Raw genomic sequence first — 57671 nt, 5'->3', positions numbered from 1 at the left:
CTTTTTGCGCTGAGGATTTCCTGATCTGGGATTGTAATCCCACTTCTGAGCCCCGGATCGAACCGTGGGGTTCGATCGCATAGCACCCAGAGCAGACCTCCACGTCCCGGAGGCCAGACGTCCGACCCCCAAAGCAACGCCCCCACCCATGCCCATCATCAAGGCACTCCATCCGTGCTCCTTCCAGTTAATGGATCCATTAACTGTATAGTCCATAAAAATATTCGCGGCCAGAATGCCCCCTCCGATCGCCAGGCATGCACCAGCGGAAACAACTACACAAGCACCGAGCCCAACCCAGCCAGCAACTTCTGAAATGGTCCCCCAATTGTCCTTGGTCCAGTTCCAAGCGTCATTCAGGGGATTGGAAGCAGTTCCCTGAGTCTCGAAGACAGCACCCTCCAGAGCCTTTTCTGCCTCGCTCTTCACTGGAGGTGGAGTGTACGGGGTGAACGTCGTCGGGGTCGTGGTCGCAGACCACCCAGGTGATGAACTCGACCAACGGAAAGTCTGGTTCGTCGACCCGTCGATGTACGTATGACTCGTGGAGATCGGCCGACTGGAATAAGCGAAATTATACGTTCTCTTCGTGAGATTGCTGCCTCCGCCATAGGTAGACTCACGCGAATATACCGTGGTGTTTCCCCCGACCTCCATACAGGCACCCTCAGCAGGGATACAAGCCGACAAGCCAGACCCGTCCCAGTAAGTGGCAGGACTGTTGTTCGCGTAGGCATACCCGTTCATGGACTGGGCATCAACCAGATCCATCAGCGGATCGACCGAAATGAACCGGCCCAGATCCGCCTCGTAGGCGCGGGCTCCCAGCTGGGTCAGCCCGGTGGACGCATCGATCATCCCGTCCACGAACCCGCGCTCCCCCGGCCAGGTACCCGTGGTTCCTCGGTCCTGACCGAACACCGTCATCCGACGCTGAGAAACCTCGTCACCGGTCGCGGCGATACTCAGCTGACCGGTGCCGTGATGATCAGAAGTCATCCAGTGCAGGCGGCCGTCGTTCTCACGCACCGCCACGGTCTCACCCGCGTGAGTGAAGTACCGAGTGGCTTCCTCGGTACCCTCGGCCGGGTCCCAGGTCACCTCCATCCCCGGCAGGTACAGGGTAGTGGCCCCGTTCGTGCGGCGCAGCAGGCGTTCGCCGTCGGCGTCGTAGACGTACTCGGTCGTAGACAGACCACCTGTGACCTTGGTCAGCTCGCCTTCAGGACCCCACTCCAGGCTCTGGTCATGCTCACCGCTGTTCCGCGAGACCATGTTCCCGGCCTGGTCGTAGTCGTAGGAGTGGACACTGTTGCCCGTGCTCCCGGTTTCGTTTACCTGGGTGACTGCGTGGGCCGGTCCCTGGCCTTCGTCGGGGGTGGTGTAGTCACGGGTGATGCCGCCGCCCGGCCCGTGCTGGACCTCTTGAAGGCGGTTGCCGACCTCGTCGTAGGTGAACTCGTGCCAGTACGGGGCCGCCCCTCCTAGCTCGCTCACCTGCGGCTCATTCGCACAGGCCTGTTCGCCGGTGGCATCGGGGGTCCAGACCTGGGTCAGGCGGCGCAGGTGGTCGTAGTCGAAGCACTGCACATCCGACACGCGCTCGGTGTCGGTGGGTTCGTCGTTGATCGAGAGCAGGTTGCCGCGGTCGTCGTAGCCGTAGGTCTGGGTCGAGAGCGACCCCTCACCAGCTTGGGGGACGACGCTGGCGTAGGCCAGCCGGTTGGTCTTCTCATCAAAGTCGAAGCTCTGCCAGGTGCGGTTGGCACCCAACACCCCGCGGTGGAACTCGCGTTGGACCAGGTTGCCGACCTTGGAGTAGACGGTCTCTGTGACGATGTGGTCACCACCCGAGAGTGTGGTGGGGTTGCCCAACTCGTCATAGCCGTAGGTGACCGGTTCAGCGCGCAACGCCCCGGCGGCGGGCATGTCCGTGGCCCGGACGCTGCCGTCGGGGTAGTAGGTGGTGCGGAACAGGTAGTTGCCCGCGAGCTCGCCCTCCCTGGAGGGAATGGTGATCTGGTGGGCGCGGGGCCGGTTGACCGGGTCATAGCCCATCACCCGGGTGGTGTAGGCCTGCCCGTCCTCATACCGGGTTGAAGCTGTGGGCTGGCCGATGGCCACGGTGTCGAAGGTCCACTCGGCCCGCAGGTTTCCGTCGCCGTCACGCAGCTCACTCTGGCGGCCCAGCTCGTCATAGCCGGTGACCAGGGTTTCACCGCGGGCGTCGGTGGTCTGCACCAGGCGGTCCATGTCGTCATAGCCCAGATGGCTCACCCCGGTGTCCGGGTCAGTCTCAGAGACCTTGCGGCCGCGCAGGTCGTAGTCGTAGGTCCAGGTGTTACCGCCCGGATCGGTGACCGTTTGCAGTTCGGCACGGGCGGTGTAGGTGTAGAAGGTCGAGTCGAACTCACCCTCCGCTGCGGGACCGTAGTGTTTACGCAGCTCCACGGTGTTACCGCGCGCGTCGGTGAGGGCGGTGGTGCCGGTGCCGCCTTCGGGTTCGCTCACCAGAGTGCGGTCGCCCTGGTGCTCGGTGGTGGTGCGGAACTGCTCCACCCCGCGTGACATCTGGACTTTGTCGGTGGTCCGACCAGCCCCGTCATAGACGGTGCGACTCCAGCGGGGGATCTCGTCGTGGTTGGCCACCACGAACAGCTCCCCGCCCGGCTCGTCCTCGTTGAAGTAGGGCTCGCGGGAGATGATGGTGTTACCCCGGCTGTCATAGAACACATCAGTCAGCACCCGGCCGCCACCCGGGGCAGGGGCTTGGCTCTGGCGTTCGCGGAGCAGCCCGTCCAGGATCTGGTGACTGGTGGTGTAACCACCGGAGGCGTTCAGCGTGTGCGTGGTGACGACGGTGGGTTCGTCCTTGGACAGGGCGTATTCGAACCGCATCGAGGGGGAGAAGCCGCGGTCGCGGGGACGGTCGGCCAGCCACACGTCAGTCATGCGGCCCAGCGGGTCGTAGGCCAACTCGGTGCGGTTGCCGTTGGCATCGGTTTCGGCCACCGGCTGGGAGCGCTCGTCGTACTCGACCGTGCTGGTGTGCCCCAGGGCGTTGGTGGTCTCCACCTTGGTGTTGGAGCCACCGGTGACAGCGGAGGTATATGCGGTCGTGGTGGTGTTGCCCTCGGCATCGGTCACCTCAAGGGCGCGTCCGAACTGATCGAAGGTGGTTTCGCTGATGGTCTGGTAGACCGGTTGGCCGTCGTCGTAGTCGGCCACCCGCTGGGTTTCGGTGGGGCGGGCCTGGGTGGGTGTTTCCCCGAAATCGCCGCCGTCAAAGAGGGTGCGCTCGTCCTTGACCACGTCGTCGGGGTAGGAGGCGTCCTGCCCACAGGCCGCGGTCACGGTCTGAGTGCGTGCGATGGGGTTGAGCAGGTGCAGCCCGGTGTTGCGGGCGTAGGTGGTCCTGGTGCACCAATCGTCACCCTCGTCGTCCACGTCGCCGTGGTCGTGGACCGAGGTGACCATGCCGTAGTCGTCGAAGGTGTTGACCGTGCGGGTCTGCCGGAAGGACCCATCGGCCAGGGCAGTGTAGGCATCCACCTGTTCGGTGTTGGTCAGGTGGGCTTCCAAGTCCCAGTCGTGGGAGGTGGAGGCGGTGCGCTTCTTCCACGGGGTGGTGATGGTCTTGGAGACCACGTCCCCGTCCACGCCGTCGCGGACGATGGTCTCGCGGGTCTGGCCGTTGAAGACCGGGTCGTCGTTGACGCTGGTGCCGGTGGAGTCGACCACCTTGGCGGTACGGGTCCCGGAGGGTTGGTGGTCGCCGTGCATGCCCTGGTAGAACAGGTGCTCGATCTCGGTGCGGGTCTCGTCCGGGTGGCCGGAGCGTTCGATCACCCGGTCGAAGCCGCGCCACTGCGACCAGGTGCGTTTGTCCTCGTCCACGAATCCGTCGTCGTCCATGTATGCCCAGGCCGGGTCTCCGACGTAGTCGTAGCTGGTGATCACGTCCGGGGCTCCGCCGACCAGGTCGACCTCGACCAGGTCGGTGACCACGTACTTGGCGAACCAGTCGGTGATGTCCTCAGCCCCCGGTTGGTGGGAGCGCACCACCGGGTAACACCGCTGGGTGTTCTCGTGCGCCTCGGGTTCCTTGCCTTCCTCACAGTCGGGGTCGGCGTAGGACACGTCCACCTGGGCGCCGGTCTCGGTGTAGACGGCGGTGATGCGCCATTTGTTCATCGGCGCCAGGCCGTCGGTGGTGGAGTCGATGCGGTTGGGCATCGGGGTGCCGGCGAAGGTGATGGCCGGTTTGGTCTCGGAGTCGCCGCCGGTGTGGCCGGTGTGGGTGATGGAGTCCAACCACAGGGCGGGGTCAGTGCCATCCCCCGGGGCGGGGAAGGAGTGTTCCAGCTCCCAGGAATCGACGGTGGTGTACTTCTCGCCGTCATGGAGCTGGGTGGTGACCTTGTTCAGCTTCTTGGTGGTCCAGAACGTCGGAGAGTGCTGCCCGGCGCAGTCCTTCTCGCAGTCCTGGTCCAGAGGGGTGTCGGGCCAGTACTCGGCGTTGTCCTCGTCCCGATCATCCTCAGCACACCCGAAGTCTTCGTCCACGCAGCGCTCGCCCACGGTGTAGAGCACCTGGGCCGGTGCGGTGGCCTGCATATCGTCCTTGCGTAGGCCGTAGGCGGTGCGCTTCAGGTAGCCGCCGCGGTCGTAGGCGACCGGGTCGGAGTCGAAGTTGAGGCCGTAGTGGTTGGTCTCGGCCTGGTAGTAGTGGGCCAGGGCGTTGCCCTGCACATCCACCACGTAGTCCAGGTTCCAGCGCCAGGCCTGGTCACACCAGGCATCATCCAGGTCGGAGTCGTAGCAGGGTTCGCCCGGGTCGTTGCCGAAGACCGGGACGGTCCAGGCCGAGTTGGTGGTCTCATCCCCCGAGGAGTGGCCGGGCAGCTGGTTGAGGCCGAAGTGGTACTGGGTGCCGTCGGTGGTAGTGACCTTCCAGTGCTCACCGTCGTTGTCGCCGTTGGTGGCTCCGGTCAGGCGTTCGATCTTGGAGCCGTCGTCGCTCTTGGGGGTCCACTCACCGTCGTCGTAGACCAGTTCGGTGGCCCGGCCGCCCAGGTTCAGGGTGGCGTTGTGGTGGGACCAGCACTGGTCGGGGATCTCGGTGTCGTCGCCGTCTTCCTGGCAGGTCTGGTAGCGGCGTTCGATGTAGCCGGGGTGGTAGTCGAAGCCTTCACCGATCCAGGAGGTCTGGTTGTTGGTGCCCGAGGTGCGCCCGTCCACCGACTGGGAGGAATAGCCCAGGCTGATCTCGGGGGCCAGGCCACCGGCCACGTTGGGTGTCTGGATCGGGTAGTTCCAGGAGAACCCCCCGGACTGGATACCCACGTTCCAGGTGGAGGAAGGACTGAGCGGGGTGGCCGAGTAGTCCCCAGTCCCCTCCTCGCCCTCACCCGAGGCCACCGCGGCCAACATGACTCCACCACCGGTGGCGGGGGCCAGGGCGGTCAACGTTTGAGCGGTGGCGTCGTTGTCCGCCTCCAGCTCGTGGGTGGACCAGCGGCCGGGCTGGTCCTGGTGCTCGGTGAGCGCGACCAGACCCAGCCGGGACCCGTAGTCGGCGCCGTAGGCGGAGGCGAAACCGGAGTAGTCCACCTCCACCCGCACCGGACCGGCTTCGTCCTCGCCGTCGGTGCGTGTGGCGCGCAACGCCAGACCGGACAGCCCCAGCTCGGCGGCCTCGGCCCGGTCCAACACCTCCACCTCAGCAGAGGCCACCGGCCCGGCGGGCTCCCTCTCTTCCTCTTCCTCGGGGACATCCTCAAGGCCAGTGTCCTCGGCCGCTTCGGTTTCACTGTCCTGCGCGGGCTCCGGACTCTGCGGCTCGGCCTCGGGAATCTCCGCCTCGGTGTCGGCAGGCTCCTCCGTGACCTCGCCCTCGGGGCTTCCGGGCTCTTCGTCTGCCTCTTCGGCCCGGGGCTCGGCCGGGACCCGGCGCTCGCTGGTTGTCCCCTGGCCCTGCTCGTCCCCAGCCACTTCAGGCTCTGTTGCCTCGTCGTTCTCCTCCGGCAACGGGGAGACCCAAGCCTCGAACTCCTCGGTCTCCACGCCTTCCACCCGCACCGGCTCTTCCTCAGCGCTGCCGCTGAGGGCCCGGGGTGCCAGCTCGGTCCCGTCGAGGACCACGCTGGCGGGCTCGGGCCAGTCGGCCTGGTCCAGTGCGGTCACCGCGGCCTCGGCCACAGCGGCATCGGCCTCGATCGTCGGGGCCGATGCCGGGTTTCCATCCACCGACTCGCCCAGATCCACGTCCGGGCGGGTGTTGTAGCCCAGAGCGGAGGCGGGAAGCGCCGAGACCAGCCCGGTCACCAGCACCAGCGAAACGAAGGAGACGAGGGGCTTGCGGCCACGGCGGGGCGAGGGGGTCTGGGGGATGTCAGACACAGGGGATTCCTCCCGACCGGCAGATGTACTCCTGCCGGGCAGATCAAAAGGGCTCAGGGAACAGCGAAGGTTGGTGAGGCGTCAGGACATGGGCAGGTATCCCAACATGACGTCGCTGATATCGGCCTCGGTCAGCACGCCCTGATACAGGTGGACGTCGCTGATGTCACCGGCCCACTGGCCGTTGAAGTTCGACTCGAACTGGGAACCGCCGATCACCACCGGTCCGTTCGCGTGCCAGGCGTCAGGCACCGCCACCGGTTCTTGGGCCGTCCCGTCCACATACAGCGTGGCCTCACGCCGGGTGTGGTCGTAGGTGGCCGCAAGGTGCGTCCACCGGCCGAACTCGGGTGCCTGCTCGGACAGGGAACGGTGCCAGCCAGTGGCCCCGGTCCGGTCTTCGGGCGGCAGCTTCATCACCCAGTTGTCCCAGTCGAAGGTGTACTGGTAGCTGAGATAGAACGCACTGTGGTCGGTGCCGTTCTGGGCCACCGCGGCCGCGTTATGACCGACCTCGTCCAACCGCACCCAGGCCGCCACGCTGTAGCTGCGGTCCGTGCGCACCGCGGGACCATCGGTGTGCAGGTGTTCCTTGTGGTCCATGTCCAGGCTGACGCCGGGAGCGAAGGTGACATCGTTCATGGCCTGGTTCCACGCGGTGAGCGGGTCGGCCTCCAGCGTGGCGTCCAACCCGTGGTCGGAGGCATCGGCTGCGACTGTTCCCTCGGTCTCGTCCAGCTTCCAACGCCCTTCCAGCGCGGCGGGACGGTTGGCCAGCTCCCACACCTCGGGGTGCTCTTCGCCGTCCTCGTACACCGCATCGTCCAGGACCGAGCGGTCCCACACGCGCACGTCGTCGATACCGCCGGGCCAGTGGTAGGCCAGGTTTCCCTGGTGCTGTCCGCCGCCGATGACCAGGCCGCCCTCGGCGTTCCATGCCGTGGGGTGCTGGACCCGGGACTGTTCGACCCCGTCGACGTACAGGGCGAGCTCGCCGGTGTCGGGGCTGTAGGTGCCCAGCAGGTGGGTCCACACCCCGAGTTCGACCGGATCGCTGGCGTTGGCGTAGGTCCACCCGGACGCACCGGAGGTGGGTCCGTCGTCGTGCGGGGCCATCTTGAAGGTCCATGCCTGGGTGCTGTGCCCCTGGTAGCCCAGGTGGAAGCCGGACTGGAACTCACCGGTCTGGGAAACGGCGGTGGCGTTGCCTTCGGGGATCTCGTCCAGGTACACCCAGGCCGAGAGCGCGAACGAGCCGGTGGTGTCGATGACCGGATCAGCGGTGCTCAACAGGCTGTCACCGCCGAGATCCACGGCGGTGCCCTCCAACCGGTAGGAGTCCGCGTTGGGGTGGCCGACCCGGCCGCGGGTCCAGCCGATGCCTCCCGAGGCGGTCGCGGTGCGACCCGCCTCCATCACGTCGGTGGCGGTGGTGCCTTGGCCTTCGTCCAGCGGGAAGTAGGAGACCGGGTCGGCCGGTGGGGCGACGGTGAAGGTGTACACCAAACCGCATTCGGAGGAGTTACCGAAGCCGTCGGTGATGCGGGCGTGGATCAGGTTCGGCCCATCCCGGGTCGGGGTGATGGGCACCGTCACCGACGCTCCCGGTGAATCGAGTTCGATCTCGGTGGCGCAGGTCGCGTCGTTGACGCTGTAGTGGTAACTGGTGGCCTGCTCGACGCCGTTGTTGGCGAAGGTGAACTCACCCGAACGCCCCGCCGACCCGTGGGCGGTGTCCCCGGCCGGGTAATCGGTCGAGGTCACCTCGGGGCCGGAGTCGGGTTTGGTGGTGTCGACCTCGATGAAGCACCAGGAGGACCACGGGCCCCAGTGGGAGCGGTCATGGCCGCGCACCCGGTAGGCGATCAACTCCCGCTCCGGTAGATCTCTGGCGGTGACCGGCCGGTAGGAGCCGCCCGACCACTTGCCCACGGTCACATAGGCCGAGTCGGCGGTTCCCAAACGTTCGTCCACCCCGGTGAGCTTCCACTCGAACTGGGACTTGACCTGCTGGCCCACCCAGTAGGAGTCCCGGTCCCGGATCTGGGCGTTGAACCTGACCGTGGTGTCGTTGATCAGACGGGGCTGGGTGCGGTCGGTCTGGCACGCCCCGCCCAGCGAGTCCGAGATGGTCGAGGTCACCGGCCGCTCGGGCGGGTGGTTGTAGTCCACCACCAGCACCGGCGGGTTGTCGCTGGTGTCGAAGCGGCGCCAGGCGCTGCTGCTGGTTTCGTTGCTCCCCTTCAAGCGCAGGTAGATGTGGGAGGCGTTGTTGTCCACCCCCCACTTGTAGGCGGCGGTGGCGTCGAACTCCGTCCCCCGCTCGGAAGGGCAGGCCGCCCAGCCGTCGGTGACGTTCTGGGTGTCCAACACCCCGCCCCGGGTGGCGGGCTGGTTGTTCCAGGTGGTGTTGCGGTTGAACGCCGACACCCGCTGCAACTCGATGTGCGCGGTGCTACCGCAGGTGTAGGCCCAGTCCACCTCGGTGCGCAACGTCGCGGAGTTGATGATGGTGTTCGAGTGGTTGGTGCGGGCCATCACCGTGAACTGGAAGAACGAGCGCCGGGTGAAGGTCCCCTCCGGCCCGGAGTAGTAGCCCACCCCAGCAGAGGTCGAGGGGTTGAAGTTGGCGGCGTTCGGATAGGTGGCGTCGACGTAGGCCCAGTTGGGGCGGCTCGCGCTCACCGAGGGGTCGATGTGGACCGGATATTGGGTGGCTTCGTCGGAGAGCATGTCCTGGTCGGGTACCAGCCGGAGCCGGTCCACCTCCACCGAGGTCTCCATCTGTTGGGCCCGTGCTCCGGCCGGGGCCGACACCAGGGGGTCCGTTTCTTCGTCTCCGGAGGAGTCCCACATCAGCGGGGCCGGAGCGGAGAAGACGCTCTGGCCGCCTGCGTCGCCGGTCGCGTCGAGGTTGCCGTGCTCGTCGGCGGTCATGGTCACGCCGTTGGTGGACAGTGACAGGTCGAGTTCGGCCAGCTCGGAGTGCTGGGCTGCCTCTGGGGTGTGTACGACCAGGACCTGGGTGAAGCCCTCGGCTCCGGCGGTCAGGACCAGATCCACGTCCGGCAGCACGTCGGTATAGGTGGCCTGATTGCCATCGAGCACGGGTTCGGGGAGGTCGTTCACCCAGCCCAGGGCGACGCTGTTGGAGCCGATCCCGATATGGGCCATCGCGTCATCGCCACCGCCGGAGAAGGCGATGTCCATGCTCGCCGCCTTGGGCCGCACCAGCCCGTCCTCTGTCTGGACCAGGGTGGTGTCCACATCCACCCAACCGCCCTCGGAGCGCACCCGGGCCGGGATCGCGGAGATCTCCGCGGTCAGGGACCCGTCGGGGTGGGCGAAGTGCTGGGTCTTCTCATCCGTGAGCCCGGGGATCTCCACCGGCTCACCGGTCTGCTCCGCCAAAGCCAGAGCGTCCAGCTCCTGTTGCTCCTCGGAGCTGGCGGGATCTGGCAGATCGGGCTCAGCGGCCACAGGGGGAGCAGCGAGTAGCGACAGGGCCAGGGCACTGGCAGTCACGATCGTCGTCGCACGGGTCAAGGGGTGACGCATGGGTGGACCTGTTCGCGTTTCGGGGATGCGCCGTACCCAGCAAGCTGGGCTCGGTGTGTCGGGGAGAAGCGACGCTATCCACGGGACGCGACTTGAGGCAACCTGCATATCCCCAGTTCAACAAGGCTCCCGAGAGCCCTCAGAGGGGCTTTGACCTCGGGCTAAACAGATCCTTGGCAACAATACAACAACATAAATTATGGGCGATTCGTGATGGTTTGTTACTCGGACTACATCTTGTTCCCGAATGGCAAAACGCTCTGTGTGCAGGCAGACACGGAATCATCAGCACCCTCAGCCGCACTGCACTCGCCCCGGTGCCTCCGTCCACTGGAGGCGTTCCAGATCCGGAGTTGCGGCCGAAGGGGCTGCTCCCGTTGTCGGAGCAACCCCTTCGACACCGAGCACAGTGCTGCCCCGGCCGGGCAGGCCCGGCACGGAGAACGTCTTCACTCGGATGCTGACCGGTATGCGGCGATCGAGCAGCATACGGTACGACCGTGCCCCGGTGCCGTTCCAGGGCAACCGGGGCAGTCGAGGAGATGTTTCCTGATCGCGGCCGTTACGCGGACGCGTCGGCGTAGGCGTGCGCGTAGGCCAGGACGTCGGCGACGTAGGCACCGGAGCGGTTGTACGACAGGATCGCCGCCTCCCAGTCCTGCACCGTGGTCAGGTCGCGGCTGTTCGCGCACAGGTAACGGGCGGCAGAGAGCGCCGCGTCGTCGATGTTGTGCGGGTCCGGGGTGCCGCCCTCCAGGGAGTCGCCCCACCGCTCCCAGGTACTGGGGATGAACTGCATCGGGCCGACCGCCCGGTCCCATTCGGTGTCGCCGTCCAGCTCTCCGCCGTCGGTGTCCGGGATGGCCTGGGTGTTGTTGGTGCCGTCCAGCGGGATGCCGATGATGTCCACGGTGGTGTTGCCGTCCGGGCCGAGCTCGCCGCCCGCGTAGGTGCCGTGGCGGGACTCCACGTAGCCGATACCCGCCAGCGTGGGCCACGACAGCTGGCAACCGGGCTGGTCCGCGTCGACCACCAACTGGGCGCTGGCGTAGCCCTCCAGGGCCCGGCGCGGCACACCGCTGCTCTCGGAGACCTCGTCGAGCCACTCGTCGCTGGGCCGCAGCGCCCCGGCGGGCTGGGAGCGCTCGTCCGCTCCCGCGGCGGCCTCGGCCGGTTCGCTGTCGCCCTCCTGGGCCTGGACCCCGCTCTGCGCGGGCGGGCCGGTGAGCTCGTCGTGCGGCGGGGTGGCGATACTCCCGTCCCCGGGGTCCACGACGGCGGCGCTCGGCGGCTCCCAGCTGTTGAGCGCGCTGGACACCCGCCCGACCAGGACCACGACCCCCGCTGTCACCAGGAGACACACGACCAGGGTCAGGCTGACCGCCATCGCCGGTCCGCGTCGGCGACGCCGACGGTGCCCGGGGGCACCGGACTCGCTGTCACCCATGCAGTCCTCCAAGAGAAAGTCACCGTCGGATCACGGGACAACAAAACACGCCCCATAGTCGCACACCGTCGCCACTCGATCGCACCCCCCTGGGGCAACGAAATCCGGTCCCCGGCAAGGGAAAGGGCGCCCCGGCCGACCGGGACGCCCTCAACTCCGTGCGGTATCCGCTGCTAGCGGTGCGGGTTCACCACGACCTCGACGCGCTGGAACTCCTTCAGGTCCGTGTAACCCGAGGTCGCCATGGTCCGGCGCAGAGCGCCCATGAGGTTCATGGAGCCGTCGCTGGTGGAGGCCGGGCCGTGCAGGATCGACTTCAGGTCGCCGATCGTTCCCACCTCGACCCGCTCGCCGCGCGGCAGCTCGTTGTGGTGGGCCTCGCTGCCCCAGTGGTAGCCGCCACCGGGCGCCTCAGCGGCGCGGGCCAGCGGCGATCCGACCATGACGGCGTCGGCACCACAGGCCAGGGCCTTGGCGATGTCACCGCTGCCGGTCATACCGCCGTCGGCGATGACGTGCACGTAGCGGCCGCCGGACTCGTCGAGGTAGTCGCGGCGGGCCGCGGCGACGTCGCCGATGGCGCTGGCCATCGGGACCGCCACACCCAGCACCGAGCGGGTGGTGTGGCCGGAGCCGCCGCCGAAGCCGACCAGCACACCGGCGGCACCGGTGCGCATCAGGTGCAGGGCCGCGGTGTAGGTGGCGCAGCCGCCGACCACGACGGGGACGTCAAGGTCGTAGATGAACTGCTTGAGGTTGAGCGGCTCGGCCCGCCCGGAGACGTGCTCGGCCGAGACCGTGGTGCCGCGGATGACAAAGATGTCCACCCCGGCGTCCACGACCGCCTTGTGGTACTGGGCGGTGCGCTGCGGCGACAGCCGCGCGGCCGTGACCAGACCAGCGTCGCGGATCTCCTCGATCCGGCGGCCGATCAACTCCTCCTGGATCGGCGCCGCGTAGATCTCCTGCAGACGCTTGGTCGCGGCGACCTTGTCGAGTTCGCGAATCTCCTGGAGCAGCGGCTCCGGGTCCTCGTAGCGGGTCCACAGACCCTCGAGGTCCAGGACGCCGAGGCCGCCCTGCTCACCGACCGCGACGACGGTCTTGGGCGAGGCAACACTGTCCATGGGGCTGACGACCAGGGGCGTCTCGAACCGGTAGGCATCGATCTGCCAGGCGATCGACACCTCCTCCGGGTCGCGAGTCCGTCGCGCGGGCACGATCCCGATCTCGTCGAGTTCGTAGGCACGACGCCCGTTCTTGCCCAGCCCGATCTCCACCTGAGCCAACTCTTCGCTTCCCCTCTGACGTGCGGCGCCGGTCGGTCGACCGGCGCATGACCGCGGACGCGAGTCTATCGGTCCGCGGTCCGGCCGTCGGCGGCGGCGTTAGGCCCCTGCCCCACAGCCCCGGAAGGATTTCGCTCCCCTCCCCGGAGATGATCTTGCTACCAGAAGCGATTTGGGCGCCGAACTTGCCCCTGGTAGCAAGATCATGCGGGGTGGGGCGGTGCGGTCAGCGCGCGTTGTAGTTCGGCGCTTCCACCGTCATCTTGATGTCATGCGGGTGGCTCTCGCGCAGACCGGCGCTGGTGATGCGCATCAGCTGGCCGCGTTCGCGCAGCTCCGGCACGGTGCGGCTGCCCGCGTACCACATGGACTGGTGCAGGCCGCCGACCAGCTGGTGGGCCACGGCGGAGAGCGGGCCGCGGAACGGCACCTGACCCTCGATGCCCTCGGGGACCAGCTTGTCCTCGGAGGACACGTCGGCCTGGGCGTAGCGGTCCTTGGAGAAGGAACGGCCGCGCATCGCACCCAGCGAGCCCATGCCGCGGTAGGCCTTGAACTGCTTGCCGTTGATGAAGATCAGGTCGCCCGGGCTCTCCTCGACACCGGCGAGGAGGCTGCCCAGCATGACGGTGCTGGCACCGGCCACGATGGCCTTGGCGATCTCACCGGAGTACTGGAGGCCGCCGTCGGCGATCAGCGGGACGTCCGCGGCGCCGCAGGCCTTACCGGCCTCGAGGATGGCCGTGATCTGCGGGGCGCCCACACCGGCGACGACGCGGGTGGTGCAGATCGAGCCCGGGCCCACACCGACCTTGACGGCGTCGGCGCCAGCGTCGATGAGCAGCTGGGCCCCGGCGCGGGTGGCGACGTTGCCCGCGACGATGTCCGCGCGGGAGTTGGCCTTGAGCTTGGCGACCATGTCCGCGAGCCCGGCGGAGTGGCCGTGCGCGGTGTCGACGACGATGAAGTCCACCCCGGCGTCGATGAGCTGCTTGGCGCGCTCCTCGGCCTCGGTGCCCACGCCAACCGCGCCGCCGACCACGAGACGGCCGTCGGCGTCCTTGGTGGCGTTGGGGAACTGGTCGCTCTTGATGAAGTCCTTGACGGTGATCAGCCCGCGCAGGCGGTTCTGGCCGTCGACCAAGGGCAGCTTCTCGACCTTGTGGCTGCGCAGCAGTTCGAAGGCCTGCTCGCGGCTGACGCCGACGGGGGCGGTGACCAGGTTCTCGGTGGTCATGACGTCGCGGACGAGCCGGGAGCGGTCGTTCTCGAACCGCATGTCGCGGTTGGTGACGATGCCGACCAGGGAGCCCTGGGCGTTGGTGACCGGGACACCGGAGATGCGGTAGTGGGCGCACAGGCGCTCCACCTCGGCGAGGTCGTCCTCGGGCTTACAGGTGACCGGGTCGGTGACCATTCCGGCCTCGGAGCGCTTCACGAGGTCGATCTGGGCCGCCTGGTCCTCGGCGGAGAGGTTGCGGTGCAGCACGCCGGCGCCGCCCTGGCGGGCCATCGCCACGGCCATGCGGGCCTCGGTGACGGTGTCCATCGCGGCGGAGAGCAGCGGGATGCTGAGGCTGATGTTGCGCGAGAGCTTGGTGGTGGTGTCCACCTCGCCCGGCTGCAGATCCGAGTAGGCCGGTACCAGCAGGACGTCGTCGTAGGTCAGCCCCGGCGGGAGCAGTTTGTCCCCGTAGTCGCTGTAGTCCTGGCTCATGACACAACCTCCGCTGTTCCCGGCAACACCTGCGCGGATCGCCCCCGCGTGTCGTCTCATCCTAGGTTGTCGGCGGCGGCCAGCCCGATGGAATGAGATGTTCGCCCCGTCACCTCGGTCACGAAGCGATCAAGGGGTGACCGGTGGCCCCTCCGAGGCACGCGAACGGGACCGCTCCCACAGGCGTGGGCGCGGTCCGGATCAACCGGAGGGGTCAGCCGGGATAGCGGCAGTAGCCCCGGCGTCGGGGTCGTGCCGGGCACGAGCGGCGCCCCGGGCGGGGGCCGCGGCCGTGCTTATGGGAGGACGCGGTTCGCCAGGGCCACCTTCCGAAGCCGAGCAATAGCTCGGTGCTGGGCAACCCGTACCGCACCTGCCGACATACCAAGGAGATGTCCCGTCTCGTCTGCTGTAAGTCCTGTGATCACCCGCATGACCAGCAGCCTGCGCTGCTGTTCGGGTAGTTCGTCGAGGAGTTCTCTGGCCCGTTGCGCCTCGATCACGCGCACCGCGGACTCCTCGGGGCCTGGGCCGTCGTCCGGAGGTTCGGGCACGGTGTCGGTGGGGACCGTCTCCACCCGACCGGCCACGCGCAAGGTGTCCGCGACCTTGTGCGCGGCGATGCCGAACACGAAGGAGGCGAAGGGCCTGCCCCGGTCCTGGTAGCGGGGGATCGCCGTGAGCAGGGCGATGCACACTTCCTGCGCCACGTCGTCCGAGTAGTGCGCCAGCCCGGAGACCCGGGCCAGGCGGGTACGGCAGTAGCGCACCACCATGGGTCTGACCTCGCGCAGCAGCGAGTCCATGGCCCCGTCGTCGCCCTGGACGGCGAGAGACCCCAGATGGTTCAACCCCGTGTCTCGCGTAGCGGGGTCCGCCTCTTCGCGCCCTCCGGGCGCACCTGGCGTACCTGTCCGCTGCGCGGTAACGCCCCCCCGGGCGCCTGCATCCGTCACGTTACGAATGATGCCCGCTGTTGGGGACCCAACCACTCCAATCAGCAACTACAGAATGGTCACATTTTGGAAAAATAGCCCGAAACCGGTACGTAGGTGCGGGTGTGAAACGGGTCTCTCGTGGTAGTGAGCGGGGGCGGGACGCTCAGGCGCCCCACCCCCGATTCAAGCACTACCGGACCGGAAAACCGGCCGGGCGGCGGTACGAACCGACGTCGCTAGTGCGCGTGGCCGTGACCGTGACCGTCGTCCTCGGTCTCCTCGGGCTTGTCCGCGACCAGCACCTCGGTGGTCAGCAGCATGCCCGCGATGGAGGCGGCGTTCTGGACGGCCGAGCGGGAGACCTTGACCGGGTCGATGATGCCCTCGGCGGTCAGGTCGCCGTAGGCGCCGGTGGCGGCGTTGTAGCCGTGACCGACCTCCATCTCGGAGACGCGGTGCGTGACCACGTAGCCCTCGGCGCCCGCGTTCTCCGCGATCCACCGGGCCGGCTCGACCAGCGCGCGGCGCACGATGGAGACGCCGGTGGCCTCGTCGCCGGTCAGGCCGAGGTCGTCCAGAGCGGTCGAAGCGTGCACCAGGGAGGCGCCGCCACCGGCGACGATGCCCTCCTCGATGGCCGCGCGGGTCGCCGAGATGGCGTCCTCGAGACGGTGCTTCTTCTCCTTGAGCTCGACCTCGGTGGCCGCGCCCACGCTCAGCACAGAGACGCCGCCCGCGAGCTTGGCCAGGCGCTCCTGGAGCTTCTCGCGGTCCCAGTCGGAGTCGCTCGCCTCGATCTCCTTGCGGATCTGGCGAACGCGGTCCTCGACCTCGGACTGCTCGCCGCCGCCGTCGACGACGGTGGTGGTGTCCTTGGTGATGGTGATGCGACGGGCGCTGCCCAGCGCGGACAGGTCCGCGTTCTCCAGGGTCAGGCCGACCTCCTCGGAGATGACCTGGCCGCCGGTCAGCACGGCGATGTCCTGGAGCATGGCCTTGCGGCGCTCACCGAAGCCGGGCGCCTTGACCGCGGCGACGTTGAGGGTGCCACGCATCTTGTTCAGCACCAGCGCGCCCAGGGCGTCGCCCTCGACGTCCTCGGCGATGATCAGCAGCGGCTTCTTGCTCTGCACGATCTGCTCGAGCAGCGGCAGCAGCTCGTTCAGGTTGCCGATCTTGCCCTGGCTGATCAGGATGATGGCGTCCTCGAGGACGGCCTCCTGACGGTCCCCGTCGGTGACGAAGTAGGGCGAGATGTAGCCCTTGTCGAACTGCAGGCCCTCGGTGAAGTCGAGGTCCAGACCGAAGGTCGGGGACTCCTCCACCGTGATGACGCCGTCCTTGCCGACCTTGTCGAAGGCCTCGGCGATCAGGTCGCCGATCTGGGCGTCCTGGGCGGAGTTGGTCGCCACGTAGGCGATGTCCGCGCGCTCCTTGATCGGCACGGCGCGGCTGAGCAGGATCTCGGAGACCTTGGCGGCCGCGGCGTCGATGCCCTTCTTCAGGGACATCGGGGACGCGCCGGCGGCGACGCTGCGGATGCCCTCGCGGACCAGCGCCTGGGCCAGCACGGTGGCGGTGGTGGTGCCGTCACCCGCGGCGTCGTTGGTCTTGGTGGCGACCTCCTTGACCAGCTGCGCGCCCAGGTTCTCGTAGGGCTCGTCCAGCTCGATCTCACGGGCGACGGTCACGCCGTCGTTCGTGATGGTGGGGGCGCCGAACTTCTTGTCGATGACGACGTTGCGGCCGCGCGGGCCAAGCGTCACCTTGACGGCGTCGGCGAGGCGGTTGACGCCCCGCTCGAGGGAACGGCGGGCGTCGTCCTCGAACTCAAGGATCTTCGGCATGTGTGAGTGCTTCCTCTAACGGCTCGGGTCAAAAACGAACATCCCGCCCCGCCCGGCTTCGAGGGCCGACCGGTGCGGGATGTTGATGGCTCTACGCCTGATGGCTCTGGGCCGAGAACTACTTCTCGACGACCGCGAGGAGGTCGCGGGCGGAGAGCACCAGGTACTCCTGGCCGTCGTACTTGACCTCGGTGCCGCCGTACTTGCTGTACAGGACGACGTCACCGACGTTGACGTCGAGGGCAACGCGCTTGCCGTTGTCGTCGAGGCGACCGGGACCCACGGCCAGGATCTCGCCCTCCTGGGGCTTCTCCTTGGCGGTGTCCGGAATGACCAGACCGGAGGCAGTGGTCTGCTCGGCCTCCAGGGTCTTGACCACGACGCGGTCCTCGAGCGGCTTCAGCACGGTCTTGGTGGCGGTCGACACTGTGTGACCTCCCCCTTCAAAGTCTCGGTGTTACTGACGTCAGCCCGTACGAAGGCACGGACCGACTGCGTAAAAGGGGCGACCGCGGCGGCCTGTCGTCGCGGGTGCCAGACCGGCCTCGTCGCGTTTAGCACTCTACCCCCGAGAGTGCCAGAATGGAAATGTGGTGAGGATCCCGGCCACAGGGAGGGCCCACCACTCCGTCGTGCCCACAGCTGGAGGATCCATGCGCGTGCCCGCCTTCTCGGCGCTGCTCACCGACGCGGGGCGGGAGGTCCTCGCGGGGGTGGACCCCGCCGCGGCGGCCAAGAACCCCCTGGCCACCGCCTCCCAGCTGCGCGAGAACCCGAAGGTGGCCGCACTCGACCCCGACCTTCCGGTGTCCGAGCTGGTCCACGCGGTGATGACCCAGGTAAGCCTGCGCGAGCGGGGGCGAGCCAAATTCGGGGAGAACGCCGAGCGAATGTTCTTCACCCCGAACGGCCTGGAGCAGTCGACCCGGCGGACCGTGGCCGAGTACCGCGCGGAGCGGACCGCCCGACACCTGCCCGGCTCTGTTGCCGTGAGCGGCGGTGGCGGCGCGCGTGCGGGGGATCTGTGCTGCGGGATCGGCGCGGACCTGCTAGCGCTGGCCAGACGCGGCGTTTGGGTGGAGGGCGTGGACGCCGACCCGCTGACCGTGGCGGTGGCCCGCGCCAACATCGAGGCGCTGGGGCTGTCCGGGCACGCGCGGGTCCGCGAGGGCGACGTGAACGAGGTAGGGGCGGGCGACTACCCGCTGCTGTTCTGCGATCCGGCCCGACGCGGCGGCCGGGGCCGGGTGTTCGACCCGGCCGCCTACTCGCCGCCGTGGGACGTGGCGACCCGGTTGGCGGAGCGGGCCGAGGCGGCCTGTCTGAAGGCGGCTCCGGGCATCCCGCACGAGGTCCTGTCCCCCGCCGCCTCGGCCGAGTGGATCTCGGTGGACGGCGAGCTGAAGGAGACCGCGCTGTGGTTCGGCACTCTGGGATTCGGGGCCGAGGGGTCCGGCGGCGCGGTGGCGAGGCGGCGCGCGACGGTGTTGCACGAGCGCGCGGGCCTGCTGGCGAGCGAGGGTTCGGTCGCGCACCTGGACGAGGAGCCGGACCTGGGCCCCGCGCCGGTCGCCGCCGCCCGGCGCTACCTGTACGACCCGGACCCGGCCGTGGTCCGCTCCCACCTGGTAGCGGAGGCGGCGGCCCGGGTGGACGGCGCCCTGCTGGACGAGCGCATCGCCTACTTCACCTCGGACCGGGCCGAGCGCTCACCGCTGTGGCGGGTGCTGGAGGTCCTGGAGTTCGCACCGTTCTCCCTGAAGCGGCTACGTGCGGCCGTACGCACACGGAAGGCGGGAACGGTAACGATCAAGAAACGCGGTTCGGCGGTGGACACCGAGAAACTCCGCCGGGAGCTGCGAGCCTCCGGACCGGAATCGGTGACCGTCGTGCTCACCAGGATCGGCGAAAAGCCCTTCTCCCTGCTCTGCCGCGAGGTCGAGGCACCCCGGACGGCCTGAGCGCGACCGCGGGGCGCAGACCGTATCGTTACCTCCCACGCCGATAACTTTCGAGGACCCCTAGGGTCACACCGGGTGATGTCGTTAAACTGGCGCCGCTGAATTCTTTCCCTTCTCATGGGCATCCCCGGAAGGCCGTGCTTGTTTGATCCGCCCCCGCGGTTCGACCAGGCGTCGGCTCACACCCCCTGTGTATACGCATAGTCACACTTCAATCACAGTGGGACACAACTGGCGCGGAACGCCGCCCGCCCGGGGACCATCGAGAACCCGCCCCCTTCCGCGACTCACCGTGCAACGAGGCGGGCGGGAGCGCCAGAACCATAAGGAGCACCTCGGTGGAACAGACCAATCACAACTTCCTCAACGCGGGAGGTCAGGCCGGTGTCTCCGACCGGATGCGTGACCTGCTCTCCCAGGCCGCCCAGGAGCACGTCTCCGAACAGAAGTCCCAGGGCGCCGTCAGCGAGGAGATGCGCCAGCGTCTCGAGGGCATGGAGTGGCTGCTCCGCGAGCTGCGCGAGCGGGAGCTCACCGCCCTCGCCGAGTCGATCACCGCGGTCGACGGCCGGATCGACGACTTCCTCGCCAGGCCGCCGGAGTGGGCCGAAGCCCTCGCCGAGCACATAGAGGTGGTCGGACAGCAGGTCAAGCCGCTGTCGGACATGCCTTCCCTGCGGGCCGACACCCACCGTGTCGCCGGGCACCTGGACACCGCTCTCACCCGCCTGCAGCGGATGGCCGAGACCGGAAACCGGACCGCCGAGCAGATCACCGAGGTCGGCGAGCGCGTCACCGCGCTGGGCGAGACCGTCGGGACCCGCCTGGACGCCCTGGACACGGCCCTGGAGAGCCTCAACGCGAAGACCGAGGCGATCGAGGCCTCGCTGTCCGCCCTGGACACCACCCTGGGCGAGCGCCACGAGGAGCTGTCCACCCTGGTCCGCACCACCCTGACCGAGGGCAAGGACGAGCTGGCCGAGGCGATCGAGCAGAGCCGCGGCACGCTCGAGACCGCGGTCAAGGAGAGCCGGGAGGCCCTCGAGGCCGCGGGACAGGAGAACCGCGAGGCCCTGGAGACCGCCGGGCAGGAGAACCGGGAGGCTCTGGAGACCGCGGTCAAGGAGGGCCGCGAGTCCCTGGAGGCCGCGAGCACCAAGCTCGGCGAGGACGTCACCGCCTCCCTCACCTCCTCCCTCGAAGAGCGCACGGCCGAACTGCGCGGCTTCGTCGAGGAGCGCACCGCGCAGCAGCACGAGACGCTGCTGGCCAAGCTGCAGGAGAACACCGGCGAGCTGGGCGAGCGCACCACGGCCCTGGCCGAGGAACTGGGTACCCTCGCCACGGCCTCCGGTGAGCGCCACGACGCCCTCACCCAGGAGCTGAAGGACCTCGGAAGCACCACCGAGGAGCGCCACGAGGCGCTCACCGGCAAGGTCACCGAGAGCTTCGGCCAGCTGAGCACCCTGGCCGAGGAGAACCACGCGGAGGCCACCGCGGCCGTCGCCGACGTCACCGGTTCGCTCGCCAAGCTGCGGGAGAACCACGACAAGTCCCTGAACGACCTGCGTTCGCACCTGCGCCAGCGCCTGGCCGAGCTCGACGAGCAGATCGAGCTAGGCCGCACCGAGACCCGTGAGCACGCCGAGGCCACCGCCGACGGCCTGCGCGAGTCGGTGACCAAGCGCACCGACGCCCTCGCCGCCCGGATCGCCGAGGACGCCGAGAAGGTCGCCGCGGACCTCGCCGAACTGCGCGCCTTCGTCCAGGAGGACAACGCCAAGCTGGCCGGTGAGGCCGAGGAGCGGCACCAGACGCTGACCGAGGCGCTCACCGACCAGGTCGAGACCCACCGGACCGCGCTGGACGAGCGGCTGGAGCGCCACCGCGAGGGGCTCAACGGCAAGGTGGACAACCACCTGTCGCAGATCACCGGCAAGGTCGACCACGAGCTCGGCCGCCTCACCGACCGGTTCGACTCCTTCGAGGGCCACTTCGAGGGGAGCTTCGAGAGCGTCGAGGGCAAGATCGACCGCGTCGACGGCCGGATCGACGGCCTCAACGGCCGCCTGGACGGGATCGACGGCCGCGTCAACGGCGTCGAGGGCCAGTTCGAGGGCGTCAACGGCCACTTCGAGGGCGTCGACGGCCGGATGGAGGCCATCGACGACCGCCTGGAGGCGCTCAACCAGCGCCTCAACCAGCTGCCGCAGACCATGGAGGTCAGCGAGCTGCACCGCCGCCTCACCGAGCTGGTGGACCGCCCGCTGCTGGACCACTCCGGCAAGCTCGACGAGATCGACTCGCACGTCACCTCGGCGGTCGAGCCGGTCCTGCGCGAGCTGAAGCAGCGCCCGGACCGCCACGAGTTCGAGGAGACCGTCACCGAGGCGGTCGAGAACTCGCACGACGACATCACCAAGCGGTTCTCCTCCCTGGAGGAGACGGTGCTCGCCCTGGCCGAGGCGCTGCTGCGCCCGGGCCGCGAGGGCAAGAAGAAGCGCCGCCGCGACGAGGACGACGACGAGTAACCCGTCGCCGCCCCAGCCGTCAGCGTGAGCCGGAAGGGGCCCGGAGCGGGGTCGGTTCAGTTCGAACCGGTCCCCGCTCCGGGCCCCTTCTTCGGTGTCGGCCGGTTCCGCTGTCCGGCTTGCCCGCACCCGGCGCGGCGGCCGCTGCCGTGGTCATACCGCCACGGGGCTCAGGGCACCAGCACGATCTTGCCGAAGTGCTCCCCGGCAGCCATCACGCGGAAGGCCTCGTGGGCGTCCTTGAGGGGCAGTACCCGGTCGATCCGGGGGCGCAGGCCGGTGCGCACGCACATCTCGGTGAGGGCGGCCAGCTCCTCCTTGGTGCCCATGGTGGAGCCCAGCACCCGCAGCTGCAGGAAGAACACCCGGGTGAGCTCGGCGGGAGAAGCGTCACCGCTGGTCGCACCGCAGGTGATGATGGCGCCGCCCGGCTTGAGCGAGCGGACCGAGTGCTTCCAGGTGGCCTGGCCGACCGAGTCGAAGACCGCGTCCACCCGCTCGGGCAGGCGCTCCCCGGAGGACACAGCCGCGTAGGCGCCCAGCTCCAGGGCCCTGGCGCGCTTGTCCTCGCTCCGGCTGGTGACGTACACCCGGTGGCCGACCCGGGTGGCCAGGGCGATCAGCGCCGCCGAAACCCCTCCCCCGGCGCCCTGCACCAGGACGGTGGAGCCCGGCCGCAGGTCGGTCTTGCCGAAGAGCATGCTGTACGCGGTCAGCCAGGCGGTGGGCAGGCAGGCGGCCTCCTCGAAGGAGAGTTCCGGGGGTTTGGGCAGCAGGTTCTCCCTGGGCACCAGCACCTTCTCCGCGAGGGTCCCGTCGTGGATCTCCGAGAGCAGGGAGAACCGCGGCGAACGGCCCGGCTCGGCGGGTTCGGTCACCACGCCGTGCACGATGACCTCGTTGCCGTCCTCGTCGATCCCGGCGGCGTCCCCGCCCAGGATCATCGGCAGCTTGTCCTGGCCCAGCGCGATGCCGCGCAGGCTCCAGAGGTCGTGGTGGTTGAGGGAGGCGGCCCTGACCCGAACGGTCGTCCAGCCCTCCCGGGGCTCGGGATCGGGCCGTTCACCCGCCTCCAGCCCGGACAGGGGGTCGTCGAACGAGATGCGTGCTGCGGTGATGGCGAACATACCCGCAGCCAACCACAGAAACCGAGTCTCGTTCTAGTGCCTGTATCCCCTTCCTGGCCTGTTCGCGCTCACCGGCCGCCAGGCGGTCGCGGCCCGGACCCGGCTCCCGGTTCCTGGTTCTCCGAGGACTCTTCGTCCCGGGAGAGGCGCGCCTGTGCCAGGTCCCGTTCCGTCTGCTCGTGGATCCGGGCCATGATGTCGTCGACTTCTCGTTCCCGGACGCGGTCCTCCTCCCGGCGGATACGCTCCTGCCGCTCGCGTTCGGCCCGCTCCTCCCGCTCCCTGCGGTCCTCCTCCCGACGAATACGGGCCAGACGCTCGCGCTCCTCCCGTTTCCGTCGGTCCTGTGCCACCGCTCGTCGCCGGCGCAGGACCTGATCTCTGCGGCGTCGATCGAAATAATTGGGGCGACGGCGGATGTTGCTGTTCCTTCTGACGTTGTCGTACACCGTGGCGTAGCCCGCGCTGCCCACGACGAACGGGTAGAAGAACAGCACGACGAGCAGGATCGACCCCATGGCCTGAGGAAACAGCGAGTGCTTGCCGTCACCGAAGTACACGAACGGCTTGCCCTGGGACGTGGTCTCCTCCGGGACGAGGATCCCGCCGACGATCATCTCCCCCTGGACGCACTGCTCCTCATCAAGCTGCCGGGCCGCCACCTCGATCACCGGCCCGCCGGACCAGGCGGTGAACTCACCAAGGCAGCGGTAGTACCTCCGAGACCCGGTGTTGGAGCTCGACACCGACTTGTGGGTGACCTCCATGGTGCCGATGGTGTTGGCGCTGTCCGGCCCCCGGGACAGGTCGGTGTGGACGTTGAGGTAGGAGTTCACGTTCCACGACCAGAGGAAGACGTACGGCGTGAAGACCAACCACATCATCACCAGCGCGGAGAGCGAACTGGTCCGGCGGTTTCTGTTCATCACCGGCGACTTCTCCTCATGAATGTCTGGTTTATGGCGAAGCGTAGCGAAGTGCGTACCTCCCGGATCGGCCGAGTACATACGAAGAGCCCCGCGATCCGCTGCTTGTCCAGCGGTGGTCGCGGGGCTCTTCGATGGCTTCGGTCAGACGGCCAGGGAGGACTCCACCGGCAGGGAGGTGTCCGTGGCCAGGTCCAGGGCCGACGGCGGCAGGCCCGCAGCGACCACCTCGGCGCCCAGGGCGGCGATCATCGCGCCGTTGTCCGTGCACAGGCGGGGGCGCGGAACGCGGAGTTCGATACCCGCCTCCTGGCAGCGCTGCTGGGCCAGGGCACGCAGGGCCGAGTTGGCCGCCACGCCGCCGCTGATCACCAGTGTGCTCACACCGTGCTCCACGCAGGCGTCGACCGCCTTGCGGGTGAGCACGTCCACCACCGACTCCTGGAAGGCGGCGGCGATGTCGGCCACCACCAGCGGGTCGCCGCGGCGTTCGGAGTCCTCGACGTGGCGGGCCACGGCGGTCTTCAGCCCGGAGAAGGAGAAGTCGTAGGTGCCGTCGCCCCACTTGCCGCGCGGGAAGCGGATCGACTTCGGGTTGCCCCGCTGGGCGGCCTGGTCGATGGGCGGGCCGCCCGGGTAGGGCAGTTCCAGCAGCCGCGCGACCTTGTCGTAGGCCTCGCCCGCGGCGTCGTCGACGGTGTCGCCGAGCGAGGTCACGTCGGTGGCCAGGTCGTTGACCAGTAGCAGCGAGGTGTGGCCGCCGGAGACGAGGAGGGCGATCGAGGGCTTGGGCAGCGGCCCGTGCTCCAGCTGGTCCACGGCGACGTGCCCGACCAGGTGGTTGACCCCGTACAGCGGTTTGCCGAGCGCCATCGCGTAGGCCTTGGCGGCGGAGACGCCCACCAAGAGCGCACCGGCCAGGCCGGGTCCGGCAGTGACCGCGACGGCGTCGACGTCCGAAAGCTTCACCCCGGCGTTGTCCAGGGCGCGGCGGACGGTGGGTGTCATGGCCTCCAGGTGGGCGCGGCTGGCCACCTCGGGCACCACTCCGCCGAAGCGCACGTGCTGGTCGACGCTGGAGGCGACCGAGTCGCCGAGCAGCTCACAGCCGCGGACCAGCGCTACACCGGTCTCGTCACAGGACGTCTCAATCCCCAGGATCAACGGCTCACTCATCGCTGCCCCTCCCCTTCTCCATCCGCGACGCGGCGCATGACGATCGCGTCCGCCCCGTTGTAGTAGCCCCGGCGCACGCCGATCGCCTCGAAACCGAAGCGTGTGTAGAGGTCCTGGGCGCGCGGGTTGTCCGAGCGCACCTCCAGGAACATGTGGGTGACTCCGCGAACCTCGGCCTGGGCGAGGAGTTCGGTGAGCAGTGCCCGTCCGATACCCCTGCCCCAGGCAGACTCGGCGACAGCCATGGTCTGCACGTCCCCCTCGGGCGGGACGAACCGCAGCCCGGCGTAGCCGACGATCGAGCCCTCAGCGCCGGAGTCGGATTCGGCCCCGGGTTCGGTCGCCTCGGCCACCACATAGTGGCGGGTGGCGGTCTCGGCGAGCTCGTCGCGGAGCATTTCCTCGCTCCAGGCGTCGAGCGGGAACAGGGCGCGTTCCAGTTCCAGGACGGCCGGGACGTCGTCCCTGGTCATCTGACGCAGGTGCGCCCGCGTGGTCACTTCACCCACTGGCGGACCTTCTTCGGGGCGCCGGGCTCGACCGCGTCGGGGCGGCGCAGGTAGAGCGGGGCGGGTTCGGGCAGCCGCTCACCACGGTGCAGGCGCAGCAGGGCGAGTTCGGCCATGGCGGCCGCGTCCGGGTGGAGCGGCTCGAAGTCCCCGGTGTGGGGACCGGTGTCCGGAGCGGCGCCCAGCAGCTCGGCGTACATCCGGGCGCCGTCGCCGACCAGCGGCAGCCCCTCGGTGTCGATCTCGGCGGGCCGGTCGACGCGGACCTCGCCCACACGGGTGAGGTGGTCGTCGTAGCGCGCCCAGAACACCTCCTTGCGGCGGGCGTCGGTCATCCCCAGGAACGGCTCGGTCCGCTTGGTGGCGAAAGCCAGCGCGTCCAGGGTGGTGACCCCGTGGCAGGGGATGCCCAGGGCGTCGGCGAGGGCGTGCCCGGTGGCCAGGCCGACCCGCAGCCCGGTGTAGGGGCCGGGGCCGATGCCGACCGCGATGTGGTCGAGGTCGCCCAGGGTCAGGCCGGCCTCGTCGAGCAGGCGCTGGATGGTGGGGGTGAGCAGTTCGCCGTGGCGTCGGGCGTCCACCGAACTCGCGGTGGCGCGCAGCGTGAAGGCGCCCTCAGAGGTGGTCTCCCCGATGGCGACGGTGACCGCCGGGGTAGCTGTGTCGAAGGCCAGGAGCAGCACGGGAGTTTTCCGCCTATCCGTTCCCGGCGGCGGTGCCGGGCAGGTCGATGTCGGCCCACCGGGCGCCGACCGGGCGCAGGTGGACGGTGCGGGTGTCGTCGGGGTGGCGTTCGATCCGGATCTCCAGCCGGTCGTCGGAGAGCCCTTCGGCCACTCCTTCGCCCCACTCGACGACGGTGACGGACTCGGGGAGGGTCATGTCCAGGTCGATGTCGTCGATCTCGTCCGGACCGCCCAGCCGGTAGGCGTCCACGTGCACGAGCGAGGGACCGCCGGTCAGGGAGGGGTGGATCCTGGAGATGATGAACGTGGGCGAGGTGACCGATCCGCGCACGCCCAGGCCCTGTCCGAGGCCCTGGGTGAAGGTGGTCTTGCCCGCGCCCAGCGGCCCGGAGAGGATGAGCAGGTCCCCGGGGCGGGAGAGGGCGGCGAGGTCACGGCCCAGAACGCGCATGTCCTCGTCCGTCGCGGCAGTGACCGCGTGGACGCGGGACGCGCCTGTGGTGGTGGCTGTGGTGTCTGTCATCGCACTCGCAAGTCGTCTGTGTTGTGGTCCGGGCGGCGGCTGAGCGCGCCGAAGGTACCTCTTCACCCAGGTTAGGCCGGGTGAAGCGGGTTCGTGACCGATATCGGGGAGAGCGTCAGGCCCCGCCGACGTACTCACGGGGCACTCGGACGCCGATCCGCGTGACGATCTCGTACGGGATGGTGTCCAGGACCTCGGCCCAGTCCTGCGCGGTGGGAACGGCCGGGTACTCGCTCGGGTCGCCGAACAGTACCGCGTACTCCCCCGCCTCCACCGGGTCGTCTCCCACATCCACAACGAACTGGTCCATGCAGACTGTTCCCGCGATGACGCGTGGCGTGCCTCCCAACAGGACGGGGCCCTTGTTGGTGGCGGCCCGGGGGACCCCGTCGGCGTAGCCCAGAGGCACCAGGGCCAGCGTGGTCTCGCTCCGGGTGAAGTACCGGTGCCCGTAGGAGACCCCGCTGCCCGCGGGGACCCGCTTGGTGAGGGCGACCTTCGATTCGAGGGTCATCGCGGGACGCAATCCGGGCACGTCAAAACCGGGAATCGGACAGAGACCGTAACTCGCGATTCCACCGCGGACCAGATCGAACCGCGCTTCGGGAAGGGTCAGCAGCGCGGCCGAGTTGGCGATGTGCCGGACCTCGGGGGTGAGGCCCGCCTTCTCCGCGACCTCCAGCGCCTCGTGGAAGGCGTCCAGCTGGGCCTGGATCGAGGGGTGCCCGGGCTCGTCGGCGCAGGCGAAGTGCGACCACACCCCGCTGACCTTCAGCACCCCTTCCTCCTCGGCGCGCGCGGCGGCCCCGACCACCGACTCCCAGTCGGCCCGGTTGACCCCGCCCCGGTGCAGGCCGGTGTCGGCCTTGAGCTGGACCCGGGCGACCCTGCCCAGCTCACGTGCCTGGGCGACCACCTCGTCCAGGACGGCGCGGTCGCTGATCCCGAGGTCGATGTCGGCCCCGATCGCCTCGCCCACCGGTTCACCGGGCGGGATGATCCAGGACAGCACGGGCACGGTGATCCCGGCCCGGCGCAGCTCCAGCCCCTCCCTGATGAGCGCGGTTCCCAGCCATGTGGCCCCGCCCTCGATGAGGGCGTGCGCGGCGGGCAGCATGCCGTGGCCGTAACCGTCGGCCTTGACCACGCCCATGAGGGGCGTCCCCCCGGCCCGCTCACGGAGCAGCCGGGCGTTGGAGGTGATCGCGTCGAGATTGACCCGCGCGTGCGCGAAAGGAGCCATGCCCACAGTGTTCCACGCGGCGGTTACCTCTGCGGAGCTGCGGGTATGTGGGCTACGACCGAGTTCGAGCCCTATTTTGGGGATATCGGTATGAATGAAAACGGAAGTGAACGAGCCGTCAACGTGACCCGGCTCTGGTCCGGTGGCCTGGCCACGGCGGTTGTCGCCGCACTGGTCATCTTCGCCGGAACGCTGGTGGTCCGAGGGATCTTCGGCGTCCCGGTGCTGGCACCGGAGGAGGCTGGACACCTGGGCGACGCCGGGACGGTCGGTTACGCGCTCCTGGCGGGTGTGGTCGCGCTCCTGGCGACCGCGCTGCTGCACCTGTTGCTGCTGTCCGCGCCCAGAGCGCTCTCGTTCTTCGGCTGGATCGTCGGCCTGGCCACCGCCATCGCGGCGGTGACCCCCTTCACCCAGGGAGCCGAGCTCTCCAGCCAGATGGCCACGGGCCTGATCAACCTGGTCTGCGGTATCGCCATAGCCTCGCTGCTGCGCGGGGTCGGCCGTACCGCGGTGATCAGCCGGGTCCCGGCCACCCCGGACCACCGTCCGGGCCGAGCCCTGCGCCACGAGGGCGTCCTGCCCGACGTCAGCCAGCGGGAGTACGACCCCGCGCGCTACCGCGCGATGGAGGAGGACGCCGAGTACGACGCCGCCGTCGGCCGTGCCCAGGCCCAGAGGGCGGAGGAGGAACGTGCCCGCTACGGCACCCGCGACGACTGACCAGGCACCCGAGAGCACACCAGGGGGCGGGGACCCGAAAGGGACTCCGCCCCCTTCGCGTGCCCGCCCCGGAACAGCTGCCCCCTGAACCCCGACCCCTCTCCGGCCCCTCGCGCTGGGCTTCGGTGCTGTGCATTTGGCGCAGCAATCGCTCCCGGCGCTCCTCGTGGGATTCGGGCGGGGCGGCCAGGGGGCGGTTGGTGCCGGGGCGGGAGAACCGGTGGCCCCGGGGGTGCGGCCAGCCTCTGCCGCACCCCCGGACTCACCTGAGGCGAGCCGGTCACCGGCCAGCCTCCGGAAGGATGAACTCGGCCCAGGTCACGATGCCCAACCCCTGGCAGAACGGGAAGTCCAGCACCGAACGCGTGCCCCACCGGTCGGGGCGCTGGCGTTCATGGAGCCGCCCAAGCCTGGATCTGCTCGCGTGCGGCATTCCCGAACAACGCATGTTCCTCGTAGATCGCGAACAGCTCCCGGTACATCTCCACATCACGGGGATCACGGAAGGCCAGACGACCGGTGAAGATCTCCACCGTGGCCAACCTGTCGTCGTAGACAGTGAAGGTGTTCATCGGCCCCCGAGGAAGTACCGTGCCGAGCGGCAGCACCCCCAGCCGCACGCTCTCCAGACGAGAGACCGCCACCAGATGATCCGCCTGTTCGGCCATCCCCTCAGCAGGAAGGATCGCCCACCGGACAGCCTGCTCGGTCAGCAGGAAGGTGAAGGAACACGAACCATCCCGCAGGACCTCCTGCCGGGCGATCTTCTTGGCCACGGTCCCGGAGACATCACCGGGTGAGTGGGTCAGACTGGCCCGGATGTAAGCCGGGGTCGCCAACAGGCCGGTCACCATCGTCGGCAGGAAGTACCGGGCCTCGGACGCCGAGCTCTCCAAGGACCGAAGCTCGTCCTGTCGAGTCTCCAGCCCTTTTCGCCACAGCTCCCGTTTGCCCTGCCATTCGGTATTGGCCAGCCTCGCCCTGGTGAGCAACAACCCGGCCTGTTCCGGGGTCACCTGGAGCGCGCTGAGTATGCGGTCAAGATCAACCAACGCGGGCGTGAGCCGCCCGGTCTCGATCTTGCTGATCTTGCTCTGGGACATGGCGCAACGCCGGGCCAACCGCTCTCCCGAGAGCCCGGCTGCCCGGCGCAGTTCACGCAGCGTCTGCCCCAGATCTTCGGAGGCCGCCGCGAGTTCTTCAGGTTCTAGCGCCACCCTGCGACTCTACGTAGCTTGAGAACGGAACACTCGCCTCGATCGCGATCCGCTGCCACTCCCGATAGATGGCAGGATCGTCGTCGACCAGTTCGCGGTTGATCTGGGTGCCGTCGGGCCGGTAGTTGAGCCGCACGATCCGGGTCTTGTCGAACATCCAGAAATCGAAGTCCGGAAGACCCAGATCCGTCTCGGTCAGGTCGAGAACACGGATGTCCTCGCCCGCAGCGAGGTTCCCCGGAATTCCCCAGGCGAACTGATAACGCTGATAGTCCGTCAATGGCTGACGAACGATTCGGACCCGGCCAACGCACTTTCCGCCAGCCCGATATCCCTTCACTCGCCCATGCCATCTGGAATTATGGGACTCCGGCTTGGGCTCACCGCGAAGAAACCGGGCGAAGCTGTCGGCCTCTCCCGGCATGGTGTAGGTGGGCTGCACCTCCAACCGCCAGGCCTCCGACTCGAACCGGTCGAAGAGAGTTCTCCAGGCGTCACCATCCAAGAGCACGGAAAGCCTCCTTGAGGACGTGAGGAGGGATCTCGACCAGGGACTCGCCCTGGGGTGGCGTGAATCCCGTGTAGGTGTCGCCCTGGACAACGATGCTTCCGTTGTCCGCCAGGTAGACGTTGGGACAGTCGTCGTCATCACAGACGGGACCGGCACCACCAGTGAGACGAGTCAGGCCAACTTTGGGGGACATGCGCACTCCCGGCATCGCTCGTGAGGGGTCGTCTTACGATAACCACCACGCGATCCGGGCGTCCACTCTTCTCGGGGAAAATTCCCGATTCGGAATAAATCCCTGAGCCTCGGGACTGGAAGTCGAAAGGATTATTCCAGGCCAGGAATCGGGTTTCATTGATAATCTCTCGAGGGATGAAATGGGCGAACCAAAGAAGAAAGGATGCCATGCCCTCGAATGCTCAGCCCTCTCCCGCTCGCTCTCTTCCCCTTGCCCCGTGGGCCCTACGCCTGGTGACCGACCGCCTTCCGCGCACCTGCCCGACCCCGGCCAACACGACCCTGGACCCGGCCACCCAGCTCGCACTGCACACCGGAACCGACGGCACCGTCATCGAACTGGCCAAGCACGGCACCAACCGGACCCGGGGCACCGCCACCATGTCCGGCGGAGGCGACGGCTCCGTGCCCCAGCACCAGAGCCAGGACGACAACACCACCGACTATGACAACGACTGACCCTCTGGGCACCGTGGTCCTGGTGCTGACCTGCCTGGAGGACATCACCGCGGACCTGGTCATCAAGGCGCTCCACGACCGGGGCACCACCGTAGTCCGCCTAGACCCGACCGACCTTGGCCAAGGAGTGTCGTTCGATTCGGTGATCGGCGAGGGCGCCCCCAGCTGGAGCGGGACCCTGCGCACCCCGACCCGCACCATCGAGCTGGACGACATCGACGCCGTCTACTACCGCCGCCCCTCCCCGTGGAGATCGGAGCACCCCGAAGTACAGACAGCCGCGTTCGTCACGACCGAGGCGCGTCACGGGTTCGGCGGGCTGCTCCACAACCTTCCGCACGCCATCTACGTCAACCACCCCTCAGCCGTGGCCCGGGCCGACCGCAAACCCGGCCAGCTCCAGACCGCTGCGCAGATCGGACTCAAGGTCCCGCCCACCCTGGTGACCAACGACCCGAATGCCGCACGCGCCTTCGCTGAGAAGTACGGCAACGTCGTCTACAAGCCGTTCCGTGGCCTCCCCCAGGCCGAGGACGGAACCGCTGGTGCCATCTGGGCCCAGCGCGTGGAGGCAAGCACATTTGACGAATCCCTCTCCGTTACGGCCCACCTATTCCAAGCTGAGGTGGACAAGATCGCCGACGCCCGCGTGACCGTGGTTGGGAACCAGTTCTTCGCCTCTCGTATCACCACCACGGACGGGGTTCTGGACTGGAGACGCGCGGACTGGGACGAGTTGTCGCACGCCCCAGTTGCCGTGCCCGCATCCATCGCCTCCGCGCTCAGGCGCTACCTGGAGGCGTACGGCCTGGCCTTCGGCTGCTTCGACCTCGCCTTGACCGGCCCAGATGAAGACCCTCGGTCATGGGTGTGGCTGGAGTGCAATCCCAACGGCCAGTGGGGTTGGTTGCCTGACTCCGCTGGCATCGCCGAGGCCTTCGCTGATTCTCTGACCACGCAAAGGACACGACCGTGACCGACCCGATCACCCAGGCGGAGGAACTGCGCATCCAGCTGGTACGGGACCTCACCGAGCAGGGATACCTGCCCGACCAGCACTGGCGTAAGGCCTTCGAAGCGGTGCCCCGGCACGTGTTCGTGCCCGGGTTCTACCTGCGCTCCGAAGACCAACCCACCGACCCCGCAGGGGTTCCGGTGTGGGAACCGGTGACTGAGCGGACCGACCCGGAGCGGTGGCTGTCTGCCGCCTACTCCGACCAGACGCTCATCACCCAGTTTGACGGCCAAGAGCCAGACTGGACCAACCCCGAAGTCCGCCACGGGGGTGTGTTCAGCTCTTCTGCCACCCTGCCCTCGCTGGTCGCGACCATGTGGGACGACGCGCAGATCGCTGACGGGCACCGGGTCCTGGAGATCGGCACCGGGACCGGCTACTCCACCGCCGTGCTGTGTGAGCGGGTGGGTTCGGACAACGTGGTGTCGGTGGATGTGGACGGCGACCGCCTGGCCCAGGCTCACCGAGCACTGTCGGAGTGCGGCTACACCCCGAGCCTGGTCGAATCCGATGGACTGTTCGGCTGGCGGCCGGGAGCGCCGTTCGACCGGGTGGTCGCGGCCTGCTCGATGCGCCACATCCCCCAAACACTGCTCAACCAGACCCGAGCGGGCGGCAAGATCCTGGCGACGCTGTCCGGGTGGCTGGGCGGTAACGCGCGGGTCTTACTCACCGTCGACGAACACGGGCACGGCGTGGGCCCGCTGCTGGCCGGGACGATCTCCTTCATGTCCGCACGCCTGCACGCCCCACCCAGGTTCGGTGATCCTCGCCAGTGGGCCCGCATGGTCGAGGACGCTCCGACTCGCTCGGCCGTGTTGGCACCCGAGCGAATCAGCGGCGCAAACCTGGAGAGCTTCTTTCCCCATTTCCTGGCTCAGTGCGCTGTGCCGCACGCCCAGAGCGTGCTTCTGGAAGAAAGCACGCTCCTGGTGGACGTGACCTCCGGCTCAGTGGCGCTGGTCGAACCTTCAAAAGATGACGGCTGGCAGGTGCGCCAGGCCGGGCCGGTGCGTCTGTGGGACCAGATCGAGTCCGCGCTGGAGTCCTACAACAGGGCAGGGCGCCCAGCGCAAGAGAGTTTCCGGGTGAGGGCCGACGATACCGGGCAGTGGGTGGAGCACCCCGAGATGCCCTCGTTCGACCTCGCCCGGTCCCTCGGCCAGCGGATCGCTACCGTGCGGAGGCCCGGCGCGCGGAGTGAGGCAGGTTCCCCTAACGGCACCCGCGACGACTGACCGCACCCGAAAGCACAGAAGGGGGCGGGAACCCGAAAGGGCCACGCCCCCTTCGCGTGCCCCGGTCCCTCCCGGAGGTTCACGGCCGACCGCTCCGCGCCCGTTCGCGGTAAAGGTCACAGAGTCTGACGATCTCCCGCAGGGCGGCGCGCCAGTCCTCGAAGCCCTCGTACTCGGGCTCGTATCCCGGCTGCGCCGCATGCCAGAGGATCCGATCCAGCTGCTCGTGGCCCAGCCCCGACTCCAGGAGCAGGACCGCATCCCGCCTGACCCCCTCCCGCCTGGGGCCGAGCCCGTCCACGCCCTCGAACACCTCCGCCAGACTCTCGCCGTTGATCGTCCAGTCCTGGTGCAGGAAGGTCGCGAAAAACCACTCGATCGAGTCGAGGTCCTCCGGGGACGGCCGCACGGGTTCTCCCAAGGCCGTCAGCCGCCCATGACCAGGGTCTCGACGTGTTCGGGGCTCAGGCAGTGCTCGATGACCATGACGGCCGCGCCGATCACGCCCGCGCTCTCGCCCGCCTTGGACGAGACGATGCTGAGGTTCTCCGTGGCCAGCGGCAGTGACCGCTGGTAGATGATCTCGCGGACCCCCGCGAGCAGGTGGTCACCGGCCTGGGCGAGCGCGCCGCCGATGACGATCACCGACGGGTTGAACATGTTCACCGAGGCCGCCAGGACCTCGCCGATGTCGCGGCCCGCCTGGCGCAGGGCGCGTAGGGCGGGCACGGAGCCGTTGCGGGACAGTTCCACCACGTCGCGGGCGCCCGTGGCCGGGATGCCCTGGGCGGTGAGGGCCTCGGCGAGGGCGTGTCCGCTGGCCACCGCTTCCAGGCAGCCGGTGTTGCCGCAGCGGCAGGGTTTGTCGGCGCCGCTGGGGACGTGGATGTGCCCCATGTCGCCGGCCGCGCCCTGGGCGCCGCGGTAGACGCTGCCCTCGCTGACGATGCCGCAGCCGATGCCGGTGGCGACCTTGACGAAGAGCAGGTGGCTGGCGGTGGGCCAGGCGACGTGGTGTTCGCCGATGGCCATGATGTTGACGTCGTTGTCCACGAGCACGGGCCGGGCGATGCGGCTGTTCACGTAGCCGGAGACGTCGAAGTGGTCCCAGCCGGGCATGATCGGTGGGTTGACCGCGCGCCCCGTGGAGTGCTGGACCGGTCCGGGCAGACCCACTCCGACACCGAGGAGCCCCCGGGTGTCGCGGCCGACGGACTCCAGCAGGGTGCGGCCGTGGTCCACCACCCAATCCAGGACGGGTTCGGGGCCGGTCGCGATGTCGATGTCGGCGCGGTCCTCGGCGAGCACGGTCCCCGACATGTCGGTGAGGGCCAGCCGGGCGTGGGTGGCGCCGAGGTCGGCGGCCAGGACCACGCGGGCGTCGGGCCGGAACGAGAAGGTCGTGGGCGGTCGCCCGCCGGTGGAGACGGCCTCGCCGGCCGGGCCGATCAGGCCGCTGGCCAGGAGCGCGTCCACGCGCTGGGTGACCGTGGAGCGGGCCAGACCGGTGACGGCGGCCAGTTCGGAGCGGGTTCGTGGGCGGCCGTCGCGCAGCAGCCGGAGCAGGGTTCCGGCACCTGGCACGGCTGTGGTGGCCGGGTTTCGCAGGGGCGTCGCCCCCGGTCCGCCTGGGGCCGTCAGCGCGTCTTCCGTCATGGAACCAGTGAAGCACAGGATCTATTGATCGGCCGTCCTTCATCTATTTTGTCCAGATCCGGCAACTTATGCTTGACGCTCGACATAAGTCAGACGTAACGTCTCGGACATGTCAGTGAAGAAGGTCACAAGTCTGGGTGACCCCTCATCATCCGGACCGGCCACCCCCGAGGCCTACCGCGCAGCGGTGATCGGCACCGGCTTCATGGGACGGGTCCACTCCCACGCCGTCCGCGCCGGTGGCGGCGAGGTCGTCGGGGTGGCCGGATCCTCCCCCGCCAAGGCCGAACAGTTCCGCGCCGCCCACGGCATCGCCCGAGCCCACGCCGACGCCCTCGAACTCATCCACCGCCCCGACGTGGACGTGGTGCACGTGTGCACCCCCAACCACCTGCACGCCCCGCTGAGCCTGGCCGCACTGGCCGCCGGAAAGCACGTGGTCTGCGAGAAACCGCTGGCCACCGACGCCGACACCGCCCGCGGCCTCACCACGGCCGCCCGCGAGGCCGACCGGGTCGCGGTCGTCCCCTTCGTCTACCGCTTCCACCCCATGGCCCGCGAGGCACGCGCCCAGGTCGCCGCGGGCGCCATCGGCAAGGTCAGCCTCGCCCACGGCGGCTACCTCCAGGACTGGCTCCTCTACCCCGAGGAGGACAACTGGCGGGTGGACCCGCGGGTCGGCGGGCCCACCCGGGCCTTCGGCGACATCGGTTCGCACTGGTGCGACATGCTGGAATTCGTCACCGGCGACCGCATCACCGCGGTCAGTGCACAGACCTCCCGGATCAACGACAGCCGCGGCGAGAACGGCGGCCGTGCCGTCACCACCGAGGACCTGGTGACCTTCCAGTTCGCTACGGCGGGCGGGATACTCGGCAGCGCGGTGATCAGCCAGGTCTCCCCCGGACGCAAGAACCAGCTGGTGCTGGAGGTCTCCGGCACCGAGGGCTCCCTGCGCTTCGACCAGGAACGCCCCGAAACCCTCTGGGCGGGCGGGCGCGGCCGCACCGGGATCATCTCCCGCGACGACCCCGCGCTCAGCCCCGACGCCTCCCGGATGGTCACCCTCCCGGTCGGCCACCCGCAGGGCTACCAGGACTGCTTCAACGCGCTGGTCGCGGACACCGGGGCCGCCATCGCGGGCAAGGAGCCCGAGGGGCTGCCGGTCTTCGCCGACGGCCTGCGGGCCGCCGTCCTGGCCGAGTCCGTGCTGGCCTCGGCCCGGGAGCGCCGCTGGGTGGACGTCCCCGTACCCGAGAGCCCCGCATCCGACGCCTCCGCCGCGCAGGCTCCCACCGCGGAGGTGGACGGGGCATGACCACCGAACCCCTGCTCAGGATGACCGACATCAGCAAGTCCTTCCTGGGTGTGCGGGTCCTGCACGGGGTCGAGCTGGACCTGCGCGCCGGGGAGCTGCACGCCCTGGTCGGTGAGAACGGCGCGGGCAAGTCCACCCTGATGAAGGTGCTGGCCGGGGTGCACCGCGCCGATACCGGCCGGATCGAGCTCGCCGGGGAGGAGGTCTCCTTCGAGCACCCCGTGCAGGCGCAACGCGCCGGGGTGGCCACGGTCTTCCAGGAGTTCAACCTCCTGCCCGAGCGCACGGTCGCGCAGAACGTGTTTCTCGGCCGGGAGACCCGACGCCGCGGCCTGGTCGACGACCGCGCCATGGACCGGGCCACCGCCGAGCTCCTGGCCGAACTCGGCCTGGAGGGCATCGCCCCCTGGTCCAAGGTCCGCTCCCTGTCCGTGGCAGAGCAGCAGGTGGTGGAGATCGTCAAGGCGCTCTCCCACGACGCCCGCGTCATCTCCATGGACGAGCCCACCGCCGCGCTGGCCGACCACGAGGTCGAGGTGCTCTACCGGATCATCGGGCGCCTGCGCGAGCGCGGGGTCGGCATCCTCTACGTCTCGCACCGGCTCAAGGAGATCTTCGACCTCGCGGACACCATCACCGTGCTCAAGGACGGGCAACTGGTGGACACCGTGGCCGCCGAGGAGACCGGTCCGGCCGAACTGGTCCGCAAAATGGTGGGGCGCCCCGTCTCCGCGGTCTTCCCCGACCACCTCGAACCCCACGGCGAGCACGTGGGCGAGGTCCGCCTGTCCGTCTCCGGCGGCGGCAACACCCAGCTGGACGGAATCGACCTGCGGGTGCGCGGCGGTGAGATCGTCGGGCTGGCCGGGCTCCAGGGCAGCGGCCGCACCGAGATCGCGCACGCGCTCTTCGGCATCGACCGCTTCACCCGGGGCGAGGTGCGCGTGGACGGTGAGCGGGTCGAGGTGCGCTCGCCCCGCCAGGCGGTCCGCGCCGGGCTGGCCCTGGTCACCGAGGACCGCAAGGCGCAGGGGCTGTCCCTGAACCAGTCGATCCTGGCCAACGGCCGCCTGGTCCTGGACGCCGTGCTGCCCTTCGGTTCCCGTCAGCGGGCCCAGCGCATCCCCGGCATCCTCTCCTCACTGGAGTTGGTCGCCCGCGGCGGCCACCAGCAGGAGGTGCAGTACCTCTCCGGGGGCAACCAGCAGAAGGTGGTCCTGGCCAAGTGGCTGGCCACCGACCCCGGGGTGATGGTGCTCGACGAGCCCACGCGCGGGATCGACGTCGGTGCCAAACAGGCCGTCTACACGCTGATCCGCGAACTCGCCGCGGCCGGTGTGGCGATCGTCCTGATCAGTTCCGAGCTCCCCGAGCTGATCGGGATGTCCGACCGTCTGGTGGTGCTCGATGACGGCCGTGTGGCCGGAGAGCTGCCCGGCGGTTCCAGTGAGGAGACCGTGATGGCCCTGGCCACCGGCGCGCCGCCCGAGAGCGCGCACGACGACTCCGCCGTGCAGGACCCGCGGATCACCGCGGCGGCCGCCCAGGCCCCCACCCCCACCGACGACAGCGACAACGGTGACAACGGCGGCGCCCGCCCCCACCACGAGGAGGCCGCACCGTGACCCGGGTCGCTACCGCCTCGAGCACCGCCACCCGGAGCCTCGGCTCCCGGCTGGGCACCACCGGCCTGGTCTACCTGGCCCTGGTGGGCGTCCTGCTGGTCAGCTCGGTCTTCGTGGCCGTCCAGGGCGGCAACCTCTTCACCGCCGCCAACACCGTGGACCTGTTCACCCGCAGCAGCCTGCTCGGCTTCCTCGCCATCGGGATGACCCTGGTCATCCTGTGTCGCTCCCTGGACCTGTCGGTCGGCTACGTCGCCGCGCTGTCCACGGTGATCGCGGGGATCACCATGGCTGGGGACCCCTCCAGGATCGTCCTCGGCGTCACCATCACCCTGGGCGTGGCCGCGCTGATCGGCCTGGCCAACGGGCTCGTGGTCACCAAACTGCGGGTCAACCCCTTCATCGCCACCCTGGGGACCGGCCTGATCATCAAGGGCTACCTGGACACCCAGTTCCAGGGGCCGACCGGGTCGATCCCGGCCCAGTTCCAGATGTTCGGTCTCTCCCGGATCGGCGTGCTGCCGGTCTCCACCCTGGTCATGCTGGTCCTGGCCGTGCTCGCCGTGCTGTACCTGCGGCGCACCCGGATGGGCTTCCACATGTACGCCGTGGGCGGTGACGCCGAGGTGGCGCGCCTGTCCGGGGTGCGGCCCGAGCTGCCAGTGATCACCGCGCACGTGCTGTGCTCGGTGATGGCCGGGGTGGCCGGTCTGCTGCTGGCCTCGCGCTTCGGCACCGGCAACACGCTGGTCTACAACAACGGCTACGAGCTGGAGGCCATCGCGGCGGTCGTGCTCGGCGGCACCTACCTGCTGGGCGGTCGCGGCGGGGTCGCCGGGACCGTCGCCGGGGTGTTCATCCTGGCCACGCTGGACACGGTGTTCAACACCCTGGGCGTCGACCCGTTCATCAAGGACGTGCTGCGCGGCACGATCGTGATCGCCGCCGTGGCCATCTACGCCCGCGGGCAGCTCTCCCGAACCGCCGTCCGGGTCCGCTTCCCCTCCGGCGGTACCCCGCCCTCTTCCTCCGGCCCCGGGGATCCACCGGAGCCGCCCTCACCCCCACCCGCGCCGGAACCACTGGCCCAGGGAGGCAGGAAATGACCACCGACACCCGCCTTCCGGACCACCGACCCCCGCGACGCCGTTCCGGCGAACTGCTCTCCCTGCTGCGCAGCGGGACCGGCACCGTCACGGTGCTGCTGGTGCTGATCTTCGTGGTCATCGCCACCCAGAACCCGTCGTTCTTCGAGGGTCCGCCGCTGATGGCCTTCGCGAAGAAGGCCGCCCCGCTGGTGATCCTCGCGATCGGCCAGTACCTGGTGATCGTCTCCGGCGAGTTCGACCTCTCGGTCGGCTCCCTGGTGGGCGCACAGGTGGTGATCGCCGCCCGCCTCATCGACGGCGACGAGGCGATGACCTTCCCGGTGATCGGTCTGATGCTGCTCTTCGGCCTGCTGGTCGGCCTGGTCAACGGCCTGGTCACCACGCTGCTGAGGGTGCCGTCGATCATCACCACGCTCGGCACGATGCTGATCCTCTTCGGTGCCGTGCGCTACTGGACCGGGGGCGCGCCCACCGGTGCCCTGTCGGAGAACTTCCGCGTATTCGGCCGACACGGACTCGACGGCGTCCCGGTGCTCGGCCAGCTGCCCTGGGCGCTGGTCATCGCCGCGGTCCTCACCGTCGGGGCGATCGCGCTGATGCGCTCGCCCTACGGACGCTCCCTGATGGCGACCGGCGACAACGACACCGCCGCCGCCTTCTCCGGGGTCCGGGTGTGGCGGGTGCGCACCCTGGCCTTCGTCGGCTCCTCCCTGATGGCCACCGTCGCCGCCATCCTCATCGGCGGCTTCGCGGGCGTCACCGCCCAGGTCGGTCAGGGGCTGGAGTTCACCGCCATCACCGCCGTCGTCCTCGGCGGAGTGGTGCTGGGCGGCGGCCGCGGCACCGTGGTGGCCGCCGTGCTCGGCGCCCTCACCGTCGAGGCGCTCTTCACCCTGTTCAACCAGCTGTACCTGCCGTCGACCATCCAGCCGACGGCGCAGGGGCTCATCATCATCGCGGCCGTGGCCTACGCCTCGCGCCGCGGCGACCTACGACTACCGGAGCGCCTGCGACGGCGACCGGCCCACCCGACCGAGCAACCGCTCGATTTTTCCAGGAGGTAACCCCCATGCGCGGCACACGCGTACTCCTGGCTGGCGCCGCCAGCCTCGCCCTGATGCTCACCGCCTGTACCACCGACGCCCCCGAAGGCGATCCGGACTCCGCCGACGGCGGGAACGGGGAGGGGAACGGCTCCCTGACCCCGGACGCCGAGTGGTTCGACCAGGCGGAGTTCGACGCCCAGCTCGCCCAGCGCGGCATCACCCCGGAGGGCTCCGACGACGAGCCCTGGATGCAGGCGATCGAGCCGGACTGGATCGACACCTCCGAGTTCGCCATCGACGACCCGGAGGAGGCCACCGTCTGCTTCTCCAACGCGTCGGTGTCCAACCCCTGGCGGGTGACCGGTTTCATCACCATGGAGCAGCAGGTGGAGGCGCTGGTCGATGAGGGCAGGATCGGCGACTTCCGGGTCTCGGACGCGGCCGACGACGACAACCAGCAGATCTCCGACATCCAGGCGTTCGTGGACGCCGGTGACTGCGACGCGATCATCATCTCGCCGTCCACCACCGCCACCCTGACCCCGGCGGTGGAGACCGCCTGCGACAGCGGCGTCCCGGTCATCGTCTTCGACCGCGGGGTGAACTCGGACTGCATGGTCACGTTCATCCACCCGATCGGCGGTTACGCCTACGGCGCCGACGCGGCCGACTTCCTGGTGGAGAACCTGGAGCCCGGCTCGACCGTGCTGGCGCTGCGCATCCTGCCCGGCGTGGACGTGCTGGAGCACCGCTGGGCCGCCGCCCAGCAGATCTTCGGCGACAGCGAGCTGGAGGTCCTGGGCTTCGAGTTCACCGGGGGCGACGGGGCCGCGATCAAGGACCTGGTCTCCCAGCACCTGCAGCGCGGCAGCGTGGACGGCATCTGGATGGACGCCGGTGACGGCGCGGTCGCGGGCCTGGAGGCCTTCGAGGACGCCGGTCAGCCCTACCCGGTGATCGCCGGTGAGGACGAGCTGAGCTTCATGCGCAAGTGGGACGAGGAGGGCCTGACGGCGATCGCCCCGGTCTACTCCAACTTCCAGTGGCGCACCCCGGTGATCGCGGCGGGCATGATCCTGGCTGGCGAGGAGGTCCCCTCCGAGTGGATCCTGCCGCAGGAGCCGATCCGCCAGGACGAGCTCGGCGACTACCTCGACCTCAACTCCGACATGCCCTCCCTGCACTACGCGAAGTTCGGCGGCGAGGACCTGCCGGGCTTCCCCGAGGCCTGGACGGAGCGCTAGATGCGCGCGCTGGGGGTCAACACCTGGGTGTGGACGTCGCCGCTCACCGACGCCGCGCTGGAGCGAATCGCGCCGCGCGTGGCCGACTGGGGGTTCGACGTGCTCGAACTCCCGGTAGAGAACGTCGGCGACTGGGACCCCCGGCGCTCCCGGACCCTGTTGGACGGGCTGGGCCTGGCGACCAGCACCGTGCTGGTGATGGGCCCGGGCCGGGAGCTGGTCGCGACCGATCCGGCCACCCGCGCGGCCACCCAGGACTACCTGAAGCGGGTCGTGGACGCCGCGGCGACGGCCGGTTCCACCGTCGTGGCGGGCCCGGCCTACGCCTCGGTCGGGCGTACGTGGCGGATGTCCCCGTCCGAGCGGGCGGGGCTGCGCGCTGAGCTCACCGAGGCGCTCGCCCCCGTGGTCGACCACGCGTCGGCCGCGGGGGTCCGCATCGCCGTGGAGCCGCTGAACCGGTACGAGACCAGCGTGCTCAACACGGTCGATCAGGCCCTGGAGGCGTTGGCGGACCTGCCCGCGGAGCACTGCGGGCTGGCGCTGGACGTGTACCACATGAATATCGAGGAGCGTGATGTGGCGGCCGCGATCGAGCGGGCCGCCGGAAGGGTCCACCACGTCCAGGTCTGTGCGAACGACCGGGGCACCCCCGGCGCCGACCATCTGGACTGGTCACGGATCGTGACCGCATTGGATAAATCCGGTTACTCAGGCCCCCTGGTCATCGAGTCGTTCACAGCCGAGAATGCCAGCATCGCCACGGCCGCGTCCGTGTGGCGGCCCCTGGCCGCCTCGCAGGACGCGATCGCGGTGGATGGCCTGTCCTTCCTACGTTCGCTCCCCTGTTCACCCCCGACCTCCCTGCCCCAGAAGAAAGGAGCCGCCGTGGACTGATCACACCGATGAGGCGGCCACTCCCCGCTTCCGAACTCGATAGCAGGTACCCCCAGACGGTTCGCACCCGCTACCCGGCCCCTGCCGGACACGCGAACGTTCCCGTCCCTGCCGTCGGCGCCGGCACGCCGCACGGACTCATCGCCCCCCACCCCCAGGTGAGGTTTCCCGTGATCAACAGACCCCTACGAGCGCTGGGCGCCCTAACGGCGAGCATCGCGTTGGCCCTCGGGCTGACGTCGGTCCCGGCACAGGCCGACACGGCCGACGCGGCCGAACAGGACACGTTCACCGCGCTCATCTTCTCCAAGACCACCGGCTTCCGGCATGACTCCATCCCCTACGGCGTCGCCCTCTACGAGGCCCTCGCCGAGGAGCACGGTTTCGAGACCGAGCACACCGAGGACGCCGACATCTTCAACCCGGAGGACCTCGCCCGCTTCGACGCGGTCGTGTGGCTCTCCACCACCGGAGACGTGCTGGACGAGGACCAGCAGGCCGCCTTCCAGGAGTACGTGCGAAACGGCGGCGGATACGCCGGTGTGCACTCCGCCTCCGACACCCACTACGGCTGGGAGTGGTACGGCGACCTGGTCGGCGCGTACTTCGCCAGCCATCCGCCCGGCACCCAGGAAGCCCAGGTCATGGTGAACGACCGGGCCCACCCCTCCACGGAGATGCTTCCGGCGAGTTGGGTGCGGGAGGACGAGTGGTACGACTTCGACGCCAGCCCGCGCGGTGACGTGCACGTCCTGGCGGGGCTGAACGAGGCCTCCTACGAGGACCAGGTCGACCCGGCCGGTCAGATGGGCTTCGACCACCCGATCGCCTGGTGCCAGGTCTACGACGGCGGCCGGTCCTGGTACACCGGCGGCGGCCACACCATCGAGTCCTACTCCGAACCGGAGTTCGCCGACCACCTGCTCGGCGGCCTGCAGTGGGCCGCGGGACAGGCCGAGGGCGACTGCGGCGCGACCCAGTGGGACAACTTCGAGAAGGTCACGCTCGCCCAGGGCGAGGAGAACGTCGGCGAGCCGATGGGCATGGCGGTACTCCCGGACGGCCGGGTCATGCATACCTCCCGTGACGGGCAGGTGTCCCTGTGGTCCCCGGAGACCTACAGCACCAACCCGCTGGCGGACGTGCCCGTCTACGACCACGACGAGGACGGGCTCCAGGGCATCGCGCTCGACCCGGACTTCGAGGAGAACGGGTGGGTGTACCTGTACTACGCGCCCGTGCTGGACGGCGTACCCTCCGGTGCCGCCCCCGAGAACGGTTCCCCGGAGGACTTCGAGCCCTACGAGGCGCACAACAACCTGTCCCGCTTCCAGTTCGTGGACGGTGACTCGCCCTCCCTGGACCTGTCCAGTGAAGAGGTGATCCTGGAAGTCGAGGCCACCCGCGGCATGTGCTGTCACGTCGGCGGTGACATCGGCTTCGACCCGGATGGCAACCTGCTGCTGTCCACCGGCGACGACACCAGCGCGTTCGGTTCGGACGGCTTCAGCCCGCATGACGAAAGGGAGAGCCGCAACCCGGCCTTCGACGCCCAGCGCAGCTCCGGCAACACCAACGACCTGCGCGGCAAGCTCATCCGTATCTCGGTCGACGAGGACGGCGGCTACGGCATCCCCGAGGGCAACCTGTTCCCACCGCAGACCTCCGACGCCGACCTGACCCGGCCCGAGATCTTCGCGATGGGCCTGCGCAACCCGTTCCGCTTCTCCGTGGACCAAGGGGACGGCAGCGTCTACCTCGCCGACTACGGGCCGGACGCGCTGGCGGCCGATCCCGACCGAGGGCCGGAGAACACGGTGACGTGGCACCACATCACCGAGGCGGTCAACATCGGCTGGCCCTACTGCATCGGAAACAACTCCGCCTACAACCACTACGACTTCGGTTCCGGAACGTCCGGGGAGAAGTTCGACTGCGACGCGCCGGTCAACGAGTCCCCGCGCAACACCGGACTCACCGAACTCCCGCCGGTCACCCCCGCGGCGATCTGGTACGGCTACGACGAGTCCGAGGAGTTCCCGCACCTGGGCACGGGCGGGGGTGCCCCCATGGGCGGCCCGGCCTACCACTTCGACCCCGACCTGGAGTCGGACACCAAGTGGCCCGAGTACTACGACGGCATCCCGTTGCTCTACGAGTGGAGCCGCCAGTGGATCAAGCAGGTGCACCTGGACGACGACGGAGGCGTGCTCGACATCACCGAGACCGTCCCGGACATCGACCTGGCCAACCCCATGGACATGGAGTTCGGCCCCGACGGTTCCCTGTACGTGCTGGAGTACGGTTCAGGCTGGTTCGGCGGCTCGGCTGACTCGGCCATCTCCCGAATCGATTACATCGGCGCGGGCAACAGCCCGGTCGCCCGGATCAAGGCGGACACCACCTCCGGCCCGGCCCCGCTGACGGTCGAGTTCGACGGGCAGGACTCCTTCCACCCCGGTGGGCAGGCGATCGACTTCGCCTGGAACTTCGGCGACGGGAACACCTCCACGGAGGTCTCACCCACCCACACCTTCACCGAGGACGGCCGGTACACCGTCACGCTGACGGTGACCGACGCCGAGGAACGCACCGGAACAGCCACGACCACCATCACCGCTGGCAACACGGCCCCGGACGTCGCCTTCCAGAGCCCCAGGGACGGCGAGTTCTTCAGCTGGGGAGACGAGATCCCCTTCCAAGTGTCGGTGGACGACGCCGAGGACGGTTCCATCGGCGACGGCGTCGACTGCGGCGACGTCGAGGTCACCTCGGCTCTGGGCCATGACACGCACGCGCACCCGTGGACCCAGTACGACAGCTGCGAGGGAGTGAGCGCCACCGGTACCGACGGCGCCCACGGCCACGACATGAACATCTTCTGGGTGCTGACCGCCGAGTACACCGACGGCGGCGGCGCCTCGGCACCGCCCCTGACCGGCAGCGACGGGGTCACCCTCAACCCCTCGCGGATGCAGGCGCAGTACTTCCGCAGCAGCCAGGGCGTGCAGACCGAACCCGCGGAGGACTCCCAGGGCGGGCTGCGCAACGTCGCCTGGATTGGGCACGGGGACTGGACCTCCTACGACCCGGTCAACCTGCACGGGGTGGAGGAGATCACCTTCCGGGTCGCCTCGGAGGGGTACGGCGGGACCATCGAGGCCCGCATGGACGCCCCCGACGGCGAACTGCTGGGCGAGGTCGACGTTCCGGTCACCGGCGGGTGGCAGGAGTGGACCGACGTCACTATGGAGGTCACCGACCCGGGCGAGACCATCGCGCTCTACCTGGTGTTCACCGGGGACGACCCCACCGTCACCGACGGGCTGTTCAACCTCAACTACTTCGACGTGAACGCCGACCACGACGGCGGCCACGGGGACGGGCCCGAGACCGAGCTGACCAGCCCGGAGGACGGCGCGACCTACGAGGTGGGCGAGGACGTACCGCTCGCGGCGGAGGTCACCGACCACGGTGACGCCGGGATCGAGGAGGTCACGTTCCTCGTGGACGGGCAGACGGTCGCCACGGTGACCGAGAGCCCCTACGAGGCCACCTGGGAGGACGTCGCCGAGGGCGAGTACTCCGTGAGCGCGGTCGCCACCGACGGCGACGGCGGGACCGGGACCTCGGCCGCGCACACCGTCACGGTCGGCGACGAGCCCGACCCCGTCGAGTGCGCGCCGCCGAACGTGGACGACGGCTACCGCGCCCTGTGGGACGGGGAGTCTCTGGACGGCTGGAACATGGCCGGTCCGGGCGGCTTCGGGATCGTCGACGGCGGCGAGGGCTGCGTCCTGCAGACCGAGGGCGGGATGGGCCTGCTCTGGCACGAGGACGAGCTCGGCTCCTACCGCCTGAAGCTGGACTACCTGACCCACGAGGAGACCGACAACTCCGGTGTCTTCGTCGGGTTCCCCGAACCGGGCGACGACCCCTGGGTCGCGGTCGAGGAGGGCTACGAGATCCAGATTGACCCGTACGGAGCTCCGGACGGCGACCCGCTCACCCGGACCGGGGCCGTCTACAGCTTCCAGGCCGCGGACTCCCACCCGGAGGTCGTGGGCGAGTGGAACACGATGGAGATCGAGGTCGACGACCCGATGATCCGGGTGTGGATCAACGGGGAGCTGGTCAACGAGTTCGAGAGCACCGACCCGGCCCGGGACCTGTCGTCCGGGCAGGTCGGGCTGCAGAACCACGGTGACAACGACCTCGTGTGGTTCCGCGACGTGCAGGTCATCGACCTGGAGGACGAGGCGGAGACCTACACCTTCGCCGAGGTCATCGAGCGGATCGAGGCGATGGTCGAGGAGGGTGTTCTGACCGTCTCCGAGGCGACCCGGCTCACCCGACACCTTGAACTGGCCGAACACCACGTCGGGGTGGACCGCCCGGCACAGGCCGGCCGTTCCCTGGACCGTTTCCGCACGACCGCGCAGAGCGTGGCCGACGACAGCGCACGAGAGGAGTTGGCGGGCCTGGCCGACGGTCTCGAACACCTGACCACGACCACCTAGCACCCGGACAGCAGTACCGCTGAGTACCGCCGAGTACCGCTCGGCCCCCGCTCGGCAGTAGTGCGACGAACCGTGGCGGGGCCGGCCCCCTCCGGCCCCGCCACACCCCTGCGGCGTCGTTCGCACGGCACACGCCGCCCGCAACCCGGCAAGTGTCAACCTGACAGGAGGTGCCCGTGAGCACCGATCCTTTGCACACCGAGAAAGAGAAGGGGAAGGCCCCCGCGTCGGAGGCCGGGGCCCCGGCCCCGCCCCCGGATGGGACCGAGAAGGTCCACTCCGCGAACTCCACCCACACCACCTGGTGGCTGACCGGCGGTTCGGTACTGCTGGTCGGCGCCGTCGTCGCCTCGGTGGTGCTGTTCTTCGGGGGTGGAGACGACACCGTCGCACCGGACCCGGCCCGCGTGGCCGAGCTGGAGGCCTCCGCCGACGCCCGCCACGTCGACCAGGTGGAGAACCTGATCCACCACACCAGAGCCGCGCATGAAGAGCTGGTCCCGGTGCTGTCCTCCCTGAACGAGGTGCTTCCGGCTGACGGCTCCGCCCCGGCCGAGGAGTTCCCGGACGCCGAGGAGATCGACGGCTGGCTCGACACGGTGCGGGGCGCCCGCGGCCACTTCAGCGACTCCGGCTCCGGCAACACCGACTTCAACGTCACCCAAGCCGGGCTGAGCGTCTCCGTGGACCTGCTCGGCTCCGCCATGACCGCCTACCACGCCGCCTCCCGGGCCGAGGGCGACCAGCAGGTGGAGCTGCTCGACCTCGCTTCCGATCTGCGTGACCAGGCGGTCAAGGCCTGGTCCGTGGGCGCCACCCAACTCGACGTGGTGAGCATCGACGCCGGTCACGGCCACATCCACCTGTACCTGCCCGCCGAGCCCGGCAGTGGTGCCCTCCAGCCTGACGAGGCCGAGGAGGGTGAAGGCGCCGTCGGCGACCCGCCCGGACACGACGACCACTAGACGGCGATCGGCGAGAGGACGAGCGGAAAGACACCGCAACACCAGTAGGACCTGCAGAACCCGTATCCCATCCAGGAGGGGAACGCATGACACGTATCGGAGTGTGGTTGGTCGGGGCACGCGGATCGGTCGCCACGACGGCCGTCCTGGGCGCGCTGGCTGTCCGGGCGGGTGCCGCCGAGCGGACCGGGTGCGTCACCGAACGCCCCGAGTTCGCCTCCGCTGACCTGCCCGGACTCGGTGACCTGGTCTTCGGGGGCCACGACGTGGGCGGCACCCGCCTGGCCAAGAGCGCGGAGCCGCTGGCCAGGTCCGGGGTGATCCCACCGCACCTGCCGGCGGCCTTCGCGGAGGAACTCGACGCGGTGGACCGGCGGATCCGTCAGGGCGTGCAGCCGCACACCGAGGGGTTCTCCCGCTGCCACGTGGACCGCCTGGAACAGGACCTGCGCGAGTTCGCCGAGCGCGAGGCGGTGGAGCGCGTCGTGGCCGTCGATCTGTCCAGCACCGAACCCCCTCCGGCACAGACCACCGAGCTCGCCGAACCCGACCTCCTGGAGGCGGCTCTGGACGCGGGGACCGCCCGGGTTCCGGCGAGCTCGGCCTACGCGTACGCGGCCCTGCGCGCGGGGTGCTCCTTCGTGGAGTTCACCCCCAACGCGGGGCCGCGTCCGCCCGCGCTGGCCGTCCTGGCCGAGGAGCTGGGGCTGCCGTGGGCGGGGTCGGACGGCAAGACCGGGGAGACCCTGGTCAAGAGCGTGCTCGCGCCGATGTTCGCGGCCCGGGCGCTGCGGGTGCGCTCGTGGTCCTCCACCAACCTCCTGGGCGGCGGCGACGGCGCGACCCTCTCCGACCCCGCCAGCAACAGCAACAAGACCGCTTCCAAGGCCCGGGGCCTGGAGCACCTGCTGGGGCACCCGGTGAACGGGCCCCTGCACATCGACTACGTGCCCGACCTGGGCGACACCAAGACCGCCTGGGACCACGTGTCCTTCGAGGGGTTCTTGGGCGCCCGGATGAGCCTGCAGTTCACGTGGTCGGGCTACGACTCGGCGCTGGCCGCACCGCTGGTGCTGGACCTGGCCCGGCTGACCGCGCACGCCCACCGGGCCGGGCGGGTCGGCGTCGTTCCGGAGCTGGGGTTCTTCTTCAAGGACCCGGCCGGGAGCGAGGTGCACGGCCTCATGGAGCAGTGGCGGGCGCTCACCGACTGGTGCTCCGAACCTGCGCCCGGACCGGCGGAAGGGGGTGAGCGCGGATGAGCAGGAAGCTCCGCGCCCTGGCCCGGCTGGTACGTCTGCCCGCCGCCCTGACCGTGATCGGCGACAGCCTCACCGGGGCCGCCGCGGCCGGGCGGCTGCACACACCCCGCACCTGGGCACTGCCCGTCGCCTCGGTCTGCCTGTACTGGGCCGGGATGGCCCTCAACGACTACGCCGACCGTGACCTGGACGCGGTCGAGCGCCCCGAACGTCCCATCCCCTCCGGGTCGGTGAGCCCCGGCGAGGCGCTCACGGTCGCGACGGGGCTCACGGCGGCCGGGGTGGGTGTGGCCGCGCTGGCCGGTGGACGCCGGACCGCGCTGGTCGCCACCACCCTGGCCGCCACCGTGTGGGCCTACGACCTTGTCCTCAAACCCACCCCGCTGGCCCCGTTGGGCATGGCGGTCAACCGGGGGCTGGACGTGCTGCTCGGTGCGGGCGACCGTACGTGCGCGGCGGCGCTCCCGGCCGCGGCCATGGCCGTGCACACCTTCGGGGTGACGGCGCTGAGCCGGGGAGAGGTCCACGGCACCAGCCCCGCGGCGGCCGCCGGTGCGCTGGCCTGCACCCTGACCGGGGCGGCCACGGCGGCCTACCCGGCGCGCACGGCTCCCGCCACCACACGGGGTTCGGTGGGCGAGGTGGCCGCCGGGGCCTTCGCCGGCTCCTACGCCGCGGCCGTGGGGCTGGCCCAGGGGCGGGCGCTGAACGAGCCCTCCGCCGAGCACGCGCGGGAGGCGACCGGGGTGGGCATCCGCGGAATGATCCCTCTCCAGGCCGCGCTGCTGTCCCGGTACGGGGCGGTGGGAACCGCCTGCGCGCTGGCGGTCGGCGCGCCCGTGGCGGCGAAGGGCTCCAAGGCGGTGTCGGTCACGTGAGCGACGACCTGAGCAGCAGACCGCGACATGGCATGAAGTTCGGTTACGGCACCAACGGCTTCTGGGATCACCGGTTGGACGACGCCCTGGCGATCATCGCCGACCTCGGCTATGAGGGGGTCGGGCTGACTCTGGACCACCCGCACCTGGACCCGTTCTCGCTGGACGTTAACGCCCGGGTGCGCAAGGTCGGCCGCAGGCTGGACGCGCTGGGCCTGGCGGTGGTCGTGGAGACCGGTGCCCGCTACCTGCTGGACCCGCGGCGCAAGCACGAACCCACCCTGGTCTCGGGAAGAGACCGCGACGTGCGGGTGGACCTGCTGCGCCGGGCGGTCCGGATCGCCGACGCGTTGGGGGCGCGGGCGGTGTCCTTCTGGTCGGGCATCCTCCCGGCCGACGCCACCTGCGAACAGGGCTGGGACCGGCTCACCGCCGAGGTGTCGAAGGTCCTGGAGACCGCCGAGGAGTTCGGGGTGGACCTGGCCTTCGAACCCGAGCCGGGCATGTTCGCCGAGCGGCTGTCCGACGCGCTGGAGCTGCGGCGCAGGCTGGGCTGGCCCGAACGGCTCAAGGTGACGCTGGACGTGGGGCACGGAGTGTGCAACGAGCCCGACGGCCCCGAGGGCGCGGTGACCCGGGCCGGATCGCTGATCGCCAACGTGCAGCTGGACGACATGCGCCCGCACGTGCACGAGCACCTGGAGTTCGGCGAGGGCGACATCGACCTGGCCGGGGTGCTGGGCGCCCTGGACCGGGTCGGCTACACGGGGTTGGCCGCGGTGGAACTGCCACGGCACGGACATGCGGCCCCGCTGGTCGCCGAGCGGGCCAAGAAGGCGATCGACACGGCCTGGGAGCGGGTCCTGCGGGAACGGGCTCCACGGGAGCGGAGGGAGTCGGCGTGATGAACGCGAACGGGCATGACGACCTTCCGGACGTCGCGGTCCTGCTGGAGGAACCGGCTCTCGCCGCGCTGAACGAGCTCCGCGCCGAGGTGGCCGGGCGCCCCAAACGCGTGGCCGTGCTCTTCCCGGCGGCGGCGCGGCGGGTGGTCCGTGGACCTGGGCCATCCGGCGACCCCACCGGGACGGAGGGGCCGACCCTGGAGGACCTGGTGCGCGCGGATCTGCTGCGCGTGTTGTCGGAGGTCCTGCCACCGGGCGACCTGGCCCGGGAGATCGAGGGCCTCTATGAGTACGGCGACGCCGACGAACGCCGCGCGGTCCTGCGCGGGCTCTGCGGTCTGGGCGCGACCAGTCGGGCACCGGAGGTCGCCGCCGTTTCCCGCCGACTGCTCGCGGACGCCATGCGCACCAACGACACCCGGCTGGTGGCGGCGGCCGCCGCCAGCGGGGCCCAGGACCTGCTCGACGACCACTCCTGGCGCCAGACCGTGCTCAAATGCCTGTTCGTCGGGGTGCCGCTGCGCCTGGTGGCGGGGTTGGCGGGACGGGCCGACGCCGAGCTGGCCCGCATGTGCGCGGACTTCGCCCGCGAGCGCGAGCGCGCGGGCCGGGCGGTCCCCGCCGACGTCCACCTCGTCCTGGAACGGTTCCCGACCGTCTCGACGAACCCGGCCCCTCGCTCCCCGGAGGCATAATGCGTATCTTCGACCCGCACATCCACATGACCTCCCGGACCACCGCCGACTACCGGGCGATGTACGACGCCGGGGTACGCGCGCTGGTGGAACCGGCATTCTGGCTGGGTCAGCCGCGTACCAGCGTGGGCTCCTTCCGCGACTACTTCGACGGCCTGGTCGGGTGGGAGCGCTTCCGAGCCGCGCAGTTCGGTATCCGCCACCACTGCACCATCGCGCTCAACCCCAAGGAGGCCAACGACCCCCGCCTGGCCGGAGTGCTCGACATCCTCCCCCGCTACCTAGCCAAGGACGGGGTGGTGGCCGTCGGTGAAGTGGGTTTCGACTCACGCACCTCCGAGGAGGAGAAGGCATTCCGGCACCAGCTGGAACTGGCGAGGGAGTTCGGGCTCCCGGTGCTGGTGCACACCCCGCACCGGGACAAGGTCGAGGGCACCCGGCACACCCTGCGGCTGATCGCCGAGTCCGGAATCGCCCCCGAGATGGTCCTGGTGGACCACCTCAACGAGAGCACCGTGGAGATGGTGCTCGACTCCGGGTGCGTGCTGGGCTTCTCCATCTACCCGGACACCAAGATGTCCCCGGACCGGATGGTGCGGATCCTGTCCGAGCACGGCCTGGACCGGATGGTGGTCAACTCGGCGGCGGACTGGGGGCACAGCGACCCGCTGACAACCCTGTACACCGGGCAGAAGATGCTCGCGGCGGGGTTCACCGCAGACGACGTGGACCGCGTGCTGTGGCGCAACCCGGTGGAGTTCTACGGCCGCAGCGGCCGCCTGTTGCTGGAGGACGCCACGGGCTCCGGGACCGCACCGGCCACCTTCTCCGGCAACTCGATCCTGCGCGGCGAACGCCCGGAGCAGGCTTCGGAAACAGATCCGGATGCAGGGACGGCAGCGGGTCCGAAAACGCAGGGTCCAGAAGGGGGCGCCGCGTGAGGTTCCGGCATCCCGACGGCACCGTCGTCCATCTGGCCTACTGCACCAACGTCCACCCGGCCGAGGACCTCGACGGCGTCCTGCGCCAGATCCGGGTGTTTGGCGGCGGGGTCCGCGCCGCCCTGGGCGCCGACCTGCTCGGCCTCGGCCTGTGGCTGCCCGCGCCGCTGGCCCGCGAACTGGCCGCGGACCCCGCTCAGACCGACCGGCTGCGCAAGCGCATGGAGGCGGCCGGGCTGGAGACCGTCACCCTCAACGCCTTCCCCTACACCGGCTTCCACGCCCCCGTGGTCAAGCACGCCGTGTACAGCCCGGACTGGACCGAGCGCGCCCGCCTGGACTACACCGTGGACTGTGCCAGGGTCCTGGCCCGGCTGATGCCCGACGACGCCGCCCGCGGCAGCGTCTCCACCCTGCCCCTGGCCTGGCGCGAACCCTGGGGGCCCGAACGCCTGACGGCCGCCCGCGACCACCTCACCGAACTCTCCGCGGTACTGGACGAGCTGGCCGACGCCGGGCGCCCGGTCCGGGTGGGCCTGGAACCCGAACCTGGCTGCGTCGTGGAGACCACCCGGGACGCCGCACGCCTACTCACCGGCCTGCCCCCGCACCTGGGCGTGTGCCTGGACACCTGCCACCTGGCCGTGGGTTTCGAGGAGCCACGCACCGCGCTAAGCCGCCTGGCCGACGCCGGGCTTGCGGTGGTCAAGACCCAGGCGTCGGCCGCCGTGGAAGCCCACGACCCGAGCGATCCGGCGACCCGCACCGCCCTGTCCGCCTTCCGGGAGGACCGCTTCCTGCACCAGACCCGCGAACTCCTGGGTGGGCGCACCCGGGGCCGCGACGACCTCCCCGAGGCCCTCGACGGGCCCCGGCCCCTACAGGGGCACGGCCCCTGGCGCACCCACTTCCACGCCCCCCTGCACTCCCCCGCCGCCGCACCCCTGCGCGGCACCGCCGACCACCTCACCGAAACCCTCGCCCACCTGCTGGGGCCCGGCGGCGCCCGCACCGACCACGTGGAGGTGGAGACCTACACCTGGTCGGTACTGCCCGAGGCCCTGCGGCCGATCGGTGAGGACGGCCTCATCGCCGGGATCGCCGCCGAGCTGGCCTGGGCCCGTGACCGGCTCACCGACCTCGGCCTCACCCCGCTCTGAACCCGGCCCCGGACTCACCCCGCTCCAGCCCTCGCACGGAAAGGACCGCCATGACCGATCGACGCCTCCTCGTCGTGAACGCGGTCGGGCTTACCCCCCGCCTCCTCGAACACGCACCGCGCCTGCGCACCTTGGCCGACCGCGGTTGGCAGGCCACCCTGGACACCGTCCTGCCCGCCGTCACCTGCACCGTGCAGTCCACCTTCCTGACCGGCGCTGACCCCGCCGACCACGGCGCCGTCGCCAACGGCTGGTACTTCCGGGACCTGGGCGAGGTGTACCTGTGGCGCCAGCACAACCGCCTGGTCCGGGGCGAGAAGGTGTGGGAGACCGCCCGCCGCCACCGGCCGGGCTTTCGCACCGCCAACATCTGCTGGTGGTACGCCATGGGCGCCACCACCGACTGGACGGTCACGCCGCGGCCGGTCTACCACGCGGACGGGCGTAAATCCCCGGACTGCTACACCCGGCCGGTCGCCCTGCACGACGAACTCACCTCGGAGCTGGGCCCTTTCCCGCTGTTCAACTACTGGGGACCGACCGCCTCGATCCGCTCCACCGAGTGGATCGTCGCCGCCACCCGCAAGCTCCTGCCCCGGGCCGACCTGACCCTCTGCTACGTCCCGCACCTGGACTACGACCTCCAGCGCTTCGGCCCCGGCTCCGCGCAGGCCCGGCAGGCGGTGCGCGACCTGGACGCCGCGCTCGCCCCGCTGCTCGACGACGCCGAGGCGGCCGGGACCGCCGTCATGGTGCTCAGCGAGTACGGGATCACCCCCGCCGACCGGCCGGTACACGTCAACCGGCTGCTGCGTGAGGCGGGCTTCCTGGAGGTCTACACCCAGGAGGGCATGGAGTACCTGGACCCATGGGCTTCCCGGGCCTTCGCGGTCGCCGACCACCAGTGCGCGCACGTGTACGTCCCGGACCCCGCCGACCTGCCCGAGGTCGCCGAACTCCTGCGAGGGCTGGACGGGGTGGAGCTGGTCCTGGACCGCGAGGCCCAGGCCGGGTACGGGCTCGACCACGAACGCTCCGGGGAGCTGGTCCTGTTCACCGGACCCGGCGCCTGGTTCACCTACTACTACTGGCTGCGCGACGAATCGGCCCCCGACTTCGCGCGCGGCGTCGACATCCACCGCAAACCCGGGTACGACCCGGCCGAACTCTTCCTGGACCCCTCCGACCCGCTGGTCAAGGCGCGGGCGGCGGCCAACCTGTTCCGTAAGAAGGTCGGCCTGCGCTACACGATGAACGTCGTCCCCCTGGACCCGGGCTGTGTCCGGGGCACGCACGGGCGCCCGCACGAGTCCCCCGAGGACGGGCCCCTGCTGCTGTGCACCGATCCCTCCCTGGCCCGGGACCGCATCGCGGCCACCGAGGTCCGCGACCTCATGCTCGGCCTCGTCGGTGTGCCGGCACCGGCGGGGCCGACCCCGCTCTGAGCTGTCCGGCCCCGTACCGGACCGGCGCCCAACCGGCCACACCCCACCCCGACCACCACGGAGGTAGTCCGATGACCAGACCGGTCACTCTCTTCACCGGCCAGTGGGCCGACCTGCCCTTCGAGGAAGTGTGCGCGCTTGCCTCGTCCTGGGGCTACGACGGACTAGAGATCGCCTGCTGGGGCGACCACCTGGACGTCACCCGGGCCGCCGCGGACGACGCCTACGTCCAGGAGCGCCTGGACATCCTCAAACGCCACGGCCTCAGTGTGTGGGCCATCTCGAACCACCTCCTCGGCCAAGCGGTCTGCGACGACCCCATCGACCAGCGCCACCAGGACATCCTGCCGTCCCGGATCTGGGGCGACGGCGACCCGGAGGGGGTGCGCCGGCGCGCCGCCGAGGAGATGAAGCTGACCGCCCGGGCCGCGGCGAAGCTGGGCGTGTCCACGGTGGTGGGCTTCACCGGTTCGGCGATCTGGAAGTACGTGGCGATGTTCCCGCCGGTGGGCGAGGACGTCATCAGGGCGGGCTACCAGGACTTCGCCGACCGCTGGAACCCGATCCTGGACGTGTTCGACGAGGTGGGCGTGCGGTTCGCACACGAGGTGCACCCGTCCGAGATCGCCTACGACTACTGGTCGACCCAGGCCGCCCTGGAGGCTGTGGGCCACCGGGAGGCCTTCGGGCTGAACTGGGACCCCAGCCACATGGTGTGGCAGGACATCGACCCGGTCGGTTTCCTGTGGGACTTCCGGGACCGCATCTACCACGTGGACTGCAAGGACGCCCGCAAACGCGTGGGTAACGGCCGCAACGGGCGGCTGGGCTCCCACCTGCCCTGGGGCGACCCGCGCCGCGGCTGGGACTTCGTGTCCACCGGCCGCGGCGACGTGCCCTGGGAGGCCTGCTTCCGCGTGCTGAACTCGATCGGCTACGAGGGGCCGATCTCCGTCGAGTGGGAGGACGCGGGCATGGACCGCCTCACCGGCGCCGCAGAGGCGGTCAGGTTCGTCCGGGCCAACGCCTTCGACCCGCCCGAGTCCTCCTTCGACTCGGCCTTCGGCTCCGGCTGACACACTGATCTGATGAACTGCTGATCCTCGCCCCGGCGCCACGCGGAGGCCCTCGTGGCGCCGGGCTCACATCATCGGGGCGATGACCACGCGGTAGCGGCCGCCGTCGGGGGTGTGCACGTCGTGGCGGAAGTCGTTGACGCGGTTGACCGAGCGCTGCACGGCGTCGCTCTCGAAGGCGCTGGTGTCCACCGTCGGCAGGTGCTCGCGCAGGGCGAGTAGCGCCTCGTCCACGGACATGGCGGTGCCCCGGTGTTCCGTGGTGATGTGGTGGCCGTCGTCGGTGAGCCGACTGATCGCGATCCGGAACATGGCCGGTCTCCCTGCGCGGTCGGGGGGTGGTCACCGCAATCCTGCCCCCTGGCCAACGGGCTCAGACCTCCAAGGTCTCCTCGATGCTCTTGAGGCGGTGCCGGGCCAGGGCCAGGTTGCCCCGGGTGCGGTCCAGGGCCAGGTAGAGGAAGAGCCCCTGCCCCTTGCGGCTGGTGAGCGGGCGGATGATGTGGTACTGCCCGGACAGGGTGATGAGGATGTCCTCGATCGCGTCGTTGAGGCCCAGCTGGTCCATGGTCCGCATCTTGGCCCGGACCACCTCGGTGTTACCGGCGGCGGCGACGGTGAGGTCCAGCGACTTGTTCGTGGAGAGCGTTCCGAGGGCCATCCCGCTGCTGTAGTCGACCACGGCGGCACCGACCGCCCCGTCGATCTCCATCATTTCCTTGAGCCCGGCTTCGATGTTCGGCATGTCCTTCTCTTTCCTTTGGTTGAGCCGACGCAGCACTCTCCGGTCGGCGATCCAACGACGCAGTCCCGAAGCGCGGTGGCGCGGGGCGGTGCCACCGGTCACGCGACCACCGTTCCGGCCCGGAACCGCCCCAGGGACAGGGAACGCAGTGCGGTCAGGACGCGTTCCAGCACCGGGCGCTCCACTGTGACCAGGGCACGGGGCCGAACCTGACCGCCACGGCCCCGACGCGGCGGGCGGTCCTGCTCCCGGCGCGGGACCTCGGCGGTGTCGGCGAGGTTGCGCAGGCGGTGCAGGGCGAAGCCGAGGCTGCCCCGATTCCGGTCCAGGCGTACCTGGACGCAGAACTCGGAGCCGCGCAGGACCGCGAAGAGCAGGTGGTGGTCGCCCTCGGTGACGACCACGTCCTCCACCACCTGGGTGGCGCAGAGCGGACCGCCGTGGATGGCCTGCAGGATCGCAGACGTGCCCATGACCCGGTCGCTCTCATCACTGCCGACACAGTTCAGGACACGGCTGTCACGCCAGTCGACGAGGCAGACACTGCACACCCCGGGCGTCTGGAGCATCTCCCGCATCTGCTGGTCGATGGCGAGCACGGCGTTCCTCCCCTGATCCGGGTCTGCTGGGACCGGTCCGCTGGCGGATCGAAAAACGTCCTTCGGGGACAGCACGAGAATAGGACCACGGACTCGCGCGCGCAGGGTTTTCCGGCATTTATCGCGTCTTGGCTGGTTAATCAGTCGGGCGGCCGGAAAATGCGACAGGGGAATTTTCTACTGAATATGCGGTTCGCGCACCAGGAAAGCAGCGAACAGCATCAATGATCCCGTCAGCGGTGTCTGAGTGATTTCACGCGCTTCGGGACTTCCGCCACCGGACCGGAACGGCGGAGCCCCGCCGTAAG

45 protein-coding genes and 1 pseudogene (1 of these 46 running past the window's edge) are annotated in these 57671 nt (G+C 69.7%); 22 read left to right on the top strand and 24 right to left on the bottom strand.

Annotation, left to right across the window (positions count from 1 at the left end; genetic code table 11):
• The 8 genes from D457_RS33015 to groES all read right to left on the bottom strand — a co-directional run.
• On the bottom strand, positions 1 to 6402 hold the 5' portion of the coding sequence (locus tag D457_RS33015) for an RHS repeat-associated core domain-containing protein (RefSeq protein WP_239646167.1). 138 nt of this gene lie to the left of the window's left edge; only the first 6402 of its 6540 coding nucleotides appear in the window; it begins with the start codon at positions 6400 to 6402; the stop codon falls past the left edge of the window.
• An 81-nt stretch (positions 6403 to 6483) separates the two neighbouring features.
• Positions 6484 to 9960, bottom strand: coding sequence for a LamG-like jellyroll fold domain-containing protein (locus D457_RS0120335; protein WP_026116843.1), 3477 nt, complete (start codon positions 9958 to 9960; stop codon positions 6484 to 6486).
• Between the two features lie 562 nt (positions 9961 to 10522).
• Positions 10523 to 11407 carry a lytic transglycosylase domain-containing protein gene (locus D457_RS0120330; protein WP_017582512.1) on the bottom strand — a complete coding sequence of 295 codons (885 nt, stop codon included), beginning with the start codon at positions 11405 to 11407 and terminating at the stop codon, positions 10523 to 10525.
• A 173-nt stretch (positions 11408 to 11580) separates the two neighbouring features.
• Positions 11581 to 12687: a GuaB3 family IMP dehydrogenase-related protein gene (locus tag D457_RS0120325; protein ID WP_017582511.1), complete on the bottom strand. Its 1107-nt coding sequence runs from the start codon at positions 12685 to 12687 to the stop codon at positions 11581 to 11583.
• A 235-nt stretch (positions 12688 to 12922) separates the two neighbouring features.
• Positions 12923 to 14413 (bottom strand): IMP dehydrogenase, encoded by a 1491-nt coding sequence (guaB, locus tag D457_RS0120320; protein ID WP_017582510.1) that lies wholly within the window; start codon positions 14411 to 14413, stop codon positions 12923 to 12925.
• Between the two features lie 296 nt (positions 14414 to 14709).
• Positions 14710 to 15369: an RNA polymerase sigma factor ShbA gene (gene shbA / locus D457_RS0120315; RefSeq protein WP_083926815.1), complete on the bottom strand. Its 660-nt coding sequence runs from the start codon at positions 15367 to 15369 to the stop codon at positions 14710 to 14712.
• Between the two features lie 218 nt (positions 15370 to 15587).
• Positions 15588 to 17198: a chaperonin GroEL gene (gene groL / locus D457_RS0120310; RefSeq protein ID WP_017582508.1), complete on the bottom strand. Its 1611-nt coding sequence runs from the start codon at positions 17196 to 17198 to the stop codon at positions 15588 to 15590.
• Between the two features lie 118 nt (positions 17199 to 17316).
• Positions 17317 to 17625 (bottom strand): co-chaperone GroES, encoded by a 309-nt coding sequence (groES, locus tag D457_RS0120305; protein ID WP_017582507.1) that lies wholly within the window; start codon positions 17623 to 17625, stop codon positions 17317 to 17319.
• A gap of 226 nt (positions 17626 to 17851) precedes the next feature.
• Between groES and D457_RS0120300 the strand changes: the two genes are divergently transcribed.
• Together D457_RS0120300 and D457_RS0120295 are read left to right on the top strand one after the other, a co-directional pair.
• Positions 17852 to 19159, top strand: coding sequence for a class I SAM-dependent methyltransferase (locus D457_RS0120300; RefSeq protein ID WP_017582506.1), 1308 nt, complete (start codon positions 17852 to 17854; stop codon positions 19157 to 19159).
• A 338-nt stretch (positions 19160 to 19497) separates the two neighbouring features.
• Entirely contained in the window at positions 19498 to 21690 is a 2193-nt protein-coding gene (locus D457_RS0120295) for a hypothetical protein (RefSeq protein ID WP_017582505.1), read from the top strand.
• Positions 21691 to 21860: 170 nt separating this feature from the next.
• Here D457_RS0120295 and D457_RS0120290 read toward each other — a convergent pair whose 3' ends face one another.
• The 7 genes from D457_RS0120290 to alr form a co-directional block, all read right to left on the bottom strand.
• The gene (locus D457_RS0120290) at positions 21861 to 22817 is read right to left on the bottom strand and encodes a zinc-binding dehydrogenase (RefSeq protein ID WP_017582504.1); all 957 of its coding nucleotides are present in this window, start codon (positions 22815 to 22817) and stop codon (positions 21861 to 21863) included.
• Between the two features lie 68 nt (positions 22818 to 22885).
• On the bottom strand, positions 22886 to 23743 hold the full coding sequence (locus D457_RS0120285) for a hypothetical protein (RefSeq protein ID WP_152514300.1): 858 nt from the start codon (positions 23741 to 23743) through the stop codon (positions 22886 to 22888).
• Between the two features lie 144 nt (positions 23744 to 23887).
• On the bottom strand, positions 23888 to 24919 hold the full coding sequence (tsaD, locus tag D457_RS0120275) for a tRNA (adenosine(37)-N6)-threonylcarbamoyltransferase complex transferase subunit TsaD (protein WP_017582503.1): 1032 nt from the start codon (positions 24917 to 24919) through the stop codon (positions 23888 to 23890).
• Complete coding sequence (gene rimI / locus D457_RS0120270; protein WP_017582502.1) at positions 24916 to 25419, bottom strand: ribosomal protein S18-alanine N-acetyltransferase; 504 nt, start codon at positions 25417 to 25419, stop codon at positions 24916 to 24918. Before rimI ends, tsaD begins: the two co-directional genes overlap by 4 nt.
• Positions 25416 to 26111, bottom strand: a complete 696-nt coding sequence (gene tsaB, locus D457_RS0120265; RefSeq protein ID WP_017582501.1) for a tRNA (adenosine(37)-N6)-threonylcarbamoyltransferase complex dimerization subunit type 1 TsaB — start codon at positions 26109 to 26111, stop codon at positions 25416 to 25418. The genes rimI and tsaB overlap by 4 nt, the downstream gene beginning before the upstream one ends.
• 13 nt (positions 26112 to 26124) lie before the next feature.
• Positions 26125 to 26637, bottom strand: coding sequence for a tRNA (adenosine(37)-N6)-threonylcarbamoyltransferase complex ATPase subunit type 1 TsaE (gene tsaE / locus D457_RS0120260; RefSeq protein WP_017582500.1), 513 nt, complete (start codon positions 26635 to 26637; stop codon positions 26125 to 26127).
• Positions 26638 to 26752: 115 nt separating this feature from the next.
• Positions 26753 to 27880: an alanine racemase gene (gene alr / locus D457_RS0120255; protein WP_017582499.1), complete on the bottom strand. Its 1128-nt coding sequence runs from the start codon at positions 27878 to 27880 to the stop codon at positions 26753 to 26755.
• 90 nt (positions 27881 to 27970) lie between these two features.
• Here alr and D457_RS0120250 point away from each other — a divergent pair, with 90 nt between their 5' ends.
• Positions 27971 to 28603, top strand: a complete 633-nt coding sequence (locus D457_RS0120250; RefSeq protein ID WP_026116841.1) for a DUF6069 family protein — start codon at positions 27971 to 27973, stop codon at positions 28601 to 28603.
• Positions 28604 to 28883: 280 nt separating this feature from the next.
• Here the strand turns inward: D457_RS0120250 and D457_RS37170 are convergent.
• The 4 genes and pseudogenes from D457_RS37170 to D457_RS34950 all read right to left on the bottom strand — a co-directional run.
• Positions 28884 to 28982: pseudogene (locus tag D457_RS37170) on the bottom strand (ATP-binding protein); the annotation flags it as partial.
• Positions 28983 to 28995: 13 nt separating this feature from the next.
• Positions 28996 to 29820, bottom strand: a complete 825-nt coding sequence (locus D457_RS0120245) for a helix-turn-helix domain-containing protein (RefSeq protein WP_039831602.1) — start codon at positions 29818 to 29820, stop codon at positions 28996 to 28998.
• A complete protein-coding gene (locus tag D457_RS0120240; protein WP_026116840.1) occupies positions 29804 to 30331 on the bottom strand; it encodes a DUF6879 family protein in 528 nt (175 codons plus the stop codon). The genes D457_RS0120245 and D457_RS0120240 overlap by 17 nt, the downstream gene beginning before the upstream one ends.
• Complete coding sequence (locus D457_RS34950; protein WP_083926814.1) at positions 30315 to 30524, bottom strand: hypothetical protein; 210 nt, start codon at positions 30522 to 30524, stop codon at positions 30315 to 30317. The genes D457_RS0120240 and D457_RS34950 overlap by 17 nt, the downstream gene beginning before the upstream one ends.
• A 209-nt stretch (positions 30525 to 30733) precedes the next feature.
• Between D457_RS34950 and tgmA the strand changes: the two genes are divergently transcribed.
• From tgmA to tgmC, 3 genes are read left to right on the top strand one after another with little or no spacing between them, the layout of a single operon-like run.
• The gene (tgmA, locus tag D457_RS0120235) at positions 30734 to 31024 is read left to right on the top strand and encodes a putative ATP-grasp-modified RiPP (protein WP_051072977.1); all 291 of its coding nucleotides are present in this window, start codon (positions 30734 to 30736) and stop codon (positions 31022 to 31024) included.
• Positions 31011 to 32000, top strand: coding sequence for an ATP-grasp ribosomal peptide maturase (gene tgmB, locus D457_RS0120230; RefSeq protein ID WP_086002217.1), 990 nt, complete (start codon positions 31011 to 31013; stop codon positions 31998 to 32000). Before tgmA ends, tgmB begins: the two co-directional genes overlap by 14 nt.
• Positions 31997 to 33277 carry an ATP-grasp peptide maturase system methyltransferase gene (gene tgmC / locus D457_RS0120225; RefSeq protein WP_017582493.1) on the top strand — a complete coding sequence of 427 codons (1281 nt, stop codon included), beginning with the start codon at positions 31997 to 31999 and terminating at the stop codon, positions 33275 to 33277. Before tgmB ends, tgmC begins: the two co-directional genes overlap by 4 nt.
• A 79-nt stretch (positions 33278 to 33356) precedes the next feature.
• On the opposite strand, the gene D457_RS0120220 is transcribed toward tgmC, so the two are convergent.
• Positions 33357 to 33686: a hypothetical protein gene (locus D457_RS0120220; protein ID WP_017582492.1), complete on the bottom strand. Its 330-nt coding sequence runs from the start codon at positions 33684 to 33686 to the stop codon at positions 33357 to 33359.
• Between the two features lie 17 nt (positions 33687 to 33703).
• The gene (locus D457_RS0120215) at positions 33704 to 34933 is read right to left on the bottom strand and encodes an ROK family transcriptional regulator (protein WP_026116836.1); all 1230 of its coding nucleotides are present in this window, start codon (positions 34931 to 34933) and stop codon (positions 33704 to 33706) included.
• Positions 34934 to 35048: 115 nt separating this feature from the next.
• Here D457_RS0120215 and D457_RS0120210 point away from each other — a divergent pair, with 115 nt between their 5' ends.
• From D457_RS0120210 to D457_RS0120135, 16 genes are all read left to right on the top strand, one after another.
• The gene (locus D457_RS0120210; protein ID WP_017582490.1) at positions 35049 to 36251 is read left to right on the top strand and encodes a Gfo/Idh/MocA family protein; all 1203 of its coding nucleotides are present in this window, start codon (positions 35049 to 35051) and stop codon (positions 36249 to 36251) included.
• Positions 36248 to 37876 carry a sugar ABC transporter ATP-binding protein gene (locus tag D457_RS0120205; protein WP_017582489.1) on the top strand — a complete coding sequence of 543 codons (1629 nt, stop codon included), beginning with the start codon at positions 36248 to 36250 and terminating at the stop codon, positions 37874 to 37876. The genes D457_RS0120210 and D457_RS0120205 overlap by 4 nt, the downstream gene beginning before the upstream one ends.
• Positions 37873 to 38982: an ABC transporter permease gene (locus D457_RS0120200; RefSeq protein ID WP_017582488.1), complete on the top strand. Its 1110-nt coding sequence runs from the start codon at positions 37873 to 37875 to the stop codon at positions 38980 to 38982. The genes D457_RS0120205 and D457_RS0120200 overlap by 4 nt, the downstream gene beginning before the upstream one ends.
• Entirely contained in the window at positions 38979 to 40049 is a 1071-nt protein-coding gene (locus tag D457_RS0120195; protein WP_017582487.1) for an ABC transporter permease, read from the top strand. The genes D457_RS0120200 and D457_RS0120195 overlap by 4 nt, the downstream gene beginning before the upstream one ends.
• 5 nt (positions 40050 to 40054) lie before the next feature.
• Positions 40055 to 41275, top strand: coding sequence for a substrate-binding domain-containing protein (locus tag D457_RS0120190; protein ID WP_017582486.1), 1221 nt, complete (start codon positions 40055 to 40057; stop codon positions 41273 to 41275).
• Positions 41276 to 42172, top strand: a complete 897-nt coding sequence (locus D457_RS0120185; RefSeq protein WP_017582485.1) for a sugar phosphate isomerase/epimerase family protein — start codon at positions 41276 to 41278, stop codon at positions 42170 to 42172.
• A 170-nt stretch (positions 42173 to 42342) separates the two neighbouring features.
• Positions 42343 to 46692: a ThuA domain-containing protein gene (locus tag D457_RS0120180; protein ID WP_039831599.1), complete on the top strand. Its 4350-nt coding sequence runs from the start codon at positions 42343 to 42345 to the stop codon at positions 46690 to 46692.
• 176 nt (positions 46693 to 46868) lie between these two features.
• Entirely contained in the window at positions 46869 to 47657 is a 789-nt protein-coding gene (locus D457_RS0120175; RefSeq protein WP_017582483.1) for a hypothetical protein, read from the top strand.
• Positions 47658 to 47743: 86 nt separating this feature from the next.
• Positions 47744 to 48919, top strand: a complete 1176-nt coding sequence (locus tag D457_RS0120170) for an inositol-3-phosphate synthase (protein WP_017582482.1) — start codon at positions 47744 to 47746, stop codon at positions 48917 to 48919.
• Entirely contained in the window at positions 48916 to 49797 is an 882-nt protein-coding gene (locus D457_RS0120165; protein WP_017582481.1) for an SCO3242 family prenyltransferase, read from the top strand. The genes D457_RS0120170 and D457_RS0120165 overlap by 4 nt, the downstream gene beginning before the upstream one ends.
• Complete coding sequence (locus D457_RS0120160) at positions 49794 to 50702, top strand: sugar phosphate isomerase/epimerase family protein (protein WP_239646166.1); 909 nt, start codon at positions 49794 to 49796, stop codon at positions 50700 to 50702. The genes D457_RS0120165 and D457_RS0120160 overlap by 4 nt, the downstream gene beginning before the upstream one ends.
• Positions 50702 to 51397 carry an EboA domain-containing protein gene (locus D457_RS33010; RefSeq protein WP_169542749.1) on the top strand — a complete coding sequence of 232 codons (696 nt, stop codon included), beginning with the start codon at positions 50702 to 50704 and terminating at the stop codon, positions 51395 to 51397. The genes D457_RS0120160 and D457_RS33010 overlap by 1 nt, the downstream gene beginning before the upstream one ends.
• Positions 51397 to 52338 carry a TatD family hydrolase gene (locus D457_RS0120150; RefSeq protein ID WP_017582480.1) on the top strand — a complete coding sequence of 314 codons (942 nt, stop codon included), beginning with the start codon at positions 51397 to 51399 and terminating at the stop codon, positions 52336 to 52338. Before D457_RS33010 ends, D457_RS0120150 begins: the two co-directional genes overlap by 1 nt.
• The gene (gene eboE, locus D457_RS0120145; protein ID WP_017582479.1) at positions 52335 to 53498 is read left to right on the top strand and encodes a metabolite traffic protein EboE; all 1164 of its coding nucleotides are present in this window, start codon (positions 52335 to 52337) and stop codon (positions 53496 to 53498) included. Before D457_RS0120150 ends, eboE begins: the two co-directional genes overlap by 4 nt.
• 50 nt (positions 53499 to 53548) lie before the next feature.
• Complete coding sequence (locus tag D457_RS0120140) at positions 53549 to 54943, top strand: alkaline phosphatase family protein (protein WP_017582478.1); 1395 nt, start codon at positions 53549 to 53551, stop codon at positions 54941 to 54943.
• A gap of 71 nt (positions 54944 to 55014) precedes the next feature.
• The gene (locus tag D457_RS0120135; protein WP_017582477.1) at positions 55015 to 56019 is read left to right on the top strand and encodes a sugar phosphate isomerase/epimerase family protein; all 1005 of its coding nucleotides are present in this window, start codon (positions 55015 to 55017) and stop codon (positions 56017 to 56019) included.
• A gap of 66 nt (positions 56020 to 56085) precedes the next feature.
• On the opposite strand, the gene D457_RS0120130 is transcribed toward D457_RS0120135, so the two are convergent.
• The 3 genes from D457_RS0120130 to D457_RS0120120 form a co-directional block, all read right to left on the bottom strand.
• Positions 56086 to 56331, bottom strand: a complete 246-nt coding sequence (locus tag D457_RS0120130; RefSeq protein ID WP_017582476.1) for a hypothetical protein — start codon at positions 56329 to 56331, stop codon at positions 56086 to 56088.
• 61 nt (positions 56332 to 56392) lie between these two features.
• A complete protein-coding gene (locus D457_RS0120125; protein ID WP_017582475.1) occupies positions 56393 to 56764 on the bottom strand; it encodes a hypothetical protein in 372 nt (123 codons plus the stop codon).
• 98 nt (positions 56765 to 56862) lie between these two features.
• Positions 56863 to 57363, bottom strand: coding sequence for a hypothetical protein (locus D457_RS0120120; protein WP_017582474.1), 501 nt, complete (start codon positions 57361 to 57363; stop codon positions 56863 to 56865).
• Positions 57364 to 57671 lie beyond the last annotated feature (308 nt).

It is taken from the genome of Nocardiopsis valliformis DSM 45023 (genome assembly GCF_000340985.1).
Lineage (GTDB): Bacteria > Actinomycetota > Actinomycetes > Streptosporangiales > Streptosporangiaceae > Nocardiopsis > Nocardiopsis exhalans.
This window is presented reverse-complemented; position numbering and strand designations above follow the sequence as displayed.

Coding starts and splice junctions, on each gene's coding strand:
- D457_RS0120335 (WP_026116843.1), bottom strand. CDS start 9,960: ATGCGTCACCCCTTGACCCGTGCGACGACGATCGTGACTGCCAGTGCC.
- D457_RS0120330 (WP_017582512.1), bottom strand. CDS start 11,407: ATGGGTGACAGCGAGTCCGGTGCCCCCGGGCACCGTCGGCGTCGCCGA.
- guaB (WP_017582510.1), bottom strand. CDS start 14,413: ATGAGCCAGGACTACAGCGACTACGGGGACAAACTGCTCCCGCCGGGG.
- groL (WP_017582508.1), bottom strand. CDS start 17,198: ATGCCGAAGATCCTTGAGTTCGAGGACGACGCCCGCCGTTCCCTCGAG.
- D457_RS0120300 (WP_017582506.1), top strand. CDS start 17,852: ATGCGCGTGCCCGCCTTCTCGGCGCTGCTCACCGACGCGGGGCGGGAG.
- D457_RS0120290 (WP_017582504.1), bottom strand. CDS start 22,817: ATGTTCGCCATCACCGCAGCACGCATCTCGTTCGACGACCCCCTGTCC.
- D457_RS0120285 (WP_152514300.1), bottom strand. CDS start 23,743: ATGAACAGAAACCGCCGGACCAGTTCGCTCTCCGCGCTGGTGATGATG.
- tsaD (WP_017582503.1), bottom strand. CDS start 24,919: ATGAGTGAGCCGTTGATCCTGGGGATTGAGACGTCCTGTGACGAGACC.
- tsaE (WP_017582500.1), bottom strand. CDS start 26,637: ATGACAGACACCACAGCCACCACCACAGGCGCGTCCCGCGTCCACGCG.
- alr (WP_017582499.1), bottom strand. CDS start 27,880: ATGGCTCCTTTCGCGCACGCGCGGGTCAATCTCGACGCGATCACCTCC.
- D457_RS0120250 (WP_026116841.1), top strand. CDS start 27,971: ATGAATGAAAACGGAAGTGAACGAGCCGTCAACGTGACCCGGCTCTGG.
- D457_RS34950 (WP_083926814.1), bottom strand. CDS start 30,524: ATGTCCCCCAAAGTTGGCCTGACTCGTCTCACTGGTGGTGCCGGTCCC.
- tgmA (WP_051072977.1), top strand. CDS start 30,734: ATGCCCTCGAATGCTCAGCCCTCTCCCGCTCGCTCTCTTCCCCTTGCC.
- tgmB (WP_086002217.1), top strand. CDS start 31,011: ATGACAACGACTGACCCTCTGGGCACCGTGGTCCTGGTGCTGACCTGC.
- D457_RS0120215 (WP_026116836.1), bottom strand. CDS start 34,933: ATGACGGAAGACGCGCTGACGGCCCCAGGCGGACCGGGGGCGACGCCC.
- D457_RS0120205 (WP_017582489.1), top strand. CDS start 36,248: ATGACCACCGAACCCCTGCTCAGGATGACCGACATCAGCAAGTCCTTC.
- D457_RS0120195 (WP_017582487.1), top strand. CDS start 38,979: ATGACCACCGACACCCGCCTTCCGGACCACCGACCCCCGCGACGCCGT.
- D457_RS0120190 (WP_017582486.1), top strand. CDS start 40,055: ATGCGCGGCACACGCGTACTCCTGGCTGGCGCCGCCAGCCTCGCCCTG.
- D457_RS0120185 (WP_017582485.1), top strand. CDS start 41,276: ATGCGCGCGCTGGGGGTCAACACCTGGGTGTGGACGTCGCCGCTCACC.
- D457_RS0120170 (WP_017582482.1), top strand. CDS start 47,744: ATGACACGTATCGGAGTGTGGTTGGTCGGGGCACGCGGATCGGTCGCC.
- D457_RS0120165 (WP_017582481.1), top strand. CDS start 48,916: ATGAGCAGGAAGCTCCGCGCCCTGGCCCGGCTGGTACGTCTGCCCGCC.
- D457_RS33010 (WP_169542749.1), top strand. CDS start 50,702: ATGAACGCGAACGGGCATGACGACCTTCCGGACGTCGCGGTCCTGCTG.
- D457_RS0120150 (WP_017582480.1), top strand. CDS start 51,397: ATGCGTATCTTCGACCCGCACATCCACATGACCTCCCGGACCACCGCC.
- D457_RS0120140 (WP_017582478.1), top strand. CDS start 53,549: ATGACCGATCGACGCCTCCTCGTCGTGAACGCGGTCGGGCTTACCCCC.
- D457_RS0120135 (WP_017582477.1), top strand. CDS start 55,015: ATGACCAGACCGGTCACTCTCTTCACCGGCCAGTGGGCCGACCTGCCC.
- D457_RS0120130 (WP_017582476.1), bottom strand. CDS start 56,331: ATGTTCCGGATCGCGATCAGTCGGCTCACCGACGACGGCCACCACATC.
- D457_RS0120125 (WP_017582475.1), bottom strand. CDS start 56,764: ATGCCGAACATCGAAGCCGGGCTCAAGGAAATGATGGAGATCGACGGG.